We start from the raw sequence: 55,479 nt of genomic DNA on the forward strand, positions 1-55,479 counted from the left end.
ATTTCTGGTGTGGGGAGGTTTGTTGGCCCCGCCCCCACCACCCTGGTGAGGTCAGGAGCGCGGACTCGCCCCTGCCGTCTTGGCCACTGGCGACGGACCCACCCGCCCTGCCGTCAACCGGGCTTCTTCGTGCCGCCCTGACCGCGTCCCGGATTGTTGCCCGAGTTGCCCGGGCCGGTCGCGGTAGGGGTGGCCGTCGGTGCGGACGGGTCGGTGCCGGTGGCCGTCGGTTCGGTCGAGGGCTGGTCCGTGCTGCCGTCGGAGCCGTCACCGTCCGACGCGGACGGGCTCGCCGAGTCACTCGGAGAGGGGCCTCGGGAAGGGCCGGCGCCTTCGGACGTGCGGGCACCGGCCGACGCGCCCGCGGAGGACCCTCCCGGCGTCAGCAAGGCGTCGGGCGTCGTGCTCGTCCGGTCGCCCTTGGTCCGCGTGCCGTCCTGCGCGGAGGACCCGGACAGGGAGAACCCGGCCATCAGCGCCGCCGCCGACACCGCCCCCACCGCGCCGGCGGCCACCACGAAGCGGGGCGAACGCCAGACGCCGGGCTTGCGCCGGGCCCGGCGGCGGCCCCGCCTCTTCTCCGAGTCGCCGGCGTAGTCGTAGCCGTCCTCGTAGACGTAGTCGTAGGCGTCGGAGGCCTCGTAGGCACTGGAGGCGTCGTAGGCATCGGAGGCGTCGTAGGCAGGGTGGGCGCCGTCGGATGCGCGGACGTCTCCGGCACCGTGGGCGTGGTCGGCGGGACCGCCCGCACGGGAGGCGTCCACCCCGTCGACCACCTGAGGCAGCTCGGTCGTCTCGTCGTAGGCGTTCTGCCAGCCGTGGGCGGCCGCGGGGTCGGTGTACTCCTCGTACACCGGAGACGGGTCGGCATACGGGTGGTACACGTTCGGGGGAGCCTGGGACCCGTCACCCTCCGAGCGCGCACCCTGGACGCCGGGCGCGACGGCGGAGGGATCCACACCATTCGCCCCGGGCATCCCGTTTTCCTGCTCAGGCGGCCTGGACATGACCGCGCATTGTAGAGACGGGAGAGACTCCTGGGACAGTTACCGCGGATAACAGCCCAAACCCCCGCGTCTCACGTGTCGGAAAACACGACCCAGGGTCCGTTACCGGGCCGTAAGCTCCTTGACATGCAGGTGATCCAGTCGACGAAGCTCGCCAACGTCTGTTACGAGATCCGGGGCCCGGTACTCGAGGAGGCGATGCGGCTCGAGTCGGCGGGGCATCGGATCCTCAAGCTGAACACCGGCAACCCGGCCGCGTTCGGCTTCGAGTGCCCGCCCGAGATCCTGGAGGACATCCTCCGCAACGTGTCGTCGGCCCATGGCTACGGCGACGCGAAGGGCCTGCTCGCGGCGCGACGGGCCGTCGTCATGCACAACCAGACCCTGGGCGTCGAGACCGACGTCGAGCACGTCTTCATCGGCAACGGCGTCTCCGAGCTGATCGTCATGGCCATGCAGGGCCTGCTCGACGACGGGGACGAGGTGCTGGTCCCGGCCCCCGACTACCCGCTGTGGACCGCCGCCGTGTCACTGTCCGGCGGCACCGCCGTCCACTACCGCTGCGACGAGCAGTCCGACTGGATGCCCGACCTCGCGGACATCGAGCGCAAGGTCACCGACCGCACCAAGGCCCTCGTCATCATCAACCCGAACAACCCCACGGGTGCGGTGTACGACGAGGCCGTGCTCCGGGGGCTCACGGACATCGCCCGGCGGCACAACCTCCTCGTCTGCTCCGACGAGATCTACGACAAGATCCTCTACGACGGCGCCACGCACACCCCGACCGCCGCCGTCGCCCCCGACCTGCTCACGCTCACCTTCAACGGCATGTCGAAGGCGTACCGCGTCGCCGGGTACCGGGTGGGCTGGATGTCGATCTCGGGCCCGCGCGCCCACGCCGACTCCTACATCGAGGGCCTCACCATCCTCGCGAACATGCGACTGTGCGCGAACATGCCCGGTCAGCACGGGGTCGTGGCCGCGCTCAGCGGCCGGCAGACCATCGACGACCTGGTGCTTCCGGGCGGGCGGCTGAAGGAGCAGATGGATGTCGCCTACGAGCTGCTCACACAGATCCCCGGCGTGACGTGCGTCCGGCCGAAGGGGGCGCTGTACCTCTTCCCGCGCCTCGACCCCAAGGTGTTCAAGATCAAGGACGACCGGCAGATGGTCCTGGACCTGCTGCGACGCGAGAAGATCATGGTCGTCCAGGGCTCGGGCTTCAACTGGCCGGAGCCGGATCACTTCCGGGTGGTCACCCTGCCGACGGTCACGGACCTGCGGGACGCGGTGGGCCGGATCGGACGGTTCCTCGACGGCTACGGGCAGCCGTGACGCTGCGTGGACAAGTGGTCCGCTTCTGTGAACCGCTCAACTTTAGACAGAATCTAAGCTAGGATGGTTTCCTGTCAGCGCACAGGAGGCCATCCCCATGTACGAACCGATCCGAACCAAGTCGGTCCACAGCACGATGGCCGGCAGCACCACCGACTTCCCCCACCGCTCGCGCGAGGAGGAGCTGGACATCCAGCTCGCCGGCCATCTCGCCGCGCTGCTCGCCGTCACGGACGAGCTGCGTGCGACGGCGCCCTCGGAGGACCTGGACATCGCGGCGGAACGCCTTGCGGCCGTGGTGAGCCGACTGCGCGGTGGGCGGGCGCCTGCCCGCGCGAGTGCCTCCGGCGGTCAGGTGAAGGTTGGCGCACTGCATCAGCGGGCGCATGCCCTCGCCGGGCGGGCCTTGGTGGTCGCCGCGTCCCGTGCCGATACCGCTGCGGCGATTCTGGCCGCCGAGCGGATGGATGCGCACGCCGCGCAGGCCGAGCCGCAGGAACTCACCGGCGTCAGCTGAAGCGCCTCTGGACGGCCCCGGTCCGCGTGCACCCGCAGCGACGCGCGGACCGGGAGCCACAGCACTGCGTCGGCTTGGGCCGGCTATCGCCCTGCCGCAAGGGTTCGCGTTGTTCGCGCCCGAGCGCGGCTGCCCGTTCGTTGCGGCTTGTCGCGCCCACGCGGCGGAGCCGCAAATCGACACAGCCCCGCACCCCCGTCAAGTCACCCGTGTCGTAACGGGACCGGTATGACACCTGCCGTTCATCCCCCTTGACGGGGAACGTTGGATTCCGCGAGCACTCTCCACGGCGTGAGACGTATCGCCGGAATCATCCTCGCGGTGCTGCTGATCGGTGGCGTGGTGGTCGCCGTCGTCGCGGGCCGCAGCAATGAGGACAACGGCACGGCAACGAAGACCGTGCAGGCAGTGATCGGATCGGAGAAGGCCGAGTTCTTCGCCGATCCCGACGTGGTGAAGGCCCTCGCCGCCAAGGGCTACACCGTGAAGGCCGAGACCTCCGGGTCCTGGGCCATGGAAGGGCTGGACCTCAAGGGGTACGACCTCGCGCTCCCGTCGAGCCAGGCGCCCGCCCGTGAACTCGCCGCGAAGTACGAGGTGACGGGAACCCTCCCCCGCCCCTTCTACTCGCCCCTCGTCGTGGTGGCGCACAAGAACGCCGCCGAGGTGCTCGCGGGCAACGGGCTGGCCACGCTGGACGATGCCCACCGCGGGACCCTGAGCATGGCGGCCCATCTGGACGCGGCCCGCGCCGACCGTACCTGGCAGCAGCTCAAGGGCGCCGGGAAGTACGGGGAGCTGACGGGCACGCTCTACCTGTCCAGCACCGACCCCGAGACCTCCAACTCCGGCGCGCTGTACCTGGCCGCCGCCTCCTACGTGGAGAACGGCGGCAAGGTCGTCGCCGGCGCGGCCGAGGTCGACCGCACCGCGCCGCTGCTGCACAAGCTGGTGAGCGTGCAGGGCGCCCAGCAGTCCGGCAGCGACGCCGTGTTCCGGGACTTCGTCAGCGGCGCCGGCAATCCACTGGTCGTGGTCTACGAGTCCCAGGTCGCCGCTCTGCTGGCCCGGGGCGAGCAGCCCGAGGACCTGGTCGTCCTGTACCCGGACACCACGGTCAACAGCGACCACACGGTCGTGCCGCTGACCGAGGACGGCAAGGCCGTCGCCGAACTCCTCTCCTCGGACCCGGCGCTGCGCAAGCTGGAGGTCCGGCACGGGTTCCGTCCGCAGGGCGGGGCCGCCGGGTTCGCCTCGGACACCACTTACCTCAAGCAGGAACTGACCGGCGTCCACCAGGCCCCCGTGCCCACCTCCGAGGTGCTGCACGAGCTGGCCCGGCGGGCGCGCGGATAAGGGGGGCGACAGCACATGAGCACCAACGACGACACCTTCGTCCTGACCCCGCCGGAGCCGGTGGCCGCCGTGCCGCGCGAGAAGGCCGGCGGACTCGTCCCGGTCGACGACGGCGTCCGCAGCGACATGGCCGGCAAGGCGGCCGCCTATGTGGAGGGGCTCACCGGACTCGACGCCCGTTCCCCCGAGTTCGCCGGCAAGGTCGGTGAGATCACCGCGCTCGGCGCCGGGGAGATGCGGACGGCGGCCGGGCAGTCCAACCGCATGCTGGAGCGGACGATCCGGAGCCTGCCCGACAAGGGCGGGGACGCCCAGTCGCAGGTCGCGGGCTCGCTGGTCGAGCTGCGCCGGGTGGTGGAGGACCTCGACCCGCGGGACCTGCCGGCCTCCAAGGGACGCAAGTTCCTCTCCAGGCTGCCCGGTGGCAACAGGCTGCGCGACCACGTCGCCAAGTACGCCTCCGCACAAGGGACCCTGAACAGGATCGTGGGGTCGCTGCGCGGCGGGCAGGACGAGCTGCGGCGCGACAACGCCGCGCTGCAGACCGAACGGGTGCGGCTGTGGGAGACCATGGGCAAGCTCCAGGAGTACGTCGTGCTGACGGAGGCCCTGGACACCGCCGTCGAACAGCACATCGGCCGGGTCGCCGATCCGCAGCAGGCCGACGGACTGCGCGCCGACGTCCTCTTCCCGGTCCGGCAGAAGCACCAGGACCTGCTCACCCAGCTCGCGGTGTGCGCGCAGGGCTACCTCGCCATGGACGTCGTACGCCGCAACAACGACGAACTCATCAAGGGCGTCGACCGGGCGGCCACGACGACCGTCTCGGCGCTGCGGATCTCCGTGATGCTGGCCTCCGCGCTCGACAACCAGAAGAAGGTCGTCGAGCAGGTCAACGCCCTGCGCGGGACCACCGAGGACCTCATCCGCGGCAACGCGGAGATGCTCGCCACGCAGAGCGGGGAGATCCAGCGCATCGCCGCCGACCCGGCGGTCGGCGCGGAGACCCTGCGCAGCGCCTTCCAGCAGATCTACCGCACGCTCGACGCCATCGACTCCTACAAGGTCCAGGCGACCGAGGCGATGGCGGCGACGGTGGAGAACCTCACCGCCGAACTCCAGCAGGCGAGCGGCTACCTGGAGCGCAGCCGTTCGCAGGGCGCGCTGGAAGGCGGTCTCGGATGAGAGCACGCATCCTCGCGCCGGTGCTCGCCGCCCTGGCGCTGATGACCGCCTGCACCTCGCAGAAGCCGGCCGACGAGCCCGACAACGCACCGAGACCCGGCTCCCTGCGCGTCCTCGCCTCCAGCGAGCTCGGCGACATGGCTCCGGTCCTGGACCGGATCGCCGACGACACCGGCATCGAGGTCCGGCCCACCTACATGGGCACCCTCGACGCCGTGGAACTGCTCGCGAAGGGCAGGGCGGACGGTCGGTACGACGCGCTGTGGCTGTCCTCGAACGACTATCTGCGGCTGCGTCCCGAGGCGGCGGAGAAGGTCGTATCGGAGACGCCGGTCATGGCGAGCCCGGTCGCCGTCGGCGTCAGGTCGACGCAGCTCGGGAAGCTGGGCCTCGAGCCCGAGGACGTCACCTGGTCGCAGATCGACAGGGCCGTCCGGGACGGCAGGCTCACCTACGGCATGACCGACCCGGCCCGCTCCAACTCCGGTTTCGCGACCCTGGTCTCCGTCGCCTCGGCCCTGTCCGGCGCGCAGTCCGCCCTGACGGACGCGGACGTCGCCAAGGCCACGCCCCGGCTGAAGGAGTTCTTCAAGGGGCAGCAGCTGACGTCCGGCTCGTCGGGCTGGCTGGCGACGGCGTACAAGCGGCGCGGGAACGTCGACGCGCTGCTCAACTACGAGTCCGTCCTCAAGGGCATCCCGGGCCTGACCGTGATCCGCCCCAAGGACGGCGTCGTGACCGCCGACTACCCGGTGTCCTCCCTCGCGTCGACGAGCACCGCGACCCGCGAGGACGTCCGCCGCCTCACCGAGGCGCTGCGCACCGACGGCATCCAGCGGCTGATCACCGAGCGCACCCATCGCCGCCCGGTCGTCACGTCCGTCGCCCCCGCACCCGGCCTCGACACCGGCCGACGGCGCGAACTGCCCTTCCCGGGCACCCGTTCCGTCGCCGACGGACTGCTGGAGTCGTACGAGAACGAGCTGCGCCGCCCGTCCAGGACGGTCTACGTCCTCGACACCTCGGGCTCGATGCGGGGCGATCGCCTGGAGCAGCTGAAGAAGGCGCTCACCGGCCTCACCGGTGACTTCCGCGAACGCGAGGAGGTCACGCTGATGCCGTTCGGGTCGGGGGTGAAGAGCGTGCGCACCCATGTCGTGGAGCCGTCCGACCCGAAGTCCGGTCTCGCGGGGATCCGCGGGGACACCGACGCGCTGACCGCCGAGGGCGACACCGCGATCTACACCTCGCTGGAGGCGGCGTACCGGCATCTGGGCTCCGGACGGGACACGTTCACGTCGATCGTGCTGATGACGGACGGCGAGAACACCGCCGGCGCCGACTCGGCCGGCTTCCACGCCTTCTACGTCGGCCTGGACCGCGAGCTGCGCGCGACGCCCGTCTTCCCGGTCCTGTTCGGCGACTCCAGCAGGTCGGAGCTGGAGTACATCGCCGAGCTGACCGGCGGCCGGCTCTTCGACGCACAGAGGGGTTCCCTGGACGGCGCCTTCGAGGAGATCCGTGGCTACCAGTAGGGCGGTGGCGTACCTGGAGTCCCGCAAGAACATCGCCGGGAGCGCGTGCGGGCTGGTCGGCCTGGTGCTGACCTTCACGGGGGTGGCGGGACCGTACTGGCCGGTCGTGGTCGTGGGGCTGTACGGCGCGGGCGCGCTGATCGCCCCGCCGGAGCGGCCCGCGCCGCCCGACTTCCCCGACCCCTCGGCCCAGCTGGACGAGCTGCGGGGCGACTTCGAGCGGCTGCGGGGCTATCTGACGGACGTCGAGCTGTCCGTCACGGCCGCCGCCCGGCTGCGTGAACTCACCGGGCTGCTGACCGCGCTGCTCGACAAGGGCTGGGTCGCCGAGCTGCTCGCGCACGACCCGGAGGGCGTGCATGTGCTCTCCCGGATCGTGCGGCGCGATCTGCCCGAGGCCGTCGACAGCTTCGTACGGACGCGGTGGTGGACGCGGATGTCGCCGGGGAGCGAGTCGCCGGAGCTGCATCTGGAGCGGCAGCTGGGCCTGTTGAAGAGGGATGCCGAGAAGCTGGCGGCGGGCCTGCGCGAGGTGGAGGCCCGCCGCCAGGAGTCCCACACCCGGTACCTGGAGGACCGGGGCGGGACCGGGGGCGGATCCACCGCGTGACACGCACCGTCGCAGGTCGTTGATCGTGAAGGTGCCGTCGGCCGCGACCGTCACCGAAGACAGCGGAGATACAGGCGAGGGCCTGTCGCCGGCTGCCTCCCGTCGGGGCGGACGGAATGATGCGGCGACAGGCCCACAGCTCCGTACGCCGTTGTACGGAACCTCGCCGGTCTGTGGTGCTGTCACCGCGGCCGGCCGTGACGATACTGCTGGTCAGGGCACGATCGGAGCCGACCGCGGCGTTCTCGGGGGCTGTCTCAGCCCAGGCGCTGCACCAGCGCGTGGTACTCGTCCCACAGCTCCTTGGGCGTGTGGTCGCCGAAGGTGTTGAGGTGGTCGGGGACGAGCGCGGCCTCCTCGCGCCAGATCTCCTTGTCGACGGTGAGGAGGAAGTCCAGGTCGGACTCGGCCAGTTCGAGGCCCTTGGTGTCCAGCGCGCCCTTGGCCGGCAGGACGCCGATGGGGGTCTCGACGCCCTCGGCCCTGCCGTCGAGGCGCTCGACGATCCACTTCAGCACGCGGCTGTTCTCGCCGAAGCCGGGCCAGACGAACTTGCCCTCGTCGTTCTTGCGGAACCAGTTGACGTAGTAGATCTTCGGCAGCTTGGCCTGGTCCTTGTCCTTGGCCACGTCGACCCAGTGGGCCATGTAGTCGCCCATGTTGTAGCCGCAGAAGGGCAGCATCGCGAACGGGTCGCGGCGCAGCTCGCCGACCTTGCCCTCGGCGGCGGCGGTCTTCTCGGAGGCCACGTTGGCACCGAGGAACACACCGTGGTTCCAGTCGAAGGACTCCGTCACCAGCGGTACGGCGGTGGCGCGGCGCCCGCCGAACAGGATCGCCGAGATCGGCACGCCCTTGGGGTCCTCCCACTCGGGCGCGATGATCGGGCACTGCGCGGCGGGGACGGTGAAGCGGGCGTTGGGGTGGGCGGCCGGACGGTATCCATTTGCTTCGCGGGCGGACTCGGGCGTCCAGTCGTTGCCCTTCCAGTCCGTGAGGTGGGCCGGGGTCTCCTCCGTCATGCCCTCCCACCAGATGTCGTTGTCGTCGGTGAGGGCGACGTTGGTGAAGACGGAGTTGCCCCACAGGGTCTTCATCGCGTTGGCGTTGGTGTGCTCACCGGTGCCGGGCGCGACGCCGAAGAAACCGGCCTCGGGGTTGATCGCGTAGAGGCGGCCGTCCTCGCCGAAGCGCATCCAGGCGATGTCGTCGCCGATCGTCTCGACGGTCCAGCCGGAGATCGTGGGCTCCAGCATCGCGAGGTTGGTCTTGCCGCAGGCGCTCGGGAAGGCGGCGGCGACGTACTTGGACTCACCCTGCGGCGGGGTCAGCTTCAGGATCAGCATGTGCTCGGCGAGCCAGCCCTCGTCGCGGGCCATGACGGAGGCGATGCGCAGGGCGTAGCACTTCTTGCCGAGCAGGGCGTTGCCGCCGTAGCCGGAGCCGAAGGACCAGATCTCGCGGCTCTCCGGGAAGTGGGAGATGTACTTGGTCTGGTTGCACGGCCAGGGGACGTCCTCCTGGCCCTCCTGGAGCGGGGCGCCGACGGAGTGCACGGCCTTCACGAAGAAGCCGTCCTCGCCGAGTTCGTCGAGGACCGCCTGGCCCATGCGGGTCATGGTGCGCATGGAGACGGCGACGTAGGCGGAGTCGGTGATCTCCACGCCGATCGCGGAGAGCTTCGAGCCGAGCGGGCCCATGCAGAACGGGACGACGTACATGGTCCGGCCGCGCATCGAGCCGCGGAAGACGCCCTTTTCACCGGCGAAGACCTCACGCATCTCGGCGGGGTCCATCCAGTGGTTCGTCGGGCCGGCGTCCTCCTCCTTCTCGGAGCAGATGAAGGTCCGGTCCTCGACGCGCGCGACGTCGGTCGGGTCGGAGGCGGCGTAGTACGAGTTGGGGCGCTTGATCGGGTCGAGCTTCTTGAAGGTGCCCTTGGCGACCAGTTCCTCGCTCAGGCGCTCGTACTCGGCCTCGGATCCGTCACACCAGACCACGCTGTCCGGCTGCGTCAGTTCTGCGATCTCGTTCACCCACGAGACCAGTTCGCGGTGGTTGGTGGGAACGACGGGGGGAGCCGCGATGTCGCGCGCCACGGTTGCTCCTAAATGAGGGATTTTTGTCCTGAATATGCCCTTGTATGCCCCGTGGGGGCCGCGACCCGGATGCTTCGCGGTTCTGATCGGCTGTTCCGATCTTCGCGCTCATCCGGTGCCGACCGCACTCATTTGATCATCCGACGCGACTGCGCATATGTCCAGAGGGCGTCACAGGTGAGCGGCGTGAGCATCGCCACTCATCCAGATGTTTTCGATGCGTCACCCCGGCTTCACCCCGGGTGGGTCCATTACCGGTACCCCGTGAGACGATGGCCACTTAAGGGCGCCCATCTGGCCGCTCTGACGCGTAACTTACGGTTCCGTAGGTACGATGCCCCGCATGACTGCGCCCGTCCCCGACGCGCCAACGGACACACCGGCCGCCGGCCGCGGTTCCGACGCGCCCTCGCTGCCGCACCAGATCGCGCACCACGCCCAGCAGCTCTCGGAGGAGATCAAGCCCAAGCTCCGGGGCTGGCTGCATCTCGGCATGTTCCCGGCGGTGCTGGTCGCGGGCCTGGTGCTCACTGCCCTCGCGGACTCACCCCGGGGCAGAATCGCCTGCGGCATCTACGTGCTCACCGCCTGCCTGCTGTTCGGCGTGAGCGCGCTGTACCACCGGGGCAACTGGAGCCCGCGCATGGACGGCATCCTGCGCCGGCTGGATCACGCCAACATCTTCCTGATCATCGCGGGCACGTACACGCCGCTGACGATGCTGCTCCTGCCGGGGGCCAAGGGCCAGTGGCTCATGTGGGGCATCTGGGCGGCCGCGCTGGCCGGCATCGTCTTCCGGGTCTTCTGGGTGGGCGCCCCGCGCTGGCTGTACACCCCCTGCTACATCGCGATGGGCTGGGCGGCGGTCTTCTTCCTGCCGGACTTCATGCGCTCCGGCGGCATCGCGGTACTGGTCCTGGTGATCGCCGGCGGCCTCCTCTACAGCGCGGGCGGCGTGATCTACGGCATCAAGCGCCCGAACCCGTCACCGCGCTGGTTCGGCTTCCACGAGGTGTTCCACTCCTTCACGCTGGCGGCGTTCATCACGCACTACGTCGGCATCTCGCTGGTGGCGTACCAGCACGCGTAGACACCCCGCTCCCCTTCAGGGCCACGGCTTGCGAGCCGTGGCCCTTTTTCGTGCCCGCAGAACACCTCCGGCCCACCGGAAGCAGCTCTCTATTGACAGCTGCAATATTTTGAGAGTTACTTTCATTTCATGGAGACTGTCACCCCAGACCCTCGCCGTTGGTGGGCCCTCGCCGCGCTGGTCGCGAGCATGCTCACGCTCGGCTTCGACATGACGATCCTCAATGTGGCGCTGCCGACGATGGCCGCTGACCTCGGCGCCACCACAGGTCAGCAGCAGTGGATGGCGGACGCGTACGTCGTCGTCTTCGCCGCGCTGATGCTCCCCGCGGGCCTGCTCGGCGACCGGTACGGACGGCGGCGGATGCTGATCACCGGGCTCGGGATCTTCCTCGCCGGTTCGCTGGTCGGCACGCTGGCAGGCGACGTGACCGCGGTCGTCGCCGCACGCGCGGTGATGGGCGTCGGCGCGGCCCTGGTCACCCCGCTCGCGCTGTCCGTGCTGCCCACGCTCTTCGGCCCCGAGGAGCGCACCAAGGCCGTCGGCATCGTCTCCGCCGCCTCCGCGCTCGGTCTGCCGCTCGGCCCGATCATCGGCGGCTGGCTGCTGAACCACTTCTGGTGGGGCTCGGTCTTCCTGATCAACGTCCCGATGGCCGCGATCGGCATCGTCGCCTGCCTCTTCCTGCTCCCCGAGACGAAGGACCCCGCCTCCCCCGAGGTGGACACCGTCTCCACGGCGCTCGCCGCGACCGGGCTCGGCGCCCTCGTCTACGGGATCATCGAGGCGCCCACCCGGGGCTGGGGCGACCCGCTGGTGCTGGGCATGCTCGGGGCGGCCGTGCTGCTGATCGCCGCGCTGGTGGTGCGCGAACGCCGGGTCGAGCGGCCCATGCTCGACATGACGCTGCTCGCCCACCGCGGCTTCCTGTTCAACACCGTCGCCGCCACCCTGGTGACGTTCGTCCTGACCGGCCTGCTGTTCGTGCTGCCGCCCTACCTCCAGGCGGTCCTCGGCCACGACGCCCTGGGCACCGGCGTGCGGCTGCTGCCGATGATGGGCGGACTGCTGGTCGCCTCCCGCCTCGCCCCGAAAGTCGTCTCCCGCTTCGGTGCGCGGGCCGCGGTGAGCGCGGGCCTGGTGGTGCTGGCCTTCGCCGGGTTCCTCGGCAGCCGTACGACGGTGGACTCCGGATACGGATTCGTCGCGCTGTGGCTCACCATCACCGGTCTCGGCTTCGGCCTCTCGCTCATCCCCGCCATGAACGGCGGTCTGAGCGCTCTGCCGCGCGACCGTGCCGGCAGCGGCTCCGGACTGCTGATGACCTTGCGTCAGGTCGGCGGCGCGATCGGTATCGCCCTGCTCGGCAGCCTGCTCGCGGGTGCCTTCCGGGACCGGCTCGACGTCACCGGGCTGCCCGCGGGCGCCGCCGACACCGCCGGGGAGTCCGTGGTCGCGGCGCACCTCGTCGCCGAGCGGGCGGGCTCGGCGGAGCTCGCGGCCTCCGCGAACGGCGCGTACGTCCACGGCATGGGCATCGTGCTGCTGGTGTGCGGGATCGCGGCCCTCGTCTCCGCCCTGCTGGCGGCGGCGTTCCTGCCGGGCACCCCGGATGCGGAGAAGCCCGAGGCCCCGGACATGGCTGCCGGGCGGGCCGATGCCCGACAATGACACCCATGACCCCCGCACAGTCCTCTCCCCCGACCGACCCTGCCCAGCTGGGGCTTCGTGAGCGGAAGAAGATCAAGACCCGGACGGCGATCCGCGACGCGACGTACGCGCTGATCAAGGAACAGGGCTACGACGCCACCACGATCGAGCAGATCGCCGAGCGCGCCGAGGTGTCGCCGTCCACCGTCTTCCGCTACTTCCCGACGAAGGAGGACATCGTCCTCACGGACGAGTACGACCCCCTGATGCTGGAGGAGTTGCGTGCCCGGCCCGCCTCGGAGTCCTGGCTGGACTCGCTGCGGTACGTGCTGCACCGGTCCTTGGACGAACTGCTCGCCGTGGATCCCGAGGCGGTCCGGGTCCGGGCGCACCTGGCCGTCCAGATCCCCGCCGTCCGCGCCCGCATGATCGAGAGCATGTCGGCCACCGGACGCCTGCTGCGAGGGGCCATCGCCGAGCGCCACGGGCTGGACGCGGACTCCCTCGAAGTGCGGGTCTACGCGATGTCCCTGGTCGGCGGCCTGATGGAGGCCAACATCACCTGGGCCGAGAACGACTGCCGGGACGAACTCCGCGATCTGGTGGACCGGGCCCTGGACGTCATCGAGCACGGCCTGCCCGCGAAAAAGAGCTGAGGCCCGCACCCCGGGCCGTGTCATCCTGGCCGGGTGAACGGTCCCGAGATCCATGTCGAGTTCGCCCCCGAGCTGCGGGTGTTCCTGCCCAACGGCCGGCGCCAGGACGGTGCCGCCCGGATCACCACCGACGGCGTCTCGACCCTCGGCCATGTCGTGGAGTCCCTCGGCGTCCCCCTGACCGAGGTCGGCGCCGTCGTCGTGGACGGCCGCGAGATGCCGGTGTCGTACGTCCCCGCGGCGGGCGGGTCCGTGTCGGTACGGCCCGTGGCACGCCCCCAGCGGGTGCCCGGCGCTCCTCTGCGCTTCCTGCTCGACGTCCACCTCGGCACCCTCGCCCGGCGGATGCGTCTGCTCGGCGTGGACACCGCCTACGAGTCGACCGACATCGGCGACCCCGCGCTCGCCGCGCTGTCGGCCGCCGAGCAGCGGGTCATGCTGAGCCGTGACCGGGGGCTGCTGCGGCGCCGTGAGCTGTGGGCCGGCGCGTATGTGTACAGCACACGGCCCGAGGAACAACTCCAGGACATCCTCGACCGGTTCCGGCCCGAGCTGCGCCCCTGGACCCGCTGCACGGCATGCAACGGGCTGCTCCAGGAGGCGACCAAGGAGGAGGTCGCCGAGCAGCTGCAGGGCGGGACGCAGCGGTCGTACGACGTGTTCGCGCGGTGCGCCGAGTGCGGGCGGGCGTACTGGAAGGGGGCGCACCATGAGCAGCTCGTGGCCATCGTGGAACGGGCGGTTGCGTTCCGGAGCGCCGTCGACGGTTGAGCGGTGCGGGGAACCGCGGGCCCTCAGTGGCCGGTCGCGCAGTTCCCCGCACCCCTGAAGGGGCGCTCACCTGCCCGGCACATCACCCTTCCCGCAGGCGATTCCGTCCCTGTTCGGGTCCAGCCGCAGTGGGTCGTCCTCGCCGTTGACCCGCAGGCGGCCGTAGTCGTTCTTCTTCAGCCAGTCGCAGCGGGACTTCGTCGTCGCCTTCACGGCCGGCGGGAAGTCCGTCGGCACGCAGACGTTGACGGAGCCGTAGTGCCGGTCGCAGCCGGAGACGGTCGGGCTGACCTTCTGCGAGGTGCGCTTCTTGCCGGGGCCCGTGACCTTGCCCTGGAGGCTGTCGGCGAAGTCGTGGACGTGCGCCGAGGAGTCCGTGGCGCTCAGCGCCGAAGGACCCTGCAGATGGACCCACTTGGCCACCGAGGGCACACCGTTGGCATCGACCGCGAAGAGCATGTACCAGCCGGGCGGGGCCAGGTTGGGGTTACTCGTCACGTTCAGGTCGACGTTGTCGCCGTCGACGGACAGGGGCAGGTCCACGAACCGCTGGTTGGGGTCCGAGGAGTGGGTCACGGCCGCCGGGCGGATCAGTTCGGCCTTGGCGATGGGGCGGTCGACGGTGATGCGCTGGGTGTCGCCGTACGTCCACTCGGTGTCGATCACCGAAGTGATCGTCGGGCGCTCGCCCTTGAGGAGATAGGGCGGCGTGTAGACCGACACGTCGTGGTTCCAGCTGCCGTTGCCCGGGTTGTCGCCCGTCGCCATCACCCGGCCGTCGGGCAGGAGGAACGCCGAGGAGTGGTAGCCGCGCTCCTCCGGGTCCGCCGCCACCGGATCGAAGGTGCCCGTCGCCGGGTCGTAGATCGACGACTCGTACACCGGATCGGCCCGGTTGTGCAGTGCGCCGCCGGTCTCCAGGACCTTGCCGTCGGGCAGCAGCACGGCGGAGACGTACATCTTGCCCTGGTCGCCGGTCTGCGCGACCTTGCCGGCTCCGAGGTCGACGGTGCCCTGCGGGAGCGGCGGGCCGGCGACGTAGGACGGGTTGGGCTGCTTGAGGTCGATGACGTCGGTGAGCCGGTTCGCGTCCGGGTTGGAGTCGATGTTGCCGCCGCCGATGGTGAGGACCTTCTGGTCCTGGGCCGGTGGCAGCAGGACGCTCGCGGACTGGTCGCGCTGGTCCTTGTTCTGCAGGCCGGGGATCTGGGTGATCGTGTTGGCGTCGTAGTCGTAGATCGCCGATCCGGTGCCCGGGATGTTGTTGCCGAAGACGTGGCTGCCGGAGTAGAAGAGGCGGCCGTCCTGCATGAGGATCATCGACGGGTACAGGCCCCAGTACGACCAGGTCTGGTTGACCTTCCAGAGCTCCAGCCACTTCTGCTCGGCGTCCGACCACAGCTCGGCGGTCACCGAACCGGTCGAGTCCTCCTTCAGACCGCCGAAGGAGATCACGTCACCGTTGCCGAGGATCGTGGCCGACGGGTACCAGTGGCCGTCGTTCATGTCGTTGGTCCTGCTGTACGTCTCGGTGACCGGATCGAAGACGTACGAGTCCTTGTAGCCCTGGTAGCCGATCGTGCCGTCGGCCGACGGGTAGCCCTTGTTGCCGCTCATCACGAGCACCCGACCGTCCTGCAGCTGCACGTGCCCGGCGCAGAACATGTCCTTCGGCGTGGGGATCTGCTGGTACGTGCCGTTCTCGGGGTCGTAGACCGCGCTGGTGAACGTGCCCGCCTCGAACATCTGCTCACTGTTGCCGGAACCCGCGATCAGCAGCACCTTGCCGTTGTTCAGGACGACGGAGTGCATGGAGCGGACCGGGTTCTGCGTGGGCAGCACGTCCCAGCGGCCGTTCGCGCACTCCTCGGCCGTGCCCGTGCACACCGGGTCCGGGACCGGGTCGGCGACCTGGTCCATCGTGTAGTCGTCGGTGGTGACCGAGCCGGTGCCGTAGACGGAGACGCCCCAGGCGATCCGGTCGGTGCCGGCCGGCACCTCGGGGGTGCGCACCGTCGCCTCGGTCCAGCCGGCCGCCATCTCCAGCGTCTTGAGGTCGGTCCAGTACTGCCAGCCCGCCGTCGTGTCGTGCCGGAACAGGGTGACGGATGTGTCGGGGGTGGTGGACTTGTACCAGAGCCCCAGGTCGTACTGCTTGCCCGGCGTGACGACGGGCGCGCACTCGGCGGACTCGGTGATGAGCGCCTTGCGGTCGCCGTCGACGCGGCGGGTGAGCGTGACCTTCATGGCCTTGCCGCCGGAGTGGGCGTCGGCCACGGTCTCGAAGGTGAAGTCGTTGTCGCCCCAGCCGGACTTCTTCCAGCAGTAGGGCATGTCGTCGGAGCCGGCGGTCTCGAAGCCGGGGTTCTTGACGAGGTTGGCGGCGGACGCGGACTGGGGCGCGGTGAGGAGCAGGCCGGCGGTCAGGGCGCCCACCCCTACCAGTGCGGTCCTTCTTCGGTGTCTGACGAGGCGCTTGTTCATGCGGCTCTCCTATACGGTGCGGCTCCCGCGCCGCCGACCGGTACGGCGGCGGCGCGGGAGATAGACCAGCGCTTCGGTACCGGCGAAGCGCAGGACGAAGGTGATGACCAGGGCCAGCGCGGTCGCGGGCAGCACGGCCAGCCCGAACTGGCCCACCAGCAGCGCGATCAGCGGGATGCGCAGCACCAGGTCGGCGTTGGCGAGGAGCGCGAACCTGGCGGTGCGGTCGGCCCAGTGCCGGTGCTGCCGCCGGTCGCGGAACAGCAGTTTCTCTATGAGCAGGAAGTTCCAGGCAACGCCGAACTGGTTGGCGACGATCTCCGCGGGCAGGTAGTGCAGCCCCATGTGCGTCATCGCCCACAGCGCGGCCAGGTTCGGCACGAACCCGGTGAGCCCGATGAGCCCGAACACCACCATCCGGGACAGCGGGTCGGCCGTACGCAGCCCGGCGAGGTGCCGCAGGAAGCGCCGGCCCTCCGCCGCCGTGGACTTGGACTCCCCCGCGAACCGCTCCTGGAAGACGAACGGCACCTCGGTGACCGTGCGCGGACGGCTGCGGACCGCCAGCTCCAGGAGGATCTTGTAGCCGAGCGGCTTGAGCGCCTCCGCGGTGATGTCGCTGCGGCGGATCGCGAAGAAGCCGCTCATCGGGTCGCTGATGCCGTGCAGCCGGCGCGGGAAGAGGGACTTCGTCAGCCAGGTCGCCGCCCGCGAGACGGCCACGCGGTAGCTGCCCGCGAGCCCGGCCCGGCTGCCGCCCTTGATGTACCGGGAGGCGACGACGAGCCCGGCGTTCGCGCGCTCGCCGGTGGCGACCAGCTCCGGCACGAGGGACGGCGGGTGCTGGCAGTCGCCGTCCATCACGACGATCCAGTCCGAGCCGGCCGCCTTCATCCCCTCGACGACCGCGCCGCCGAGCCCGCCGACGGGTTCGTCGCGGTGGATGACGGTGACCGGGAACGGGCAGTCCTGCGCGGCCTCCCCGATGACCCGCGGGGTGTCGTCGGTGGAGTCGTCCACGAAGACGACCTCGCAGGGCAGCCGGGACGGCACCGACTCGGTGATCTGATGCAGCAACTGCCGTACGTTCGCCGACTCGTTGAAGGTCGGCACGACGATGGTGACGGCGCCCGGCTCGGGCACCTCGACGGCTTCGACGGACGGCTCGCCGAGCTGTCCGGGGGCGGTGAATTCCTGGGTCATCGCACGCCTCCGGCGGCTGTCTGGATCTGACGGATCTCGATGCGGTCCTCGCCGCGGCCGAAGACGGCGACCGGCTTCGAGTGCTCGACGGCCGCCTTGACGTTGGGCAGGTCGACCGCGTCGCGCCGGACCGTCGGGGAGGCGACGACGTAGTCGAGGTCCTTCCAGCCGCGCGGCATCGTCTTCGTCACGGCCGGGTCGAGGTCGGCCTTGTAGAACCAGATGACGCCGGGTCCGGGCTCGTACCCGGCGTGCACCAGGTCCAGCCAGAGCGCGTCGTCGACGAGGACGCGGGTGTCCCCGGGGTCCGGCACCTCGGTGGACAGCCACTTGGAGGCGGCCCGGTAGGGCGCGTTGTCGTCGGCAGTGACCGCGGTGCGGTCGCCGTCGTACCAGCGCGGGACGACATAGGCGCCGGCGGAGATCGCGAGTACGGCCGCGAGGGCGTACCGTCCGCCGGTCAGGTACCGGTGCTCGGCCTCGGACCGCCGTCGCCGCAGCACGGCGTGGGCGACGGAGGCGGTGCCTCCGGCGAGGACCAGGGCGAGGAACGGCAGCGCCTGGATGACGTACATCGCGGGCAGGTAGCCGCTGGGGCGCAGGGCCACCAGGGCGAGGACGACCACGGCGCACGACGGGCCGGCCAGGGCACGGGCGGTCACCGACCAGCGCCAGGTGAGAAGGAGCAGCAGGCCGCCCGCGAGGCCGCCGACGATGAGGACGCGGTCGTAGTAGAGCCATGACTGGAGGACGCCCCAGGAGCCGGAGCCCTGGTCGAGGATGAAGCCCGAACCGGGTCTGGTCATCTGGTACTTGATGCCGTCCCACAGCGAGACGTGCCCGCTGCCCGGCAGCAGCTCGCCCTTCAGCAGGGCGAACAGCGGGTAGGACAGGCCGATCAGCGCGCACGCGGTGACCGCGCCGGTGACGGCGAACTTGCGGGTGTCGCGGTGGCTGTGCCGCCACATGGTGATGAGGACCGCGGGGAGGACGAAGAGCATCGTCTCCTTGGTCAGCACGGCCGTCGCGGCCGCCATCCCGGCGCCGAAGTGGTGCCAGAGGTGACGGCTCGGCGAGGCGGCGAGGGCGAACGCGAGCAGTGTCCACATCACCGCGAGGTTGTCGAGGAAGATCTCCCGCTGGAGCACGACCGACAGCGGCGAGAGCCCGAACAGGACCATGCCGAGGCCGGCGGCCCAGCGCGGCAGGGACAGCCGCCGCCCGATCACGAAGACGAGGACCGCGCTGACGGCGCTGATCACGAGCATCGCGGCGCGCATGGTGCCGACGGTCATCGACTCGGGACTGAGCGCGGCCGGTATCCAGGTCAGCAGGGCGAGCTGGATCCAGCCGAGCGGCGGGTGGTCGTACCAGTAGGTGTAGTGGGCCAGGCCCCGGCCCTCCTGGACGGCCCAGGCCTGGGCGAGATAGGTGCCCTCGTCGTCGCTGAGGGTCGGGTAGTCGGCGATGTTCCAGCCCTGCACGAGGAGGATCGCGAGGAGGAGCACGCCGCACAGGATCAGGTCGGGGCGGGAGGAGCGGAGGCGGAGCGGCGGGGTCGTTCGACCGGTCGAACGCTCCATGGGGACAGGTTGCCTCTGCGCGGGGACCTTCGGAGCGGTCACCGCGGGAAGGGTGGAGGTCACGCGGGGACGTCCTCTCGGAGGTCTCGGGCCGGTTCGGCATCGGCGAGATGCGCGCCGACGTGGCTGGTCAGCTCCCAGTCGTTCTGGCCGCGCTGCTCACGCCATACGGCGCGGACCGCGGCCCCGGCGAGGAGGACCTGGTAGAAGGGACCGCCCACGACGAGCTTCAGGTAATGGACGAGGCGGACGCGCAGTCCGTACTGCTTGCCGAAGTCGTGCAGTCCGACGATCTCGAAGACGAACGTGACGAGCGCGGTGACGGCCGGCAGGAAGGTGATGAAGGCGACGCTCACGGGCACGTCGACGAAGACGGCGATCGCGATGTTGAGCGGGATGACGAGCCCGGTGAAGGCCTGCATGAACGGCGTCATCAGGGTGTACCGGGCGAGCAACCGCTGTCCGAAGGTGGGCAGTTGCCGCCAGTCCCTCTTCCGGTAGACCTGGAGGAAACCCTGGTTCCAGCGGGTGCGCTGCTTCAGCAGCGACATCAGGCTGCCCGGCGTCTCCTCCTTGGTCACCATGTCGGAGTCGTAGGCGACGACGACCTTCTTGCCGACGCTGGAGAGACGGACACCCAGGTCGCAGTCCTCGGCGAGGCAGTTCGGGTCCCAGCCGTCGGCCTCCCGGAGCACGGCCGTCCGTACGAAGACGGTGTTGCCGCCGAGCGGGATGAACCCCTTTTGCGCGTGCAGATGCAGCCGGGAGCGGAACCAGAAGAAGTACTCCAGGCAGTTGCGCAGGCTGTACCAGCTGGAGTGGAAGTTGATCAGCTGGACCCCGCCCTGCACGACGTCGGCGCCGGTGGTGCGGAAGGCGTGGTCGACGTGCGCGAGGAGCTCCGGGTGGACCTGGTCCTCGGCGTCGAAGACCCCGACGACGTCGCCGCGGCAGTGCGGCAGCGCCGTGTTCATGGCCTTCGGCTTGTTCTTCTTCTCGTGCGTGTCGACGACCACGCGGACGCGCGGATCACGCGAGGCGGCCTTCTCGGCCACCTCCGTGGTCTCCGGGTCGTCGTGCCCGACGATGACGATGATCTCGAAGTCGGTGTGTGTGGACTCCAGCAGTCGCTGGATCGTGTGGTCCAGCACGGCCTGTTCGTGCCGTGCCGGAAGCAGCAGCGAGAATGCCAGGTGTTCGTCCCCGTCCGGTCTGCTGAACCGGGTGGAGGCGAGCACCTCGGGCGTACGCCACGCGTGCATCTGCCACCACAGGGTGAAAGCCGCCATCCAGAACAAGGCCAGCGAGACGACGGCTATGAAGACAGACGTCAGCAACAGATCCCCCCAGATCCCAATGCCCCCTGCCGCGACAACGAGTCACATCTGTCGCGGAACTGTGTAGACATTAAGTGGGATCTGTGAAGCCCGCAGGCCGTTTCGATGAAGAGCGCGTTTCATCACAACGAGCCGCGAGAGTGAGCAAATCGAACACAGGCTGCGTAACCGCCCCTTGCTCACTGCTGTTTCACCTGATCAGAGCGGTTCGCAGCTGTTCGGCATCGGTAGTCGGGGTGTCGCAGGTGAAGTTACGGCAGACGTAAGCGGCAGGTTGACCCTCCCGCAGCGGGCGGTCGGCGAGCAGCGGGAATTCGCCACTCTCCGGAGTTCCCACGGCGACGACCGCACCCGGCGCGGTGCCGAGAAGTGCCGTGCGGTGGAGGGCCTTTGTGGCGGGGTCGTCCGTCGCCGGCCCCACGATCGCGACCTCCCGCGGCCCGTCGAGGTTGGCCTCGGCGACGGCGAGCCCCCAGCCGATGAAGCGGGGAACGCGCGGACCGAGCGCCTTGACGACGCCCAACGCCCGTTCGGCGGCGGTGCGGTGCGGCTCGGCACCGGTCTGCGCGGCATAGCTCAGCAGCGCCCCGGCCGCCGCGCTCCAGCCGGAGGGGGCGGCGTTGTCGGTGGGGTCCTGCGGGCGGCGGATCAGCCGCTCGGCGTCGGCGGCCGTGTCGTAGAGGCCGCCGGACTCCTCGTCGACGAAGCGGGCCAGCACGTGGTCGAGCAGGAACCCGGCGAACTCCAGCCAGACGCCCTCGCCGGTGACGGACGCGAGCGCGAGGAAGCCCTCGGCGGCGTCGGCGTAGTCCTCCAGTACGCCCGCGTTCGCGCCGGCCTGGCCGTCCTTGCTAGTACGGGCGATACGGGCCTGCTCGTCGAGGTGCAGCCGGACCAGCAGGTCGGCGGCGCCGAGGGCCGCCTCCACGAGGTCGGGGCGGTCGAAGTAGGCGCCGGTCTCGGCGAGGGCGGCGATCGCGAGACCGTTCCAGGCGGCGACGATCTTGTCGTCCCGGCCGGGCTCGGGGCGTGCCGCGCGCCGCCGCAGCAGACGCTCACGGATCGAGGCGATCCTCCCCGCGTCGAACAGCTCGTCCTGCTGCGGGAGCTGGAGGACGGAGGAACCGTGCTCGAAGGTGCCGTCCTCCGTCACGCCGAAGTACCTCACGGCGAGGTCGGCGTCCTCGTCCCCGAGGACCTCGCGCAGCTGCTCCGGCGTCCACACGTAGTACGCGCCCTCGACGTGCCGGCCGGTCCCGTCGTCGCTGTCGGCGTCGAGCGCGGAGGCGAACCCGCCCTCGTTCGTGCGCAGTTCGCGCACCATGAAGTCCGCGGTCTCCAGGGCGACACGGCGGGCGAGGCCGGAGCCCGTGGCACGCCAGAGGTGGGCGTAGGCACGGCACAGCAGGGCGTTGTCGTACAGCATCTTCTCGAAGTGCGGTACCACCCAGTCCCGGTCGACGGAGTAGCGCGCGAACCCGCCGCCGAGCTGGTCGTAGATACCGCCCCTGGCCATCCGCTCGCAGGTGTCCTGGGCCATCTGCAACGCGCCCTCGGCGCCGGTGCGCGCGTGGTGGCGCAGCAGGAACTCGATCACCATGGACGGCGGGAACTTCGGGGCGCCCCCGAATCCGCCGCGCTGCGGGTCGTACTCCCGGGTGAGCCCCAGCAGCGCCGCCGCGAGCTCCGGCTCGCCGGGGGCCTCGGGGCCGCCGTAGGAGATCTCGCGCCCGGCGAGGTCGCGCACGATCTTCCCGGCGACATCGGCGACCTCGTCGCGCCGGTCGGTCCAGGCGCCGCGCACGCCCTCCAGGACCTGCCGGAAGGACGGCATGCCGTGACGAGCCTCGGGCGGGAAGTAGGTGCCGAAGTAGAAGGGCTCGGCGTCCGGGGTGAGGAACACCGTCATGGGCCAGCCGCCCTGCCCGGTGGCCGCCTGCACGGCCTCCATGTAGACGGCGTCCACGTCGGGCCGCTCCTCGCGGTCGACCTTGACGGACACGAAGTGCTCGTTCATGTACGCGGCGGTGTCGTCGTCCTCGAAGGACTCGTGCGCCATGACGTGACACCAGTGGCAGGCGGAGTATCCGACCGACAGCAGAACGGGTACATCGCGCCGTTTCGCTTCCTCGAACGCCTCGGGTCCCCACGGCCACCAGTCGACCGGATTGTCAGCGTGCTGAAGCAGATAAGGCGAGGTCATACCAGCCAACCGGTTCATGCACCCCAGCCTCTCACAGCGCCCGGCGCGACCCATGAAGCCTTCACGGGATCGCCGAGCCTGGCTGACTTGCACTTGTGCGCCATCACGTGGTGGGCGACTCCGTCCCCCTCCGAGACGGGCGGCCCGACACCTCGGAACACGTTGCGGGCATCCGTGGCTTCGGGCGTGGAAGGTGGCCGGACACGTCGCCGTCCATCGAATCCGCACGGCAGGTCTTCACAACCCCGGCACGCGCCGTGAAGACACACGCTTCGTCCCGCCGGTCATCTGCGGTCGGCGCCGCAACCCCCTGCCGCACCGGAGCAGGAAACGCCAAGGGGTGCCCGGCCCAGCCATACGCCATGGCTCAGGCGCGGGTCGTGGTGGGCGCCTGCTCGGCTGGGACGCTCTGCCGGGCCGTGCGCGTCCGCCCGGTGCCCGCGCTGGACGAGGCAAGGAAGCCGACGAGGAGCGCGGCGACGCCGAAGCCCACCGCGACGCACAGCGCGACGCCCGTGAACTGGCCGAAGAGCTGGGGCACCTGGGCACCGAGCCCGGCGCCGAGGTTGAGCAGGAAGCCGTAGACGGCCAGCGCAGTAGCCCGGGAGGCACCTGCGGCCGTCCCCACCGCCTGAATCAGGGCGGGTCCCGCGGTGGTGGCCGCGAGCATGGTCACGAACAGCGCCGCGCCCAGTCCGATGACGCTGTCGTGCGCGAGACCTGCGGCGGCCATCCCGAGGGCGGCCAGCACCAGCGCGCCCGCAGCCCGTCGGCCCGCGCCGATGCGGGACAGGGCGGGGGCGAGCAGAACAGAGGCGATCAGCGCGGGCAGCGCGCCGGCTCGCAGGGCGAGGATGGCGTTGGCATCGCCGACCAACTGCTCGGGCCCGTACAACTGGACCGCGGTGTACGCGGCAGTAATCCCCCCGAGCACCACCAGCGCGCTGAGGAAGAGCGGCAGCAGCCGACCCAGACGCGGGGCGGCGGCAGTGGACCGGCCTGTCTCGTGCGATGCGGGGGGCAGCGCGTCCGGCAGCATCACCTTGTAGATCAGCACCGCGGCCACCGCGAGCAGCGGCGCGGAGATCCAGAACACCGAGTCCCAACCAGCCGCCGGGGCCAGCAGCTGACCCGCCATCTGCCCGATGACGAGGCAACCGCTCAGACAGCTCGAGAAGATCGTGATGCCGACGGCGAGGCGCTCACCCGGAAGCCGCTCACCGAAGTACACGTACACCACAGGCGGGACGACACCAGCCGCCAGGCCCTGAAGGGCACGCACCACAGACCCGCTCAGCAGATCACCGGTCAGCGGCATGATCGCGGTGAAGGCCGCGAGTACAGCAAAAGACCAGGCGATCGTGGCGCGCCGCCCGAGCCACTTGGTCAGCGGCGCAGCGAGCAGCGAACCGCAGGCGAAGGCAATGGCGAAGGCGGAGGTGGCCCAGGCCGACGCCTCCTGCGTCACATGCCACGCGTCGGCCAGGTAGGGCATGAGCGGGATCGACAGATATGCCTGGCAGGCCAGGATGACGGCGGCCGGGGCCAGCGTCCACAGGGTTCTGGCGAACGGTGCCTCCGGGGCACTCGCTTTGTCGGAATGTTTCAAGGGTGGGGACTTTCTGTGGAAGGGCAGGGAGAGGTGCGGACTCGGAGCATCTGCCAGCAGGCCGCGTCCGCGACGAAGTCGGCGGCGCGGCGGACAGAGCCTGGATGACCAAGGGCATCGATGACTCCAGTTCATCCGGTCCGGCAATCCCACGAACGCGACCAAAATTAGTTCCACGGCAAATAGTATGCCATCAAATTATCTCCCGGCGAACGGGATCCCATAGGGTGGGAGCGTGACCAAGAAGACGCAGCAGGCCGACGCGGTGGACGAGATCCTCGCCCAGTGGCACAGGGAACGCCCCGACCTGGATCTGGCAGCCATAGGGATCTTCGGCAGGCTGGGGCGGCTCTCCCTCCTCCTCGGACCAGCCCTCGACGAGGTGGCCGCCCGGCACGGACTGCGACCCGGCGAGTTCGACGTACTGGCCACCCTGCGCCGCTCCGGGTCCCCGTATACGCTCATCCCGTCGGCACTCGCCCAGACCCTGATGCTCTCCCGCGCCGGAATGACCAACCGGCTGGACCGCCTGGAGGCCGCCGGTCTGGTGGAACGCACCCTCGACCCCGCGGACCGCCGCAGCTTCCGGGTCTCCCTCACCGACCGTGGCCATGAACGCGTCGACGCCGCAGTCACCGACCACGTCGCGAACGAGACTCGACTCCTTTCCGCCCTCACTCCCGAGGAGCGCGCGGCCCTCGACCGGGCCCTGCGTGGCCTCCTGCACGCCATCGGGTAACAGCCGCATCACACCGCAGGTCACGGGCGGGTACATGCCAGCGGAGTGGCCTCGTGCCCGATATACACCCAGCCACAGCGGCATGCCATCGCTGGACGAAGCCGGTCAGCGGCCACCGCGACTGATGGACGATGCCGGTCATCGGACCTGGCCACGCAATCGTGGCGGGGCCCAACGCGGCACATCCGGACGATCCGGCACCTGGAGAGAACGGTTCCGTGATCGCCGTCAGCGCTCGGAACGACGCACGCACTGACGAGGGGCTGGACTCCGATCGCCGCCGTGTTGTGGACAGCCCCCCGTCAACCCACTACGTGACCACGACTGACATCCTGGCGCGCTGCATCACTCATGAGCGGGGACCGGCGACTGGAACACAGCGCCACGCGCCCGCTTCCTGAGGCACTGCCGGCTCAGTGCTCGCGCGGCCGGACCGGCTGACGGGTGTCCTCCCACCCCAGCCGCCCTGTGCCGCTCCCCCCACCCGGGCGGGTTGGCCGGGCGCGGCAACGGCTCGGCACCCACAGGTGGTTGTCTCCGCTGAGCAAGACACGGCCATCGGGTCTGGCCCTCGTCACGGCGGGCCTCCCAGCCGGCACCCGTCACCCGGCCCTCTCCCCACAACGGCCCGTCCGCAGCACACTTGACCAAGAACGCCATCGCCGCCGGAGGGGGACGTGACATGCGGGACAGCCATCGGAGCGAGGCCGAGAGGCTGTTGGCCCGGGCCGTCGAGGAGGAGGTGCGGCGCTCGGGCGGCCGCATCGAGGGGCAGGTGCTGCTGTCGCGGGCCCGTGGCGCGCTCGACGCCATGGCCGGGGCGGCGGCGGAGGAGTACGAGGCGTACACCCGGGCGCTGGACGAGGCGGACGCCGGCCGGCTCACGTTCGGACAGCGCTTCGCACGCGAGGGCGGCGCCACCCCCCTGATGGTGGCCGGCGTCGCCGCCGTCGCGGCCGCCGTGTCCGACCTGGCGCTCGGCACCGGCGCGAGCACCGCGGTGGGCGCGGGCGTCACCGTGGGTGTCGTCGGCGCGGCGGCCACCGTCGCGAAGGTCGCCGGCACGCACCTGCCCGCCGCCCACCAGCGCGCGGGCGCCGTCGGCCAGCCCGGCGGCCCGCAGCAGCTGCGCCTGCAGTGGCTGACGGCGCTGGAGGTGCGCGGCATCCGCCCCTTCCTCGACCAGCAGCGGGTGCTCAGCGCCTCCACCGGCCCGAAGAAGACGGGCCCGCGGCTGAGGGGCGCCGACAAGAGCGCCGCCGCGCGCGGCCGGAACGTACTGGAGCAGTCGTTCGCCCAACTCCCCGAGCCGATGGGTCCGTTCGCGGGCCGTCGGCAGGAGATGGCCCGCATCGGGCAGTGGGTGCAGGCGGCACGCGCGAGTACGGAGACCAGGCCGACGGTCGTCGTCCTGCACGGCCCGCCCGGCAGCGGCCGTACCGCACTGGCGGTCCGCGCGGCCCACGAGCTCAAGGACCAGTTCCGCGGCGCGTGCGTGGTGGACCTGCGCGGCGACACCACGGAGGAGCCGCCGCTGCCGACGCGGGACGCCCTGCTGCATCTGCTGAACCGGCTGGGCGCCCCCCGCGAACAACTCCTCTTCCGTGAGCGCTCGTCGGCGGAGCAGCAGATCAAACGGCTCGGCGAGCTCTACCACCAGCACCTCACCGGCCTCCCGGTCACGGTCGTCCTGGACGACGCCTCGGACGCACGGCAGGTCCGCACCCTGGTGCCCGAACGTTCCGACAGCCTGGTCCTGGTCACCTCCCGCGACCCGCTCGACCTGTCCGGCCTCGCCGCCTGGGTGCACCACCTCCCCGTCGAGGCGCTGGACGCGGCCGGCGCGGAGGAGCTGCTGACCGCGGCGGCACAGGACTCCTCGGGCCCCTACGACGCCGAATCGGCCGACCGGATCCGGCAGTTGTGCGGCGGCCTGCCGCTGGCGCTGCGCGTCGCCGGCTCGTCGCTGGGCCCGCGCTCACCGCGCGCACTGGCGACGGACCTGGGCGCGTACGGCCCGGTGGAGCCGATCGAGCGGGTGCTGTGGCTGCGCTACACCGACCAGTCGGAGGCGGCCCGGCGTCTGCTGCGCCGGCTCGCGCTGGCCGGCCGGGCCTCGCTGGGCGCGGCTGCGGCGGCGGCGCTGATGGCCACGGACGAGGCGGAGGCCACCCGTCATCTGGAGGAGCTGGCCCGCTCGGGCCTCATCGACCACGTCCGCGGAAACCGCTACCGGCTCCACGACCTGGTCCGCGCCTTCGCCCAGGCCCGCCTCCTCGACGAGGAGGAACCCGCGGAGCGTACGGCGGCACAGGAGCGGCTGATCGTGAACTACGCCGACCTCGCCGACTCCGTGCTGCGGCTGGTCGACGGCAACATGTCGACCCGCTCGGACCGCTTCAGCCCGCACGGCTTCACCTCGCTGGACGACGCGTTGCGCTGGCTGGACGACGAGTCGAGCTTCATCACGGCGGCCCTGCGGCACACGGAGGACGCCAACCAGGCGGCGGTGCTGAACCTGCTGGGCGCCCTGTGCGACTACTGCCTGCTGCGCGGCGACCTCTACCGCCTCGGTGAGATCAGCGAGCTCGCGCAGGCCGTGGACAAGGGCCTGCTGGTCCGCTCGGTGCAGTGGCGCACCGGCATCGCGGCCCGTCAGCTCGGCGAACTCGACAAGGCCCGCGCGACCCTGACCTCGGTGGTCGAGCTCTACATGGAGGCCCAGCACGACGCGGGCGCGGCCCGTGCCCTGTGCTCCCTCGGCATCACCCTGCACCACCAGGGCAACCTCACCGAGGCGGCCGCCAAGCTCCGCGAGGCCCTGGACCTCCAGTCGGCGCCCGAGCTGTCGACGGACCGCGCCTGGACCATGCACGCCCTGGCTGCGGTGGAACGCGACCGCGGCCATGTCGCCGAGTCCCTGGACCTGCTGACCGAGTCCCTGGACCTGCACCGGGCCGGCGAGTCCCTGCACGGCGAGGCGTGGGCCCACTTCCAGCTCGGCCAGCTGGGCCTGCGGATGGGCGACGTACCGCGGGCGGACGAGGACCTGCGGGCGGCCCTGGACCTGTACGGCCGCACCCGCGACGCCCGCGGCGAGGCCTGGGCCCTGACCCAGCTGTCCCGGGCCCGGCTGGTCGCCGGCGACCCGTCCCCGGCGGTGGACGGTCTGCGCCGGGCCGCCGCCCGCCACCGCGACAACGAGGACGCGCGCGGCGAGGCCTGGTCCCTCTACTACCTGGGCCAGGCCCTGGAGGAGACGGGCAACCTCGACCTCGCGGTACGGGAGCTGGAGCGGTCGCGGACGATGTTCTCCCGGATGCGCGACGTGTACGGGCTCGCGTGCGCCCGGCACCACTCGGCACGGGTGACCCGCGACCAGCGGGCGGCCCAGACGGGCTCCCTGCGCAACTCCGGATTCGCCCGGCAGCTCCTGGTGGACGCCCGGGCCGACTTCCAGCGCATCGGCGTCGCGCACGGCGAGGCGTGGACCTGCCTGGAGCTGGCGGTCGTCGATGCCGGGAACACCCGCACCCAGCAGGCGCTGACGCTGTGCGACGACGCGATCGGCCTGTTCGCGTCGTACGGCGACCGGCGCGGCGAGGACTGGGCCCGCTTCCTGCGCTCCACCCTGCTGCCGTACGCCGCCCCCGGCGGGGTGGAGGTCGGCACGGCGGTGGCCCAGGAGGAACTGGCCCAGCTGTCCCGCACCGGCCACCCCCTGCGCGACACGAAGCTGGACGGCTGCGTCGAGGCGTACCAGCTGCTGCTGGAACGCGGCGTGAACCTGGAGGAGGGGTGGCAGGCCTGGCGGCTCGGCATGGTGCCGAACCGCCACGCACGCGAGGTCATGGGAGTGGCGGCAGCCGCCCGGCACTGAGAGGTGCCGGGCCCCCGGGGACCTTCGCCGTCAGCCCTGCTGCGGCTTCGCCGTGCCGGCCGCCTCGGCGGAGTCCCCGGAATCTGCCTTCGGATCCGGGACCTCCGTGAACTCGACCCTGTTCATGTGGCGGTTCATGGACTTCATCAGGCCCCAGACCGCCAGTGCCATCACCGCGAAGACGATGAATCCGAGGACGCCGGGGGTGACCTTGTCCTCGTCCACCTCCTTGGCGAGGGTGACGAGCTGTGTCATTGCCAGGCTTGCGCTTGCGCTCATGTCAGGCATTGTCGCGGATGCCCGCAAACAGGTCGTCCTCGGGGAGGGAGGTATCGACGAGGGACTTCGCGAGCTCGTACTCCTCGGTCGGCCAGACCTCCTTCTGGATCTCCATCGGGACCTTGAACCAGCCGCCGTCGGGGTCGATCTGCGTGGCGTGCGCGATCAGTGCCTTGTCGCGGATCTCATAGAAGTCCGCGCACGGAACATGCGTGGTGATCGTGCGCTCGGTGCGCTGGAACTCGTCCCACCGCTTGAGCCAGTCCCCGTACGGCGACTCCAGACCGCGGTCCAGCATCGCGTTGTGCAGCGCCTCGGTGCGGGGGCGGTTGAAGCCCTGGTTGTAGTAGAGCTTGCGCGGCTGGTACGCCGGGCCGAACTCCGCCTCCGGGTACTTCTCGGCGTCCGCCGCACCCTCGAAGGCCACCATCGAGATCTTGTGGGTCATGATGTGGTCGGGGTGCGGGTAGCCGCCGTTCTCGTCGTAGGTGGTGATCACCTGCGGACGGAACGAACGGATCTGCTTCACCAGCTCACCGGCCGCCTTGTCGACGTCCTCCAGGGCGAAGCAGCCCTCCGGCAGCGGCGGCAGCGGGTCGCCCTCGGGCAGGCCGGAGTCGACGAAGCCGAGCCACTCCTGCTTCACCCCGAGGATCTCGCGGGCCTCGTCCATCTCCTTCTTGCGTACCTCGTGGATGTGCTCCTCGATGTACTTGTCGCCCTGAAGCTTCGGATTGAGGATGGAGCCGCGCTCCCCGCCCGTGCAGGTCACGACCAGCACGTCCACCCCCTCGGACACGTACTTCGCCATGGTGGCCGCGCCCTTGCTCGACTCGTCGTCGGGGTGGGCGTGCACGGCCATCAGTCGCAGCTGGTCAGTCAAGACTCAATCCTCGTGGTCGGCGCCCCGGTGTGCCCCGGGGCAATGAAGTAGGGGCCGTCCCGCAGGGACGTCGTTGAGGGGCGGTGGTCGGGTGGCGGGCGGGAGGCTTCTATAGTGACCGAATCGAGGGGCGGATAATTCCGGGGTACGGCCCGCAGGTCCCTCTTTCTGGACATCGGTCCCGCCCCGGCGGAGAGGACGATCATGAGCACGGCGAGCACCCGAGTGCCAGAGGGCCGTTACGGCCGCTCCTCGGACGCGCGCGCCGACCGCACGCTCAAGCTCGTCGGCGGCATCCTCGGGGCGCTGCTCCTGGCACTGGTCGGCTATTTCGCCTATTACTACGTCGGCCAGAACAAGATCAGCGCCGAGGTGATCGAGTTCGACGCCCGGCAGGACGCGGTGAAGGTGCATCTGGAGGTCCGCAAGGACGCCGGCGCCTCCGGCTACTGCACCCTGCGCTCCCAGGCGGAGAACGGTGCCGAGGTGGGCCGGGCCGACTTCCGCTTCGACGGCGACGCCACCCGGATCGACAAGGTCGTCACGCTCCGTACGACGTCCCGGGGAACGACGGCCGAGCTGCTCGGTTGCCACTCCGACTGATCCAACCGCCCGAATCCGATCGACCTTGGTCGACATCGACCGGATCGGTCCGCAATACGTAGGCGCTGACCTGCGTTGATGCGATTCTGATGGCTTATGTCCTCCCCCTTCGGCCTTTGAATTGTTAGGCTCGTGGTTTCGCCCTTCCGTGAAGGAACATCCTTCTGGGTAGGGCGATGCTTTGTATTCCCAGTACCGACGAGGAGCACCTGTGACCCAGACCAGCGAGAACGTCACCTGGCTGACCCAGGAGGCGTACAACCAGCTCAAGGCCGAGCTGGAGTACCTGTCTGGTCCTGCGCGCACGGAGATCGCCGCCAAGATCGCGGCCGCGCGCGAGGAGGGCGACCTGCGCGAGAACGGCGGGTACCACGCGGCCAAGGAGGAGCAGGGCAAGCAGGAACTCCGTGTGCGCCAGCTGACCCAACTCCTGGAGAACGCCAAGGTCGGCGAGGCGCCGGCGTCGGCGGACGGTGCGGTGGCGCCCGGCATGGTCGTGACGATCGCCTTCGACGGCGACGAGGACGACACGATGACCTTCCTGCTCGCCTCGCGCGAGTACGCGAGCTCCGACATCGAGACGTACTCGCCGCAGTCCCCGCTGGGCTCCGGCGTGATCGGCCACAAGGTCGGCGAGGACGCCCAGTACGAGCTGCCGAACGGCAAGATCGCCTCGGTGAAGATCCTCAAGGCCGAGCCCTACAACGGCTGATCCCGCCCCTCGGGACCTTCAGCACCGGTCTTCCACGAGCCCCCGCCGCCTCCCGGCGCCGGGGGCTTCGCCATGAACGTCACCGGGACCAGCAGGATCGACGGACTCCCCGACGCAGTCGCACGTCTGCGCCCGCCGGTCCCGGGACCGGCGGGCGCAGAGGCTCGGTCGGCTAGTTGGCGAGCGACCCGTGATGGGCGTCGGACGCGGAGTGCCACGCCTGCACACCCGCTCGGGAGGCTTCCTTGGCCTGGTGCCATTTCGCGGCCGCCTGCTGGGCAGGGGGCACGTCCATGTCGCGGATCATGTGCCGGCCCGCGGCATACACGGCGATGGCTCCGATGGCCATGCCGACGCCTGCCACCATGGCACCGGCCGCGGTGAGCACGGCACTGGTCTTGACGAGCCGAGTGTCGATGTCGATCGTCCGATGGGACATCTGGTGGTGCTGGTTCATGACTCCACCATCCAACGGGGCGCAGCGCCTCGCATCCCCACCGACGGCTCGCGCCGCGGTACGGGCCCGAGCCGTCGGTGGGGATGTGGGCGTACTGCTCGCGAGCCTCATGTCCGCAGCAAGGAGACCCCTCCCTGCGTGAAGGGCCTTCTTGCTTCCGAAAGCCGTCAGCCCGTCGTCCGGCGGTACTTGCGGACCGCGAGTGTGCGGAAGGTCAGGATGATCACGACCGACCAGATCAGCGAGGCCCACACCGGGTGCTGCATGGGCCAGGCGTCGGGCGTCTTGAAGCCCGGGGGAAGGTTGCCGAACAGCTCGCGGCATGCCTGCACGGTGGCGCTGAACGGGTTCCACTCCGCGATGTGCCGCAGGAAGGTGGGCATCTGGTTGGCGTCCACGAAGGCGTTCGAGATGAACGTCAGCGGAAACAGCCAGATCAGACCGCCCGAGGTCGCCGCTTCAGGAGTGCGCACGGACAGGCCGATGAGGGCGCCGATCCACGAGAACGCGTAACCGAGAAGCAGCAGCAGCCCAAAGCCGGCGAGCACCTTGCCGAGGTTCTCGTGCGTGCGCCAGCCGACGATCAGGGCGACGACCGCCAGGACGACGAGGGTGAGGGCCGTCTGCACCAGGTCGGCGAAGGTGCGCCCGGTCAGCACCGCGCCACGGGCCATCGGCAGGGAGCGGAAGCGGTCGATCAGACCCTTGTGCATGTCGTCGGCGATACCCGCACCCGCACCCGCCGTGGCGAACGTGACGGTCTGGGCGAAGATGCCGGCCATCAGGAACTCACGGTAGGCCTGGGTGGAGTTGGACGAGCCGACCTGGATCGAGCCACCGAACACGTAAGTGAACAGCACCACGAACATGATTGGCTGGATCAGCCCGAAGATGAGCACCTCCGGAATCCGGCCCATTCGGATCAAATTCCTACGGGCGATGACCGCGGAATCGTTGATGGCGCTCACTTCGCGGCCTCCTTCTTGTCGTGCTTGTTCTTGTCCTGCTTGCTCTTGTCCTGCTTGCCGTTCTCCTCGTTCTTGACCTCGGCGACGTGGCCCGTCAGGGACAGGAACACGTCGTCGAGGGTGGGGCGGCGCAGCCCGATGTCGTCGATCTCGATGCCGCGGGTGTCGAGCTCGCGGATGACCTCGGCGAGCAGCTTGGCGCCACCGGTCACGGGGACGGTGAGCTTGCGCATGTGGTCCTCGACCGTGGTGTCGCCCTTGCCGAAGCCGCGCAGCACCTCCGAGGCGGTCTGTATGTCGTCGCGCTCGTGCACCACCACCTCGACGCGCTCGCCGCCGGTGCGGGCCTTGAGCTGGTCGGAGGTGCCCGTGGCGATGACATGGCCGTGGTCGACGACGGCTATGTCGTGTGCGAGGTGGTCGGCCTCTTCGAGGTACTGGGTGGTCAGCAGCAGCGTCGTACCGCCGGAGACCAGTTGCTTGATGACCTCCCACAGCAGTTGGCGGTTGCGGGGGTCGAGGCCGGTGGTGGGCTCGTCCATGAACATCACGGGAGGCGAGACCACCAGGGCGGCCGCGAGGTCGAGTCGGCGGCGCATGCCTCCGGAGTAGGTCTTCGTGGGCCGGTCGGCGGCGTTGGCGAGGTCGAACTGCTCCAGCAGCTCGCCCGCGCGGGCCTTCGCCGCCCTGGCCTTCATCTGGTAGAGCTGGCCGACCATCTGGAGGTTCTCGCGGCCGGTGAGGTATTCGTCGACCGCGGCGAACTGGCCGGACAGGCCGATGGAGCGGCGGACGGCGTCGGGATTCTTCAGGACATCGATGCCGGCGACGACCGCCGAGCCGCTGTCCGGCCGCAGCAGGGTCGTCAGACAGCGGACGGCCGTCGTCTTGCCCGCGCCATTCGGCCCGAGCAGACCCAGGACGGTGCCCTCGGGGACATCGAAGTCCACGCCGTCCAGAGCCTTTACGTCGCCGAAGGTCTTCACCAGGCCTTCGGCATAGATGGCGCCTGGCATATGAGTCTCCACGTCATCGGGGAAGCTTCGGAAGGGCTGGGTTCGCGCTTTTCATTCATCTCAGCGGTGAATCTTCGAGACACACCATAACGCGATGTATCGCGTCTCTCAATGGACTTACCCGAATGAGTGACAAAGAGCCTCCGAGCTGGACTTTCGTCCTCCGCATCGCGCTTCAGCGCGACCGTGCGCGCCTCAGTCGATGACGGTGTAGCCCGCCTCGCGCAGGGCCCGGCCGACCTCGACGCAGTGCGCGGGACCCTTCGTCTCCAGGTGCAGCTCGACCTCCGCCTCCGTGAGCCCGAGCCGCGGGTCGGTCCGTACGTGACTCACATCGAGGACGTTAGCGTCCACCACTGACAACACCCCGAGAAGCGTCGCGAGCGCACCCGGCCGGTCCGTCAGGCGCAGACGTACGGCCAGGTAGCGGCCCTGCGCGGCCATTCCGTGCCGCAGGACGCGCTCCAGCAGCACCGGGTCGACGTTCCCGCCGGACAGCACCGCGACGACCGGGCCCTCGAAGGCGCCGGGGTCGCTCAGCAGCGCCGCGACCGGGCTCGCCCCGGCCGGCTCGACGACCAGCTTGGCCCGCTCCAGGCACAGCAGCAGGGCGGTGGCCAGCTCGTCCTCGGAGACCGTGCGGACCTCGTCCACCAGATCACCGATGATCCGGAACGGCACGTCACCGGGCCGGCCGACCTTGATGCCGTCGGCCATCGTCGCCGGGTTGTCGACGGCGACCGGGTGCCCGGCCGCGAGCGAGGGCGGGTACGCCGCGGCGCCCGCCGCCTGCACGCCCACGATGCGCACGTCGGGCCGCAGCGACTTCACCGCCGTCGCGATGCCCGCCGCGAGCCCTCCCCCGCCGATGCCGACGACGATCGTGCGCACCTCCGGGCACTGTTCCAGGATCTCCAGGCCGACCGTGCCCTGACCTGCGATGACGTCGGGATGGTCGAAGGGGTGGATGAACACCGCGCCGGTCTCCGCCGCGTACTCCTGCGCCGCCGCCAGCGTCTCGTCGACCACCTGTCCGTGCAGGCGCACCTCGGCGCCGTAGTCCTGCGTCGCGCTGATCTTCGGCAGCGGCGCGCCCTTCGGCATGAACACCGTCGAACGCACGCCGAGCAGCGACGACGCCAGAGCGACACCCTGCGCGTGGTTGCCGGCGCTCGCCGCCACGACCCCCGCCGCGCGCTCCTCCGGCAGCAGCCCGGCGATCCGGACATAGGCGCCGCGCAGCTTGAACGATCCGGTCCGCTGAAGGTTCTCGCACTTCAGGTGCACCGGCGCACCCACCAGCTGGGACAGGTGCCTGCTGCCCTCCATCGCCGTCACCCGCGCCACGCCCATGAGCATCTTCTGGGCGCCCCGTACGTCGTCGAGCGTGACGGGAGGCAAGGAGTCAGCCGTGCGGTAGCTCATGACACAAGTCTCGCAGTTCACAGGCGCGGAGCCCGGGTGTGACCAAGCACCGAGATGGGTTTGCGCAGCGCCGGTACACCCCGCCTCCGGGCCGCGTACCCTGTCCCCCAACCCAGCACCCCCTTCATGAAGTGAGCCCCAGGCCATGCCCACAACACCTGAAATGTCGATGGACATGACGACCGTCGCTGACAGCGGTCTCCTGGACACGCTGCAGCACGAGGTGGCGGTGTTCGCCCGCCGTGCCGAACAGACCCGGCTCGGTGGCGTCGGGCAGGTGCGCAACTCCATGGACCGTGCCGCATACCTGCTGCTCAACCGCCTGGACAAGGAAGGCCCCATGGGGGTCAAGGCGCTCGCCGCGAGCATGGGGATCGACTCGTCGACCGTCACCCGGCAGGTGGCTCCGCTCGTCGACACGGGGCTCGTCAAGCGGACCTCGCACCCCGAGGACGGACGTGCGGTGGTGCTCCAGCTGTCCCCGCGCGGGCAGTCGCGACTGGAGGAAGTGCGCTCATCGCGACGCCAGTTGATGGCCGAGCTGACGCAGGACTGGGCACCCGAGGAGCGCGAGACGTTCTGCGCGCTCCTCACCCGCTTCAACGTCGCGCTCTCCACCCGGATGGCGGCCCAGGGAATCACGGGCACGGAGCCGAACGCGGCGACCTGACCCGACCCGAACGGCACGCACCGGGCCCGGCCGAGGTGGACCCGCACTCCACCGCACCCCCGGCCGGCACGCACGCGTGCCCGGATGATCCGCTCCCGGCTCTTGACCCCGGGCCGTCGCTGGCCTCATATGAAACCGGGTCCTCCTCAAGCGCGACCGGTGTGTCACGCGCGGGGCCGGGGCCGGTTCCTCAGAGCGCGGTCAGGCGGGAGGGGCGGTGGGACGACGCAAGGCGGTCCAGGACGCCCGCCGGGACCGGGAGTTCGAGGCCTTCGTCGCCGGTGCGGCCGGGCGGCTGCTGCATGCCGCCACGCTGCTCACGGCGGAGCCGAAGGAGGACAACCCGCGCGCGCGGCGCCTGCTGACGCTGTCCCTCGCGCACACGTACGCGTGCTGGGACCGACTGCGCGGTGAGGACCCGTACGACCGCACCCGCCAGTACCTGGCCACCCGCTTCTCGCGCGCCGCCTGGCACCAGTACGGCGGCCTGGGCGTCCTCGGCCGCTCCCGCACCCACGCCGCGGGCCCGCTCGCGAGCCTCAGCCCCCAGGAACGCCTGATCCTGGTCCTGCGGCTGTACGAGGGCGTCGCGGAGGAACAGACGGCGGCGCTGCTGGGCCTGCCGAGGGAGCGCGTCCACACGATCTGCGACCGGGCGACGGCGACGCTGCTGCACCCGCCGCGCGGACCCGCCCCGGCCGTACTGGGGGCGAAGGCGGTGTCACCGTGAACCGCACCGAACGGGAAGCGGCCGCCCGGCAGATCATGGAGCGCACGCCGCCGCCTGTGCCGCCCGAGCTGTACACCGAGGTCGTCCGACGCGGCGGCCACCTGCTGCGCCGCAGGAGGATCACACTGCGGCTGACATACCTGTTGCTGTTCGCGGCAGCGGTGGCGTTCGTGGTGTGGGCGCTGACGGCCCACCCGTGGGTGGAGCCGCCGTCGGAGACGACTCCACCCCTGACGGGCTGGTGAGAGCCCTTTCAGCAGGGCTCCTAGCCGAGCGCCCGCTGAAGGTCCTCCAGCAGATCGTCGACGTTCTCGATGCCCACGGAGAGGCGGACGAGGTCGGCGGGCACCTCCAGGGCCGAGCCGGTCACCGAGGCGTGGGTCATGCGGCCCGGGTGCTCGATGAGGGACTCGACGCCGCCCAGGGACTCGCCGAGCGTGAACAGCTCGGCGCGGTTGCAGACCTCGACGGCGGCTTCCTCCCCACCCGTGACCTGGAAGGACACCATGCCGCCGAACGCCTTCATCTGCTTGGCGGCGACCTCGTGACCGGGGTGCTCGGGCAGGCCGGGGTACAGAACACGCGTCACGCGCGCGTGCCGGGTCAGCATGTCGGCGATCTTCGTGGCGTTCTCGCTGTGCCGGTCCATGCGCACCGACAGCGTCTTGGTGCCGCGCAGCACCAGCCAGGAGTCGAAGGGCCCGGCGACCGCGCCCATGGCGTTCTGGTGGAAGGCCAGTTCATCGCCCAGATCCGAGTCACCGACGATCAGGGCGCCGCCGACGACGTCCGAGTGACCGCCCATGTACTTGGTCAGCGAGTGCACCACCACGTCCGCGCCGAGGGACAGCGGCTGCTGGAGATACGGCGTGGCGAAGGTGTTGTCGACGACCAGCTTCGCGCCCGCGTCCCGCGCGATCTGCGCGACGGCCGCAATATCAGTGATGCCGAGCAGCGGATTGGAAGGTGTCTCCACCCAGACGACCTTGGTCTTCGGGGTGATGGCGGCCCGCACGGCGGCAGGGTCGCTGGTGTCGGCGACCGACCACTCCACACCCCACCGGGCGACGACCTTCGCGAACAGCCGGAACGTGCCGCCGTACGCGTCGTTGGGGATCACCACGTGGTCCCCCGGGCTGAGCAGCGTACGCAACAGGCAGTCCTCGGCCGCCAGTCCGGACGCGAACGCAAGCCCGCGACGACCGCCTTCCAGGGCGGCGAGATTCTCCTCCAGAGCGGTCCTGGTCGGATTGGCGCTACGGCTGTACTCGTAGCCCCCACGCAGGCCGCCGACGCCGTCCTGCTTATAGGTCGAAACCTGATAGATCGGCGGGACGACCGCGCCGGTGAGGGGATCGGCGGTGTTGCCCGCGTGGATCGCGAGGGTCTCGAAGTGCTGACTGATGTGCCTGTCGCTCATGAGCAACGAGCGTAGTCCGCGAACGCTCCTGATGCCGGGCTGCCGCCGGACCCGACGATGGCGCACCCAAAAAGCGCCGCACTCTCGGCGTCGCTCGAATCCAGATTCAACCGACGCCGACACGCACCCGCGTACGGCGCGAAGGGGCCGTACCGGGGGGGGTGTCCGCCCGCAGCGGCCGGCGTCAACGAGGTGGACTTCTCAGGTACGGCAACCGCCGGCCCGAGGACGGACCCCGTTACCTTCTAGACGGCCTCGATCTTGGGGCTCCCGGCCTTCTGGCCCGGCATGACTTTTGCCCCCTGTCGACCATGACCCGGGGGGTGGTGTCACCGGGTCGGGAGGCGCCGGTAGATCGCTAATAGGGGCAGGAGCGCCGGAACTTCTGGCAACGCTCTTCGTAACGTGGTTGCCGGATGTCGGCGCCGTGCCTTGGCCGGGAAGACAGACCCTTATCGGAGGAACGAAGTGCTCGACACCCGCGACGTGGCCGTGTTCCTCGGCCTGGACGTCGGCAAGGGCGAACACCACGCCACCGGCCTTACGCCGGACGGCAAGAGCGTGGTCGACAAGCCGCTGCCGAACAGCGAGCCGAAGATGCGGGCCATGCTCGACAAGCTCACGGCGAAGTACGGCCGTGTGCTGTTGGTGGTCGACCAGCCTGCCTCGATCGGCGCTCTGCCGCTGGCCGTGGCCCGCGATGCGGGCTGCGAGGTCGCCTACCTTCCGGGCCTGACGATGCGGCGGATCGCGGACCTCTACCCGGGTGAGGGCAAGACCGACGCGAGGGACGCGGCGATCATCGCGGACGCCGCCCGCACCATGCCGCACACGCTCCGCTCGATCGAGCTGAACGACGAGACCGTCGCCGAACTCCACATGATCGTGGGCTTCGATGACGACCTCGCCGGCGAGGTCACCCGGGTCGCGAACCGATTGCGCGGCCTGCTCACCCAGATCCACCCTCACCTCGAACGCGTACTCGGTCCGCGCGTCCAGCACCCGGCCGTCCTCACGCTGCTGGAACAGTTCGGCTCGCCCAAGGCGATCCGCAAGGCCGGCCGGCGCCGACTGGTCACGCTGCTGCGGCCTAAGGCCCCGCGGATGGCCGAGCGGCTGGTCGAGGACATCTTCACCGCGCTCGACGAGCAGACCGTCGTGGTCCCGGGCACCGACGCGGCCGCAGTGATCGTCCCCAAGCTCGCAAAGAACCTCGCCGCACTGCTGGACCAGCGCAAAACAACTCGCCTCCTCCATCGAGGAGTTGCTGGAGGCCCACCCTCTTTCCGAGCTCCTGACGTCGATGCCGGGGATAGGCGTCAGGACCGGAGCCAGGATCCTCATCGACGTCGGCGACGGCACCGCCTTCCCCACCGCCGGACACCTCGCCGCCTACGCCGGACTCGCCCCGGTGACTCGAAGATCCGGGTCCTCGATCCGAGGCGAGAGCCCGTCCCGCCGGGGCAACAAGCACCTCAAACGGGCGTTCTTCCTGGCCGCATTCGCCTCGCTGTCCGATCCGGCCTCCCGGGCCTACTACGAGCGGAAGAAGGCCGAAGGCAAGCGGCACAAGCAGGCCCTGATGTGTCTCGCCCGCCGCCGCGTCGACGTCCTGTTCGCCATGCTCCGCGACGGCACGTTCTTCGAACCTCAAGCCGTCCCCCAAGCCGCCTGAAACATCACCAATCAACCGACCCGCCCCTTGACGAAAGAGATAGGGGCACCCCCCGGCACGGCCCCGCCCCACCCACCGGCCCGCAGGCGCTACGCACGCCCCCACCGCTGGACAACGGGCCGCCGCAGGCCCACACCCGCACCCACCATGTCCGCACCAGCCGGCCGCAGGCCCCCACCCGCACCCACCATGTCCGCACCAGCCGGCCGCAGGCCCCCACCCGCACCCACCGCGTCCGCACCAGCCGGCCGCAGGCCCCCACCCGCACCCACCGTGCCCGCACGGGCCGCCGCAGGCCCACACCCGCCCGCCCCACAGAACCCTTTCTCCACAGGCACCCCGACCTCGTTGGCCATTTGTCGGCGGCGTCTGGAACGCTGGAGGCATGGAGATTCTCTGGGTCCTGGTCGCGCTGCTCATGATCGGCTTCGTGCTGGTGCCGTTCATGCGGCGCAGGCGAGGCATGATCGAGCAGGTCCCGCCGGGCCACCCCGACGCCGCGGACCCGGCGAACTACGGCTTCGTACGGCAGGAGGAGCTGGACATCCGCATGCCCGGCCCCGACCAGGACCTGCTGGACGTCCTCGACCTGGTGCAGCGCACCCAGGACTACCGCGCCGCCGCACAGCTCCTGGCCGGCACGGAGGCGGAGGGCGAGAAGCGCTGGCAGCGTGTCCAGGCATTCGCCGGCGCCGCCGCGCTGGAGTTGCAGCAGCGCCCGGGCGGCGTCAGCGAGGCACCCGGCGGCCAGTGGCTGCGGGTGTGGCGCACCGAGCAGCCCAAGGACGCGGGCGGCGCGGCCGTACACGCGGAGTTCCTGGTGCAGCAGGCGTGGCGCACGGCGACCCCGGGCACGGACGAGTTCCGGATCATCATGGAGGAGGCGAGGTCGGCGTGCGGTGAGGCGGCCCTCCTGGCCCCCGGTGACCCGATCCCGTACATCATCGAGCTGTCGGTGGCCCGCGGACTGGCCTACCCCCGTCCGGAGTTCGAGCAGCTCTGGCTGAAGATCCTGGACCGCGCCCCGGCCCACATGGGCGCCCACCTGGCAGCGTTGCACTACTGGTGCGAGAAGTGGCACGGCTCCCGCCAGCTGGCCACCGAATTCGCGGAAGCGGCGGCGGCCCGCGCGCCCCAGGGCTCCCTCCTCGCCGCCATGCCGCTCTTCGCGGTCTTCGAGCACCTGCCCGAGGTGAACCTGGTCAGCGGCTTCTACCAGAGCGAGGTCGTGACGAAGGCGATCCACGGCGCACTGTTCGCGGCGCACGCCGCCCGCTCGGACGACCCGATGCTGGCGCACGTTCGCCACCTGCTGGTCTTCTTCCTGGTCCGCGGCGAACGCTGGGCGGAGGCCATGGACCAGCTGCTCCACGTGGACGGCCATGTCGGCGCCCTCCCATGGACGCTGTCCGCGGACCCCGCCGCGGAGTTCGCGGTCTACCGGGCGCTGGCGGTGGCGGGCTACGAGGCGAACGGCGGAAGTCCGGCGACGCTGCCGCACTGAACCGAGCGTGGGCACGGGCTGGAATCCGAAAACTCGGCTGTGGGTCGAAGGGACGGGCTGTAGGCGCAGAGAGACCACCGACGCACCACAGCCCCCCCCTCCCCCGGTCGTCCCACCCTCACAGGCGCGCGCAAGGCCCACACACCGCAAGGAAGGAAGGCGTCATGCTCTTCGGCCGTACGCCGGTCCTGCCCACCCCCGAGCAGGCGCTCCAGGGCCGCCCGGAACCGATCTTCACTGTCCCCGACCGCCACACGGTCCTCGGCAACCCGCTCCTCGGCCCCTACCCCGAGGGCCTGGAGACCGCCGACTTCGCGCTGGGCTGCTTCTGGGGCGCGGAGCGCAAGTTCTGGCAGCTCTCGGAGGGGGCGCCATGTGACCCGTGAGTGATGCTGGCGGGTGTGCCCTGATTACCGGTCAGGGACACAGGTGGGCCAGGAGTTCTGCACTGGCGGGGTATCCCTGCTCCGGGGGGAGCAGTCGGGCAGCTGAGTCCAGTTGACCGTCCTTGACGAGTGCGTGGATCTCGTGGGCGAGCGGGGTCACGTCGCTGATGGACACGATCCACTCGTCCGCGTAGCGCGACGATGCTTCACCCGAGAGTCCCAGTTGCAGCGAGCGGTGCGGCAGGGGACGCAGGTGCAGATCGCGTTCGGGATCCCACTGGACACGGGCCGGTGAGCGTTTGAGGTCACGCTGCCAAGCAGCGCGATCGGGATGCAGTCCGCGAACGTAGTGCGACAGGCACGCCTTGCGCAGCGCCCAGTCGAAGCCATCGCGAGTGATCTCGACGGCGAGGACGGTCTCCTGACCCTCCTTCGCGCCCCAACCGGAGCGGTACATCATCCACATGAAACTGGGCTTGATCCACGTCATGCGGTCGGGCTTCCAAGCGGCGGGGAAACGGCCCTTGCGGGCGGCGGGTCCGCCGATCTCCGGGCGGTACGCCTGGTAGACGGTGATCGTGGACGCCGTGTGGAGCGCGCGGATTCTGCGGAGGGGTTCTTCCATGGCTTACAGCGTGGAGTCGGTCAGGTCAGGAAGCCACCGATTTTGGAGCGCCTCTTGCGCCGGGATCCGACAACTCCGTTGGGTGATCCTGGCGAAGCGTGGATCATGAGGTCGTGATGAAGTGGACGAAGAAGGCGGGTCCGGTCGAGCAACTGGAGCGGGAGCCGGAACTCTCCGCATACCAAAGCGCGATGCGGAGTCGGCTCCTCGCCGCCCCGGTGGTGCCGGCGCCCGAACCCTGGCGGCCCATTCCGTTCGTCCCGGTCGGTGGGCTCCTCGGCATCGGCTTCGCATCGCATCCTGGCAGCGGCCACGATTTGGTGATGGTCGTCTCGCACGACGGTCACGGTCTCTTCGACGCCGTCACCGGAGAGAAGATCGCCCGGGACCATGACCCCGATCCCGAGGACAGCAACCCCCGACGCGGTTGCCGACTTGTCCAGCCCCTGACTGGGGCCGATCAGCGGGAGCCGCGTACGCATCGCAGGACTCTTCGGCGGAGGGCTTCATGCCACGACCGCGGACGGCTGGACCCTGGAGGCAGTCACCCCGGCCTGGCCCAACGAGCGTGTCCTGCTGTCCACTGATGGCGGACTGCCCCACGCCGGTCCGCACGGAGAACGGTGGTGGCACATCCTTCACTCGAACTACTCCACACTCAGAGCATTCGGCTTCTCGCCCTCCGGGCACACCATCGCCGTAGCGACCAGCAGCGACCTTTCCCTCTGGACACGTGCGGCAGACGACAGCACCGCGGCATGACCGACCCCACCGCCCAAAAGGACTATGAACGCGGCTTGACCTGGGTCATCAAGCCGCGTTCACAACCGAGTCCGTGGGACGACGCTCAGAAGTATTCAGGTTGAGCTCGCGGGCGCCGACCGGGCCGCATCAGGCGTAAGGCGGGTCTCCACCCGTGCGCCGCGATCGGGCACGGCTGAGCACCTCGGTGCCCCTCCCAGCGCGGGGCCGGTCCGCCGCCCCGAGGCCACGCGCCCATGAGCCGTCCGATGCCGGGTCAGCCACCCGGCATCGTCACCCGCAGCTGCCGTAGCAGGCCGCCGTAGTCCTCGTCGTCGTCACTGATGAAGATCGGAAAAGAGCCGGAGACCAACGCGACGCCTTCGACCTTGAGCCCCGAGCTTCGGGCGAGCATCTGCGGCGGCTCGACCGGAACCAGCTTCGCGCCGAGGGGTCCGCTGCTCCGCCGAACCGTGGCCGCGCGGTACACGGCACTGTCGAAGGGACCGAGGTCACCGGGGTCGTATGCGGACGAGAGGTAGAGATTGCCGTTCGTGTCGATGTCGAGGCCAGAGGCAGGGCGCGCATCCGGCGGCTCGGGTGCCGTGAACGAGACCGACGTCCACTTCCTGCCGAACGTGATCTCACCGCTCTTGCTGACCGTCAGGCGCGTCATGTTGATGCGCGTGGTATCGCTCCCCTGCGCCCGCTCGGCGTAAACGAAGTAGTCCCGTCCGCCGGCCGTCGCGACGGCCGTGGCCTCGACGTTGATGAGTGGCTCGGGTGTCCTCGGCCACGGCACCGAGCCCGCGATCTCGACGTTGAGGTTCCTGTCCCACCGCGCGAGGTAGATGGAGGGGTCGGGGTCATCACCGTCGGCGTTGCTCTCCGCCAGCAGCGCTGCGTTCCGACCGGGCAGCCGGGCAATGCTCTCGAGGTCGTTCGGCACGCTGGGGAAGTCCACGTGAAGCTCCTCGACGGCGATCCCGTCGGGGTCGACGGGCGTCCGCACGATCGCAAGGCGCGGCAGTTCGCGTTCGGCGTCGTTGTCCCTCGCGTCGTGGCAGACCAGGAAGACCTCTCGTGACTCCGGGTCGCGCCCCGGGCCGGTGAACCAGCGCTCGGTGGCGAGCCAGGCGATGCCGCTGAACTCGCGTGGTGCCCTGACCTGGCTCCCGCCGGGGGACGAGACGCCGGTGGGCCTCTCGACGCCGCACGCGGCCAGCACGAGGAGGTTCAGTCCGACGCCGGCCGACAACAGACCGCGTGTCAGAAACCGACGTCCCATCATGTGTCCTTCCGTTGCGCGGCGGGCACTGCCACGGACTCCGGCCCGCTCGGGACGCTAGGGCAGGGACCGTTCGGTTCCCATCAGGCGCCACCGGAGTATCACCGGTCTGGCGGTGAACCTCGTGGAGCCCTTTCCGACGCTACGGCGAAGTGACAAGCAGCTCTATGCAGCGGGTCTGGAAGCGGGTCTGGAAGCGGATCTGGCGGATCTGGATCGCACTCATCAGGGCGCCCAAGATCCACCCGGCTGCGGGACCTGTGAGCGTTCTGGGCCGTATGCCTCGCGAGTGTGCCGGCCTGGTCCTGCGGGCGGGAACTCCAGCCGCACGGGGCCGGGGTGGAAGGTTGCACTGTCCCAGCCCGCCGTTTCCTCGCCGACCAGGTGGCGGTACAGCCACTCGGCGAAGGTCATGGGGTGTCCGACCCAGTCGCCCTCCGCCCCTCGTACGACCACACCGCCACAGAACCCGTGGACCTGCGGGGCGCCGAGAACCATGGCTCCTTGATCAGTGGCGGCGACAGGTGAGGTCAGGCACCACGGGCGGCGGCGATCGCGCCTACCGCCCCGGCGCATGCCGCCCATCGGGCGCCGTCCCGGGTGCGTACGACCTTGACCGGTGGCTCCGTGCATGTCTTGCCGTGCCATGTGCAGCGGGCCTCTCGGAAGGACACGCTGCGGGGGTCCAGCCCCTCGGGGAAGTCCGGCCACTCGTCGACTGACGTCATGGGGGCGACGCTAGTCACCGAGGAAGCACTGTGCGGCGCTTTTGGGCGTATGCGTCTGGCCGGGTGCGACTGTGCCGTCGGGCTCGTCCTGGCCCGGGCTGACGTGCACGGCAACATAGCGGAACTCGCCCCCTGCTCCCTCCAGTTCGGAATACGGCTCCCAGTCGAGGCCGTATGTGCCCTGCAGCGTGCAGGTGTTGGGCTCGTACGTGCCGTCGGCCCAGAGCAGGGTGCCGGTGAGCTCCCTTCCTTGGTGGATCCGGAACTCCCTGTCGCGCGTCCGGCCTCGCCCGGGGGCGGGGACGCTCCACAGGGCCGGGTCGTTGGTCACCATGATGGCCAGACCGTTCTGGTCCGGCCGTTGGCAGAAGCGCTCCAGTCTGGCTATGTCCCGGACGAAGTGCAGGCGGGCGAGATCCGTCGCCGCGTGTTCCTTGAGTTCGTAGTCCTCCGGCGGCGTGCCCGCGGTGCCCGTCCATCGCCGGGTGAAGTACTTGAACTCGATCGCGGTGCGCGCCGTGAGGCCCAGGCACAGCAGGTCCAGATACTCGGTCCTGTCCTGGTGCCGCTGTGGTACTTCGAGCCTGGAGTGCACGTCCGGCTCCAGTTCCCACAGCAGCCTGGCGAAACTGTGCTGGAGATCGGCTTCGGAGTGGAAAACCGGTCTGCGTCGGCCGAGTTCTTTGATGACGCCGTCGAGTGGGACGCGCCCGGCTACGGTCCTGCCGCCGGCCGTCGGTGTAGTGGTCACGTTGCCATTGAAGTGGGTGCGAGGAAGTGGCTCACAGCGATTGGGCAACTGGATCAGCCGCCTCCGAACACCAACCGTCCTTCCGGCTGTCGGCCGATCCACGGCAGCGTCGAGGCAAGCTCAAGTGACCTGTCGGCCGGCCTCCGTGAGGGTCACTCAACCGCCCCCTGCCTGCCGACGGCGCCAGACGCCAAGGACGCCAGGACGCCAGGACGCCAGGGCGCCAGGGCGCCAGGGCGCCACCCAAGCCGTCACCGGAAGGCTTTGACCTTGACACGGTGGTAAGGCGTTCACTGCCTGCCCAGGAGGTGGTTGCTGTGGCCACGAGGCAGGGTGCGGGTGTGAAAGAGGCGCTGCGAGGGCTGGAGGACGAGCGGGCGTCCGTGCGGTTGCGGGCGGCGTTGGTGGTGGGCTCGGCGCCGGAGGCGGGTTTCGTGCGGAAGCTCGTCGAGCGATGCGCCGTCGAGTCGGATTTCTTCGTTCGCGACATGCTGACCTGGGCTCTCACCCGCCATCCGGTGTCCGTGACGCTCCCCGAGCTGCTGCGCGAGGCTGGCTCTGAGCGGGCGCAGGCTCGTAGTCAGGCGCTGCACACGCTGTCCAAGATCGGGGACCGGCGGGCGTGGCCGGCGATCACGCGGGCGCTTCTGTCCGACGCCGATGACGAGGTGGCGCGGAGCGCATGGCGGGCCGCGGTCGTGCTCGTGCCGGAAGGGGAGGAGTCCGAGTTGGCCGCGGTGCTGGCGACGCAGCTCGGGCGCGGGGGGCGGGAGACGCAGCTGAGTCTCAGTCGGGCGCTGGTCGCGCTCGGCGAGGTCGTAGAGCCGACGCTGCGCGCTGCGGCGACGGCCCCCGACCCGCGGGTGCGCACGCACGCGCTCGCCACGGAACGGCTGCTGCGCGACCCTGATGCCGGATTCGAGTTCGCGGTCGAGGAGGCGAAGCGTGCCGTGGCCCTCGGCGGCTCGGGCCGAGAGGGGCAGTAAGGCGTGCTGGCCCCGGGGGGGGGCCGGTCAGGGGCCGGCCGGGAGGTGCGGTCAGGCAGGTTGACCGGAGGTCCGGCCAGGATCCGGCCGGGAGATGCAGTAAGGCGCGTTGACCGGAGGTCCAGTCAGCGGCCGACCGGAAGATGCAGTAAGGCGCGTTGACCGGAGGTCCGGCCAGGGGCCGACCGGGAGGCACAGTAAGGCGCGTTGACCGGAGGTCCAGTCAGGGGCCGCCGGGAGACGCAGTAAGGCGTGCTGACCGGGGGCCGGTCAGGGTCTGCTCGGGGCGGGCAGCAAGACGTGCTGACCGGGGATCGGGCGAGGGTCCGGCCGGGAGGAGCAGGCAGTAGGACGTGTTGCCCCCATGGGGTCGGCCCGGAGGAGAGTACGACGTGTTGATCGAGGGTCCTGGTCCGGCCCGGAGGGACAGTAAAGGGACAGAAAGACGTGTTGATCGGTGAAGTGGCGCGGCGCTCCGGGGTCAGTGCTCGCATGCTCAGGCACTACGAGTCGCTCGGCCTGCTGCGGCCGTCGGGCCGCACGGGCTCCGGCTACCGGGAGTACTCCGGTGAGGACATCCGGCGGATCTTCCACATCGAGAGCCTGAGGTCGCTGGGCCTGTCGCTGCGCGAGATCGGACGCGCGCTCGACGACCCCGACTTCACGCCCTCGGCGCTCGTCGACGACCTCATCCGTCAGACGCGCGAACGCATCGCGGCCGAGACCGATCTGCTCACGCGACTGCGCCGCATCGACGCCGTGGAACCCGCCGGCTGGGAGGACGTGCTCCAGGTCGTCGCGGTCCTCCAGGCCCTGGGGTCGAAGAGCCCTGCCGCACGTCAGCGCGCGGCCCTGTCCGCCGGCGACGAGGTGCCGGTCGAGGCCCTGGTCGAGGCGGTGCTCAGGGAGACGGAGCCGAATGTCGCCGGGGCCCTGCGATGGGCGCTGGCGCGATCCGGCGCCGACGGCACGGCACTGCTGGCGAAGGGTCTCGGCTCACCCGTGCCCGCGGTGCGGGAACGCGCCGCCCGGTCCCTCGCCGAGCTGCCCGGTGACGAACCCACCGCCCACCTGCGGAGCGCCCTCGCGAACCCCGATGCCGTGGTGCGGGGTCATGCGGCCCTTGCCCTCGGCACCCGGGGCGTGGCCGATGCGATCCCGGTGCTCATCGACATGGTCGTGGACGGACGGAACGACACAGACGCGGCCGATGCCCTCAGCGTGCTGGCGAGCGATACGGCGACGGCGGACCGGATCGCCGGTGGACTCGTCGGCCGGCTCGTCCATGACACCACCGAAGCGTCCGCACGCGTACGGCTGACCCAGTCGCTGGCGGACATCCCGGGGGACACGGCTTCACATGCCCTCATGGACCTCTCCCAGGACGCGGACCGAGCGGTCGCGGTCACCGCGACGTATCTGCTTCGCCTGCGCGACGCGCAGTGACGCACTGTTACGCGCAGTGACGCACCAAAGCCGGAGTGCCACATGCCCGCAGGCCGCAGGCCGGAATGCCGAATGCCCGAATGCCGCAGGCCCGCGTGCCCGAATGCCTGAATGCCGCACAAGCAGGCGCGGCCCGGCCGTCGGAGGAGCTCCGCAGCCGGGCCCGCGCCGCGCTCGCTCAGCCCTCCGCGCGGGCGGGGAGCTTCCAGCCCGGGCGGGGGAAGTGGCAGGTGTAGCCGTTCGGGTAACGCTGGAGGTAGTCCTGGTGCTCGGGCTCGGCCTCCCAGAAGGGGCCGACCGGCTCCACCTCGGTGACGACCTTGCCGGGCCACAGGCCGGAGGCGTCCACGTCCGCGATCGTGTCCTCGGCGATCCGCTTCTGCTCGTCGTCCACGTAGTAGATCGCCGAGCGGTAGCTGAGGCCGATGTCGTTGCCCTGGCGGTTCTTCGTGCTCGGGTCGTGGATCTGGAAGAAGAACTCCAGGAGCGCGCGGTAGTCGGTCTTCGAAGGGTCGTAGAGGATCTCGATGGCCTCCGCGTGCGTGCCGTGGTTACGGTACGTCGCGTTCGGCACGTCGCCCCCGGTGTAACCCACCCGGGTCGCCGTCACGCCCGGAAGCCGGCGGATCAGCTCCTCCATCCCCCAGAAACATCCGCCCGCCAGCACGGCCCTCTGCGTCTGCGCAGCCATCACGGCCCTCCAATACCTGTCAGCTCGGTCACTCGGGCTACTCCGCACGCACACCACCGGCGGCCAGGCCCACCCTCCTCAACGCTTGAGGGTGCCGGCCGATTCCACGCCCGCGCGGCCCGCCTTACGAGCACCGCCCCCCCGGTCGCCCCGCCCACGACTCAGTGGCAGTCGAAGCGCCAGTCCCACGGAAGGCCGGGGCACCGTCGGCAGTGGAAGAAGTAGACGCCGCCGCAGTCGCCGAGCTGGATGTCGCCGGTGATGGTCAGCAGGTGCTCCATACGGTGTCCGCTCTCGCAGTCCGGCCAGTCGGCAGGCTGTGTCCAGGCGGGCCAGCCGCCGGCTTTCGTCGCGATGACGTTGGAGTCGGACGGCCACAGGACGCCGCCCGCGGGCAACCGGAAGCGGGGTTCCCAGGTCTCCCGTACGTCCTCGGGCAGATCGTGCCGGCTCGGGTAGTCGGCCGCGGTGGCCGGGGACAGCGTGGACGGTTCCGGCATGTGGTCCTCGTCGTACTCCCCCTCGCCCGCCACCGGGATCTCGGACAGCAGACCTACGGCCACGACCTCCGCCTCGTTGCGCCAGTACAGCAGCGGCATCACCGGCCCGGGATCCTGCTCGTGGTTCAGCGCGCACCAGACCACCTGAAGCAGGTCGGTCCCCTCCGGGAACTCCAGCCCCGGCACGTCCCGGGCGAACAGCTGGAGGATCGGCACCATCGGCACCGTCCCCGCGACGATCTCGGTGTGGTTGCGCAAGTCGGAACCGAACGTCCAGTGGTCCTCCTGGGCGCAGTACGGCCACGGCTCGTCCGCGGGCCACAGCAGCGCACCCCCGAGCGAGCTCTCGCGGACGCCGGGCTCGCCGGGCTCCGGGTTGAGGAGGGTGGTCGTCCGGGCGAGGCCCTCGTACTCCGGTATCAGCGTGCGCAGGTCCTTCTCGGACAGCTCCGGTGTGCTTTCGGGCATCGTGACTCCTCAGGCGTACAAAAGATCGACAAGGCGCTGCGGGCACGTTAGTGCCCGCCACCGACAGCCCCGTTCGGTTGCGGCCCGCCATGACGCCGCCGTCGACGTCCCAGACGGCACCGGTGGCCCAGCCGGTCCGGCTCGACAGCACGTGAGGGTGGCCGGAGACCGTCGACGGCTACGGGGTCGGCCAGGTCCGCTGCAAGGCCGACGACCTTGCCGTGGGCGGCGCACGCAGGCCGCCGCCTCGTCGGCACCGGCCTGCGTGCGGCCGGTGACCACGGCGCTGCCGCCGGCATCGAGGACGTGACGGGCGACGGCGTGACCCATGCCGCCGGCGCCGCCGATGACGATGACCTTCTGCCCGGTGAAGTCGGGGGTGTTGCGGGACACCTGGTGCTCCTGCTGCTCCTCCTGGTGCTCCTGCTGCTCCTCCTGCTGCTCCTGTTGTTGCTCCTGTTGTTGCTCCTGTTGCGATGGGCCTGTGGTGGTCAGGCGTGGATGAGGCGTTCGGTGGTCAGGCGTAAGGGTTGAGGACGAGGTAGCCGTCGACGCGGGTGAGCCGGTCCGCGGCGGGGTCGGGCGGGAGCGCGTGGCCGAGGGCGTCGGCGCGGACCTCGCTGATCCACTGGTCGTGCTGGTACTCGTGGTTGATCAGCGCGAGCAGCAAGTGGGAGCCGACCACGGTCAGTTGGTCGGGCGCGCCGACCCGTCCGGCGGCGATGTCGCCGATACGGGCGTGGACGCGTTCGGCGACGGTGTCGCGGAAGGCGCTGAGCCGTTCGACGGTGGGCAGCGCGCCGCGGAACTTCTCCGGGTTCGCGGAGTCCATGAGCCCGTCCAGTTCCGGGTCGGGGCTGGGCTCGGCCGCGGTGAGGTTGCGGATCATGAAGTGAGCGACGTGGGCCTGGTGTCCGAGGTGCCAGCCGATGGCGCTGGAGTCCTCGTGCGGACGCCAGGTCACCTCGTCCGGGGTGAGGTCTCTCCAGAGGTCGTCCGTGTAGGCGCGGGCTCGGTCGTACTCGCGCAGCAGCGCGTTGAGTTCGTACATGGGTCGTCCTGTCACGTCGGCGGCGAGGGGCGGGCGCGTGGGGGCGAGGTGCGTGGCCCGCGGCGTCCGGCGAGTTCAGACGGTGTCATAGACCCGTACCTCCGGTGCTGCCCTCAGCAGTGAGGCGCGGCGTCCGGTGTGACGACGACGGTCGGCTCGACGTCGATGACCCGGTGCTCGTACCGCGGCATCGCGGCCACGGCCGGGATCAGGACGATGGCGAGTTCGCCCGCCGACAGGCCCGCGCGCAGGTCCTGCATGTTCGCCTCGCGCAGGACGAGGTAGCGGGTGACGGGGAGGTCGCGCACCCTGCTGAACGCCCGGGCGACCGGATGCGAGCCGATCAGGGGCGGGACGCGGACCGCTTCGCGCTCGTGCTCCGGCGCCCGCCGGTGCCCGTGCCGCTGCTCCGGCGCGTACCGGTGGACGCGCTCTTGCGCGGCGCGGCCTTCGCCGTTGCGGGCGCCTCGGCCCCCGACGACGACATCCGCGTCGACGCCGTCGGCCACTTGAACTCGATCTCCAGCTCGATCTCCCCGTCACCGATCTCGACCTCCACCTCACTGCGGAGGTCGTCGGGGATCCGCAGGCTCAGGGTTCCGGCGCCGAGTTCCAGTTCGGCGTCCCTGCCTTCCCTCAGCGCGTCCGCCAGGGCCGTGAGCTGGTCAGCGGCCTCCTGGCGGGACAGCGAGCGCTTCTGCTCGAACTTGAGGTCCTTCATGGGTGCCCTCCGATGCGGCACAAAAGACTGGACAAGCCTCGTTCCGGCGCGCTGTACGGACATCGACGGACCGCGCCGCACTCAGCCCTGCTCCTTCCGGACAGCGAGTCGCACCTCCACACCACCCTCGTCCGCCAAGCTCCACGATGCGCCGCCCTCCACGGTCTCGCGCCCTTCGCCAAGCATCTGGGCGCGCACCCGAAGCGCCGATTCCATGATCCGCCGCCGGCGCCATTCGGCCTCGAAAGCGCGTCTTGAACGCTCGACCGAGCCGACCAGCCACCGTGCGGGCTCCTCCACGCTCTCCACGGCCTGCGAGTGCGAGGCCGTGCCGACCCCTTCGAGTTCCCAAGTCATCCACAAGGCCACGGCTCCAATGTCTCGTTCCCCCGCAAGGAGCGCACGCCGAGGCGCCGGCCGCGACGCGAGGCCCTCGACGGATCACTCCCACCCGAGTCTCCGAAGCCGTCGACAGGTCAGCCCTCCGCCTCCGGACCCCACCGCTCGGGCCCGACGCCGCGCCAGTCGATCCAGGGCACCCCCGCGACGTCCGCCGGATCGATCTCCAGCCCGGCGCGCCGGAGGAACTCCGCGACGTCGGCCAGGTTGTGGGCCAGCCCGAGGATCTCGCCGTCCACGCGCACGCGTCGACCACCCGAGGGCGACGGCGGATGCACGGTCACGCGGATCGGTCCGGCCATGCCTTCAGGATCATCCGGGTCGTACGCCCCCGCATGCCGGCGCGTCATCGAGGACGCCGACACGGCTCGGCGAGGTCGTCGGGGAACATTCGCATGACCCAAATTCAAGCACGTGTTCGATTTTCAGAGCCAGCGCCCGGCTTGCCGGCGGCCCTAGCATCGGGACGCATGATCGTATGGCTGAACGGCACCCACGGGGCGGGCAAGACGACAACCGGCGCGCTCGTGCAGCAACTCATCCCGGATTCAAGGGTGCTCGACGCCGAGAAGGTCGGCGAGACACTCATGGACATCACTCCCGGGCTGCCCGAGACGGACAACTTCCAGCACTGGCCACCGTGGCGGCCACTCGTCGTCGAGACCGCCCGCCACGTCCTCGAGTACGCCGGCGGCACCCTGGTGATGCCCATGACCGTCCTGGTCGAGCAGTACTGGCGCGAGATCAGCGCAGGGCTCGCCCAGCACGCCGTCCCGGTCCGTCACTTCGTCCTCCACGCCGACCAGGACACCCTCCGCGGCCGCATCGAGGGGGACACGGTCATGGGCCCCTCCGCGTTCCGTCTCGCCCACCTCGGGCCCTACGCCGAGGCGGCCCGCACCTGGCTCCACGAGGAGGCCGAGGTCGTCGACACCACCCACCTGACCCCGCCCCAGGCCGCCCAGCAGATCGCGGCGGCCGTGGGGAGTTGAGATCTCTCCCGCTCACGGCCTGGTCGTCAGAGGCTGCTGCCGGCTGCCGGCTGTCGGCTTCCGGCTTCCCGCTTCCCGCTTCCCGCTTCCGGCTTCCGGCTTCCGGCTTCCGGCTTCCGGCTTCCAGGCGAACATGGAAGGGGATGAGGGCCGGTGGGGGCTTCGGGGTGGGACTACTACGTGCCGTACCAGGAGGATCTCGACGCCGCGCTTCAGCAGTTGCGGCGTGAGGTGTCCGAGGCCGGGGACTACTACTGGGTCAGCGAGCCCGTTACGGCCGGTCAGGGGCGTTCGAAGTGCTGAAGGACGCCGCCTGCGGAGAAGCACGCGGCGCCCAGGAAGGTGGTCCAGTTGGCGATGTCCGCGTTGATCTGGCTGCCGGTCGTGGGGCGGGTGAAGGCCGCGATCGCCGAGATCATGAACAGGACCGAGCCCAACTGGTTCACGGCGACGATCCACCAGCCGAGGCTGCGGCGGCGGAAGCAGAGCCGGCCGTGACAGATCTCGACGAACGCCAGGTGGCCGGAGATCAGGAAGAGCACGCAGCCGATCACGTCCGGGGTCCAGATCAGCCGGTTGATCTGCTGGACGCTCAGCCCCTGGAGGAAGGAGTCGAGCAGGTTGACGCCGAACACCAGGGTGCCGGCGAAGAGGACGACCGCGCTCAGCCAGTCCACCCGCGTCGGCTCGTAACTCCACCAGCGCCAGGGCCGGGTGACGAGCCGGCCTTCGCCGCCGGGCACGTGGCGCGGGGCGTTGATGACCTGGAGCAGCGAGACGTAGCCGCCGGTGTTGAAGAACAGGCCCCCGGCGAAGTAGATCGAGGCGCAGGTGGTGGCGTCGCCGGAGCCGATCTGGGCGACCGCGGCGCCCGCCGCGAACAGGGCACCGCCGATGATGAAGGCCGTCGCGGCCGTGGCGTTGAGCCTGCGCAGACGGCCGAGCCCGACCTCGTCGGCCCTGGTGTGCCGGCCGGCGGGTGCGCCGGGCGGGCGTACGGCCATGACCCCGCGGCGGCGGGCGAGCCGCGACTCCCATACGGCGGTGCCGCCGCCCGGGACATGCCAGGTGAGCCGGGTGGTGAACGGTCCCGCGCCCTCGGCGCGTTGCTCGGGTTGTCCCACGGGCCGAGACTAGATCGCCCACCGGGGAGCCCCGCGAAGCGAAACGCCGCCGGTGGTGGGGGTGGTCAGGCCGGACTCACAGGGAGCTCTGGTCCTGTCCTGCGCGTGATGTGGTGATCTCGACCCGGTCGGTGCGGGTGCCGCACCCGCATTCGAGGCCGCTGCCGGGCTCTGCGGTGCAGGAGCAGGAGCGGCGGCGGGTCAGCCACCAGGTCGCCGCGGCGAGGGCGGCCAGAGCGGCGGCCAGTGCGGCGGCCAGTGCGGGGAGCCGGCCGGCGGCGATCGACACACCCGTGCCGCCCACGACACCGGCCGTGATCAGGACGGGCAGCAGGCAGCAGGCGGCACAGGCCAGTCCGGCCAGGCCGAGCAGACCGGTCGCACCGGTCACCTTCCCGGTGCCCCGGCGAGGGCGCCGTTCAGCAGGGGTCGGCATGGCGGTTCTCCTCGGCGAGGTCGGTGAAGGGGATCGGGCAGCAGGGGCTCGTGGCGCACTCCGTCAGGTCGTCGCACCCGGCCGCCACGGCGGTGACGAGTGCCGTGCGGATCGTCGTGAGGTCCGCGATCCTGGCGTCGACCTCGGCGAGCTTGGCCGCCGCGCGTTCCTGGAGACCGGGGACGGGACGGCCGTGCCGGTGGCGGCCCGCCTCCAGCAGTTCGGCCACCTCCTCCAGCGTGAAGCCCAGGCGCTGAGCGGCCTTGATGATCCGCAGCGTGGTCACGGCCTCACCTCCGTACAGGCGGTGACCACCCGGGCTGCGATCCGGTTCGGGCAGCAGGCCGCGACGCTCGTAGTAGCGCAGGGTCTGGATGTTCACCCCGGCCTCGTGGGCCACCTGGCCACTGCGCAGGGCCCCGCCACCCGCCGCGGTCATGTCGTTCATCGAGAACCTCCCGGCACCGCCGCACGGTCCACCCGTGCGGCGAGGGCGCTCAGCACCGCCTCGTGCTCCTCGCCCACCGCGATGTCCAGCACGACCCCTTCCGGGGTGCCGGTCACGGTGAAGTCGAAGAACGAGCAGCAGCCGTTCTCGCGTTCCGCCAGGTCACGGGCTCGCTCCTCGCTGCCCGCCCCCGACGGAAGTGCCAGGCGGACCCGCAGCGCGTCCGGCCGGTACGGCGCCGCCGTCTGCGCCGCGAACAGGGCATCCCACTCGGCCAGGCGCAAGGGCCGCTCCTCGGTCGGCAAGGTGCACGACTGCGGTATCCACTCCGGTCCGGTCATCGAGCCGCTCCCGTCGTCACGCGTCATCGGCCGTCCCCTTTCCGGGAACACTTCCGACGGTAAACCTGTACCTGGGTACCGGTTGCAAGCGGCCGGGGGCGCCCAGTCCCCAGTAGTCCCCAGCAGTCCCCAGCAGCCCCCGGTAGTTCCCAGCAGTCCCCAG

54 protein-coding genes and 3 pseudogenes are annotated in these 55,479 nt (G+C 70.4%); 26 read left to right on the top strand and 31 right to left on the bottom strand.

The annotated features are described in order from the left end of the window. Positions 1 to 113: 113 nt before the first annotated feature. On the bottom strand, positions 114 to 977 hold the full coding sequence (locus AC3ETA_RS31925) for a hypothetical protein (RefSeq protein ID WP_432196371.1): 864 nt from the start codon (positions 975 to 977) through the stop codon (positions 114 to 116). A 156-nt stretch (positions 978 to 1,133) separates the two neighbouring features. On the opposite strand from AC3ETA_RS31925, the gene AC3ETA_RS31930 reads away from it, so the two are divergent. The 6 genes from AC3ETA_RS31930 (at position 1,134) to AC3ETA_RS31955 (ending at position 7,548) form a co-directional block, all read left to right on the top strand. Further along, complete coding sequence (locus AC3ETA_RS31930; protein WP_432196372.1) at positions 1,134 to 2,345, top strand: pyridoxal phosphate-dependent aminotransferase; 1,212 nt, start codon at positions 1,134 to 1,136, stop codon at positions 2,343 to 2,345. A gap of 97 nt (positions 2,346 to 2,442) precedes the next feature. Then, on the top strand, positions 2,443 to 2,862 hold the full coding sequence (locus AC3ETA_RS31935; RefSeq protein ID WP_432196373.1) for an SCO4983 family protein: 420 nt from the start codon (positions 2,443 to 2,445) through the stop codon (positions 2,860 to 2,862). 291 nt (positions 2,863 to 3,153) lie between these two features. Beyond that, a complete protein-coding gene (locus AC3ETA_RS31940; RefSeq protein WP_432196374.1) occupies positions 3,154 to 4,218 on the top strand; it encodes a hypothetical protein in 1,065 nt (354 codons plus the stop codon). A 15-nt stretch (positions 4,219 to 4,233) separates the two neighbouring features. Continuing rightward, the gene (locus AC3ETA_RS31945; RefSeq protein ID WP_432196375.1) at positions 4,234 to 5,403 is read left to right on the top strand and encodes a toxic anion resistance protein; all 1,170 of its coding nucleotides are present in this window, start codon (positions 4,234 to 4,236) and stop codon (positions 5,401 to 5,403) included. Continuing rightward, positions 5,400 to 6,938, top strand: a complete 1,539-nt coding sequence (locus AC3ETA_RS31950) for a vWA domain-containing protein (protein WP_432196376.1) — start codon at positions 5,400 to 5,402, stop codon at positions 6,936 to 6,938. Before AC3ETA_RS31945 ends, AC3ETA_RS31950 begins: the two co-directional genes overlap by 4 nt. Continuing rightward, positions 6,925 to 7,548 carry a hypothetical protein gene (locus AC3ETA_RS31955; protein WP_432196377.1) on the top strand — a complete coding sequence of 208 codons (624 nt, stop codon included), beginning with the start codon at positions 6,925 to 6,927 and terminating at the stop codon, positions 7,546 to 7,548. Before AC3ETA_RS31950 ends, AC3ETA_RS31955 begins: the two co-directional genes overlap by 14 nt. 257 nt (positions 7,549 to 7,805) lie before the next feature. On the opposite strand, the gene AC3ETA_RS31960 is transcribed toward AC3ETA_RS31955, so the two are convergent. Next, on the bottom strand, positions 7,806 to 9,647 hold the full coding sequence (locus AC3ETA_RS31960; protein WP_432196378.1) for a phosphoenolpyruvate carboxykinase (GTP): 1,842 nt from the start codon (positions 9,645 to 9,647) through the stop codon (positions 7,806 to 7,808). 343 nt (positions 9,648 to 9,990) lie between these two features. Here AC3ETA_RS31960 and trhA point away from each other — a divergent pair, with 343 nt between their 5' ends. The 4 genes from trhA to AC3ETA_RS31980 all read left to right on the top strand — a co-directional run bounded on the left by trhA (position 9,991) and on the right by AC3ETA_RS31980 (position 13,814). Continuing rightward, on the top strand, positions 9,991 to 10,737 hold the full coding sequence (gene trhA / locus AC3ETA_RS31965; protein WP_432196379.1) for a PAQR family membrane homeostasis protein TrhA: 747 nt from the start codon (positions 9,991 to 9,993) through the stop codon (positions 10,735 to 10,737). A 129-nt stretch (positions 10,738 to 10,866) separates the two neighbouring features. Then, positions 10,867 to 12,408 (top strand): DHA2 family efflux MFS transporter permease subunit, encoded by a 1,542-nt coding sequence (locus tag AC3ETA_RS31970; protein ID WP_432196380.1) that lies wholly within the window; start codon positions 10,867 to 10,869, stop codon positions 12,406 to 12,408. Between the two features lie 5 nt (positions 12,409 to 12,413). Further along, the gene (locus tag AC3ETA_RS31975) at positions 12,414 to 13,043 is read left to right on the top strand and encodes a TetR/AcrR family transcriptional regulator (protein WP_432196381.1); all 630 of its coding nucleotides are present in this window, start codon (positions 12,414 to 12,416) and stop codon (positions 13,041 to 13,043) included. Positions 13,044 to 13,076: 33 nt separating this feature from the next. Next, positions 13,077 to 13,814, top strand: coding sequence for a Mut7-C RNAse domain-containing protein (locus AC3ETA_RS31980; RefSeq protein ID WP_432196382.1), 738 nt, complete (start codon positions 13,077 to 13,079; stop codon positions 13,812 to 13,814). A 66-nt stretch (positions 13,815 to 13,880) separates the two neighbouring features. Here AC3ETA_RS31980 and AC3ETA_RS31985 read toward each other — a convergent pair whose 3' ends face one another. The 6 genes from AC3ETA_RS31985 to AC3ETA_RS32010 all read right to left on the bottom strand — a co-directional run bounded on the left by AC3ETA_RS31985 (position 13,881) and on the right by AC3ETA_RS32010 (position 24,233). After that, the gene (locus AC3ETA_RS31985) at positions 13,881 to 16,298 is read right to left on the bottom strand and encodes a galactose oxidase early set domain-containing protein (protein WP_432196383.1); all 2,418 of its coding nucleotides are present in this window, start codon (positions 16,296 to 16,298) and stop codon (positions 13,881 to 13,883) included. Positions 16,299 to 16,307: 9 nt separating this feature from the next. Then, positions 16,308 to 17,501, bottom strand: coding sequence for a glycosyltransferase (locus AC3ETA_RS31990; protein ID WP_432196384.1), 1,194 nt, complete (start codon positions 17,499 to 17,501; stop codon positions 16,308 to 16,310). After that, positions 17,498 to 19,147 carry an ArnT family glycosyltransferase gene (locus AC3ETA_RS31995; protein WP_432196385.1) on the bottom strand — a complete coding sequence of 550 codons (1,650 nt, stop codon included), beginning with the start codon at positions 19,145 to 19,147 and terminating at the stop codon, positions 17,498 to 17,500. The genes AC3ETA_RS31990 and AC3ETA_RS31995 overlap by 4 nt, the downstream gene beginning before the upstream one ends. Continuing rightward, a complete protein-coding gene (locus AC3ETA_RS32000) occupies positions 19,144 to 20,421 on the bottom strand; it encodes a glycosyltransferase (RefSeq protein ID WP_432196386.1) in 1,278 nt (425 codons plus the stop codon). Before AC3ETA_RS32000 ends, AC3ETA_RS31995 begins: the two co-directional genes overlap by 4 nt. A 190-nt stretch (positions 20,422 to 20,611) precedes the next feature. Further along, positions 20,612 to 22,642, bottom strand: a complete 2,031-nt coding sequence (locus AC3ETA_RS32005) for a thioredoxin domain-containing protein (RefSeq protein ID WP_432196387.1) — start codon at positions 22,640 to 22,642, stop codon at positions 20,612 to 20,614. 349 nt (positions 22,643 to 22,991) lie between these two features. Next, complete coding sequence (locus tag AC3ETA_RS32010; protein WP_432196388.1) at positions 22,992 to 24,233, bottom strand: MFS transporter; 1,242 nt, start codon at positions 24,231 to 24,233, stop codon at positions 22,992 to 22,994. Positions 24,234 to 24,468: 235 nt separating this feature from the next. Between AC3ETA_RS32010 and AC3ETA_RS32015 the strand changes: the two genes are divergently transcribed. Beyond that, positions 24,469 to 24,972 (top strand): MarR family winged helix-turn-helix transcriptional regulator, encoded by a 504-nt coding sequence (locus tag AC3ETA_RS32015; RefSeq protein ID WP_432196389.1) that lies wholly within the window; start codon positions 24,469 to 24,471, stop codon positions 24,970 to 24,972. Positions 24,973 to 25,654: 682 nt separating this feature from the next. Further along, the gene (locus AC3ETA_RS32020) at positions 25,655 to 28,852 is read left to right on the top strand and encodes an AAA family ATPase (RefSeq protein ID WP_432196462.1); all 3,198 of its coding nucleotides are present in this window, start codon (positions 25,655 to 25,657) and stop codon (positions 28,850 to 28,852) included. Between the two features lie 30 nt (positions 28,853 to 28,882). Here AC3ETA_RS32020 and AC3ETA_RS32025 read toward each other — a convergent pair whose 3' ends face one another. Together AC3ETA_RS32025 and mca are read right to left on the bottom strand one after the other, a co-directional pair. Further along, complete coding sequence (locus AC3ETA_RS32025; RefSeq protein ID WP_432196390.1) at positions 28,883 to 29,140, bottom strand: hypothetical protein; 258 nt, start codon at positions 29,138 to 29,140, stop codon at positions 28,883 to 28,885. Further along, positions 29,133 to 29,993: a mycothiol conjugate amidase Mca gene (gene mca / locus AC3ETA_RS32030; RefSeq protein WP_269639931.1), complete on the bottom strand. Its 861-nt coding sequence runs from the start codon at positions 29,991 to 29,993 to the stop codon at positions 29,133 to 29,135. Before mca ends, AC3ETA_RS32025 begins: the two co-directional genes overlap by 8 nt. Positions 29,994 to 30,218: 225 nt before the next feature. On the opposite strand from mca, the gene AC3ETA_RS32035 reads away from it, so the two are divergent. Both AC3ETA_RS32035 and greA read left to right on the top strand, forming a co-directional pair. After that, entirely contained in the window at positions 30,219 to 30,617 is a 399-nt protein-coding gene (locus AC3ETA_RS32035; protein WP_432196391.1) for a DUF4307 domain-containing protein, read from the top strand. 211 nt (positions 30,618 to 30,828) lie between these two features. Beyond that, positions 30,829 to 31,329, top strand: coding sequence for a transcription elongation factor GreA (gene greA / locus AC3ETA_RS32040; protein WP_432196392.1), 501 nt, complete (start codon positions 30,829 to 30,831; stop codon positions 31,327 to 31,329). Between the two features lie 172 nt (positions 31,330 to 31,501). Here the strand turns inward: greA and AC3ETA_RS32045 are convergent, their stop codons facing one another. The 4 genes from AC3ETA_RS32045 to ilvA form a co-directional block, all read right to left on the bottom strand. Next, positions 31,502 to 31,786: a hypothetical protein gene (locus AC3ETA_RS32045; protein ID WP_432196393.1), complete on the bottom strand. Its 285-nt coding sequence runs from the start codon at positions 31,784 to 31,786 to the stop codon at positions 31,502 to 31,504. A gap of 167 nt (positions 31,787 to 31,953) precedes the next feature. Further along, entirely contained in the window at positions 31,954 to 32,754 is an 801-nt protein-coding gene (locus AC3ETA_RS32050) for an ABC transporter permease (protein ID WP_432196394.1), read from the bottom strand. Further along, positions 32,751 to 33,770, bottom strand: coding sequence for an ATP-binding cassette domain-containing protein (locus tag AC3ETA_RS32055; protein ID WP_432196395.1), 1,020 nt, complete (start codon positions 33,768 to 33,770; stop codon positions 32,751 to 32,753). Before AC3ETA_RS32055 ends, AC3ETA_RS32050 begins: the two co-directional genes overlap by 4 nt. Before the next feature lie 195 nt (positions 33,771 to 33,965). Next, positions 33,966 to 35,195 carry a threonine ammonia-lyase gene (ilvA, locus tag AC3ETA_RS32060; protein WP_432196396.1) on the bottom strand — a complete coding sequence of 410 codons (1,230 nt, stop codon included), beginning with the start codon at positions 35,193 to 35,195 and terminating at the stop codon, positions 33,966 to 33,968. 163 nt (positions 35,196 to 35,358) lie between these two features. Here ilvA and AC3ETA_RS32065 point away from each other — a divergent pair, with 163 nt between their 5' ends. The 3 genes from AC3ETA_RS32065 (at position 35,359) to AC3ETA_RS32075 (ending at position 36,840) form a co-directional block, all read left to right on the top strand. Next, positions 35,359 to 35,865: a MarR family winged helix-turn-helix transcriptional regulator gene (locus tag AC3ETA_RS32065; protein WP_432196463.1), complete on the top strand. Its 507-nt coding sequence runs from the start codon at positions 35,359 to 35,361 to the stop codon at positions 35,863 to 35,865. Between the two features lie 217 nt (positions 35,866 to 36,082). Continuing rightward, the gene (locus AC3ETA_RS32070; protein WP_432196397.1) at positions 36,083 to 36,595 is read left to right on the top strand and encodes a sigma factor-like helix-turn-helix DNA-binding protein; all 513 of its coding nucleotides are present in this window, start codon (positions 36,083 to 36,085) and stop codon (positions 36,593 to 36,595) included. Next, positions 36,592 to 36,840, top strand: coding sequence for a hypothetical protein (locus tag AC3ETA_RS32075; RefSeq protein ID WP_432196398.1), 249 nt, complete (start codon positions 36,592 to 36,594; stop codon positions 36,838 to 36,840). Before AC3ETA_RS32070 ends, AC3ETA_RS32075 begins: the two co-directional genes overlap by 4 nt. A gap of 20 nt (positions 36,841 to 36,860) precedes the next feature. Here the strand turns inward: AC3ETA_RS32075 and AC3ETA_RS32080 are convergent, their stop codons facing one another. Beyond that, positions 36,861 to 38,015 (bottom strand): cystathionine gamma-synthase, encoded by a 1,155-nt coding sequence (locus AC3ETA_RS32080; protein ID WP_432196399.1) that lies wholly within the window; start codon positions 38,013 to 38,015, stop codon positions 36,861 to 36,863. A gap of 468 nt (positions 38,016 to 38,483) precedes the next feature. Here AC3ETA_RS32080 and AC3ETA_RS32085 point away from each other — a divergent pair. The 3 genes and pseudogenes from AC3ETA_RS32085 to AC3ETA_RS32095 all read left to right on the top strand — a co-directional run. After that, positions 38,484 to 39,690, top strand: a pseudogene (locus AC3ETA_RS32085) (IS110 family RNA-guided transposase). 385 nt (positions 39,691 to 40,075) lie between these two features. Then, positions 40,076 to 41,194: a hypothetical protein gene (locus tag AC3ETA_RS32090; RefSeq protein WP_432196400.1), complete on the top strand. Its 1,119-nt coding sequence runs from the start codon at positions 40,076 to 40,078 to the stop codon at positions 41,192 to 41,194. A gap of 23 nt (positions 41,195 to 41,217) precedes the next feature. Continuing rightward, positions 41,218 to 41,562: pseudogene (locus tag AC3ETA_RS32095) on the top strand (hypothetical protein); the annotation flags it as partial. Positions 41,563 to 41,611: 49 nt separating this feature from the next. On the opposite strand, the gene AC3ETA_RS32100 reads toward AC3ETA_RS32095, so the two are convergent. Then, positions 41,612 to 42,205, bottom strand: coding sequence for a DUF4291 domain-containing protein (locus AC3ETA_RS32100; RefSeq protein WP_432196401.1), 594 nt, complete (start codon positions 42,203 to 42,205; stop codon positions 41,612 to 41,614). Between the two features lie 116 nt (positions 42,206 to 42,321). On the opposite strand from AC3ETA_RS32100, the pseudogene AC3ETA_RS32105 reads away from it, so the two are divergent. Then, positions 42,322 to 42,967, top strand: a pseudogene (locus AC3ETA_RS32105) (hypothetical protein). Positions 42,968 to 43,223: 256 nt separating this feature from the next. Here the strand turns inward: AC3ETA_RS32105 and AC3ETA_RS32110 are convergent. From AC3ETA_RS32110 to AC3ETA_RS32125, 4 genes are all read right to left on the bottom strand, one after another. Next, a complete protein-coding gene (locus AC3ETA_RS32110) occupies positions 43,224 to 44,237 on the bottom strand; it encodes a hypothetical protein (protein WP_432196402.1) in 1,014 nt (337 codons plus the stop codon). 222 nt (positions 44,238 to 44,459) lie between these two features. Continuing rightward, positions 44,460 to 44,732, bottom strand: a complete 273-nt coding sequence (locus AC3ETA_RS32115) for a hypothetical protein (RefSeq protein ID WP_432196403.1) — start codon at positions 44,730 to 44,732, stop codon at positions 44,460 to 44,462. A 32-nt stretch (positions 44,733 to 44,764) separates the two neighbouring features. Beyond that, a complete protein-coding gene (locus AC3ETA_RS32120) occupies positions 44,765 to 44,962 on the bottom strand; it encodes a hypothetical protein (RefSeq protein ID WP_432196404.1) in 198 nt (65 codons plus the stop codon). A 10-nt stretch (positions 44,963 to 44,972) separates the two neighbouring features. Then, a complete protein-coding gene (locus tag AC3ETA_RS32125; protein ID WP_432196405.1) occupies positions 44,973 to 45,713 on the bottom strand; it encodes a hypothetical protein in 741 nt (246 codons plus the stop codon). A gap of 308 nt (positions 45,714 to 46,021) precedes the next feature. On the opposite strand from AC3ETA_RS32125, the gene AC3ETA_RS32130 reads away from it, so the two are divergent. Both AC3ETA_RS32130 and AC3ETA_RS32135 read left to right on the top strand, forming a co-directional pair. Continuing rightward, complete coding sequence (locus tag AC3ETA_RS32130; RefSeq protein WP_432196406.1) at positions 46,022 to 46,699, top strand: HEAT repeat domain-containing protein; 678 nt, start codon at positions 46,022 to 46,024, stop codon at positions 46,697 to 46,699. Positions 46,700 to 47,146: 447 nt separating this feature from the next. Next, positions 47,147 to 48,145 (top strand): MerR family transcriptional regulator, encoded by a 999-nt coding sequence (locus tag AC3ETA_RS32135; RefSeq protein ID WP_432196407.1) that lies wholly within the window; start codon positions 47,147 to 47,149, stop codon positions 48,143 to 48,145. A 178-nt stretch (positions 48,146 to 48,323) separates the two neighbouring features. On the opposite strand, the gene msrA is transcribed toward AC3ETA_RS32135, so the two are convergent. Together msrA and AC3ETA_RS32145 are read right to left on the bottom strand one after the other, a co-directional pair. Further along, positions 48,324 to 48,836, bottom strand: a complete 513-nt coding sequence (gene msrA / locus AC3ETA_RS32140; RefSeq protein WP_432196408.1) for a peptide-methionine (S)-S-oxide reductase MsrA — start codon at positions 48,834 to 48,836, stop codon at positions 48,324 to 48,326. Positions 48,837 to 48,997: 161 nt separating this feature from the next. Continuing rightward, entirely contained in the window at positions 48,998 to 49,804 is an 807-nt protein-coding gene (locus AC3ETA_RS32145; RefSeq protein ID WP_432196409.1) for a DUF1963 domain-containing protein, read from the bottom strand. Positions 49,805 to 50,020: 216 nt separating this feature from the next. On the opposite strand from AC3ETA_RS32145, the gene AC3ETA_RS32150 reads away from it, so the two are divergent. Then, positions 50,021 to 50,338, top strand: coding sequence for a hypothetical protein (locus tag AC3ETA_RS32150; RefSeq protein WP_432196410.1), 318 nt, complete (start codon positions 50,021 to 50,023; stop codon positions 50,336 to 50,338). Here AC3ETA_RS32150 and AC3ETA_RS32155 read toward each other — a convergent pair. The 5 genes from AC3ETA_RS32155 to AC3ETA_RS32175 form a co-directional block, all read right to left on the bottom strand. After that, a complete protein-coding gene (locus tag AC3ETA_RS32155) occupies positions 50,322 to 50,855 on the bottom strand; it encodes a DinB family protein (RefSeq protein ID WP_432196411.1) in 534 nt (177 codons plus the stop codon). The genes AC3ETA_RS32150 and AC3ETA_RS32155 overlap by 17 nt on opposite strands. Before the next feature lie 113 nt (positions 50,856 to 50,968). Further along, complete coding sequence (locus AC3ETA_RS32160; protein ID WP_432196412.1) at positions 50,969 to 51,163, bottom strand: hypothetical protein; 195 nt, start codon at positions 51,161 to 51,163, stop codon at positions 50,969 to 50,971. A 35-nt stretch (positions 51,164 to 51,198) separates the two neighbouring features. After that, positions 51,199 to 51,576: an amphi-Trp domain-containing protein gene (locus AC3ETA_RS32165; protein WP_432196413.1), complete on the bottom strand. Its 378-nt coding sequence runs from the start codon at positions 51,574 to 51,576 to the stop codon at positions 51,199 to 51,201. Positions 51,577 to 51,657: 81 nt separating this feature from the next. Further along, a complete protein-coding gene (locus AC3ETA_RS32170; RefSeq protein WP_432196414.1) occupies positions 51,658 to 51,945 on the bottom strand; it encodes a hypothetical protein in 288 nt (95 codons plus the stop codon). 107 nt (positions 51,946 to 52,052) lie between these two features. Further along, positions 52,053 to 52,277, bottom strand: a complete 225-nt coding sequence (locus AC3ETA_RS32175; protein ID WP_432196415.1) for a hypothetical protein — start codon at positions 52,275 to 52,277, stop codon at positions 52,053 to 52,055. A gap of 168 nt (positions 52,278 to 52,445) precedes the next feature. On the opposite strand from AC3ETA_RS32175, the gene AC3ETA_RS32180 reads away from it, so the two are divergent. Then, positions 52,446 to 52,967 (top strand): AAA family ATPase, encoded by a 522-nt coding sequence (locus AC3ETA_RS32180; protein WP_432196416.1) that lies wholly within the window; start codon positions 52,446 to 52,448, stop codon positions 52,965 to 52,967. A 153-nt stretch (positions 52,968 to 53,120) separates the two neighbouring features. After that, positions 53,121 to 53,270, top strand: coding sequence for a hypothetical protein (locus AC3ETA_RS32185; RefSeq protein ID WP_432196417.1), 150 nt, complete (start codon positions 53,121 to 53,123; stop codon positions 53,268 to 53,270). On the opposite strand, the gene AC3ETA_RS32190 is transcribed toward AC3ETA_RS32185, so the two are convergent. The 4 genes from AC3ETA_RS32190 to AC3ETA_RS32205 all read right to left on the bottom strand — a co-directional run bounded on the left by AC3ETA_RS32190 (position 53,249) and on the right by AC3ETA_RS32205 (position 55,343). Beyond that, positions 53,249 to 54,091, bottom strand: coding sequence for a hypothetical protein (locus tag AC3ETA_RS32190; protein WP_432196418.1), 843 nt, complete (start codon positions 54,089 to 54,091; stop codon positions 53,249 to 53,251). The two genes, AC3ETA_RS32185 and AC3ETA_RS32190, sit on opposite strands and share 22 nt — an antisense overlap. A 76-nt stretch (positions 54,092 to 54,167) precedes the next feature. Further along, complete coding sequence (locus AC3ETA_RS32195; protein WP_432196419.1) at positions 54,168 to 54,527, bottom strand: hypothetical protein; 360 nt, start codon at positions 54,525 to 54,527, stop codon at positions 54,168 to 54,170. Further along, positions 54,511 to 54,975, bottom strand: a complete 465-nt coding sequence (locus AC3ETA_RS32200; protein WP_432196420.1) for a MerR family transcriptional regulator — start codon at positions 54,973 to 54,975, stop codon at positions 54,511 to 54,513. The genes AC3ETA_RS32195 and AC3ETA_RS32200 overlap by 17 nt, the downstream gene beginning before the upstream one ends. Beyond that, on the bottom strand, positions 54,972 to 55,343 hold the full coding sequence (locus AC3ETA_RS32205; RefSeq protein ID WP_432196421.1) for a hypothetical protein: 372 nt from the start codon (positions 55,341 to 55,343) through the stop codon (positions 54,972 to 54,974). Before AC3ETA_RS32205 ends, AC3ETA_RS32200 begins: the two co-directional genes overlap by 4 nt. Positions 55,344 to 55,479: the final 136 nt, after the last annotated feature.

The organism is Streptomyces sp. bgisy027, assembly GCF_057710365.1.

Bases quoted from the DNA above. Each gene is read 5' to 3' on its own strand.
- AC3ETA_RS31925 (WP_432196371.1), bottom strand. From the start codon at position 977: ATGCCCGGGGCGAATGGTGTGGATCCCTCCGCCGTCGCGCCCGGCGTC.
- AC3ETA_RS31930 (WP_432196372.1), top strand. From the start codon at position 1,134: ATGCAGGTGATCCAGTCGACGAAGCTCGCCAACGTCTGTTACGAGATC.
- AC3ETA_RS31935 (WP_432196373.1), top strand. From the start codon at position 2,443: ATGTACGAACCGATCCGAACCAAGTCGGTCCACAGCACGATGGCCGGC.
- AC3ETA_RS31945 (WP_432196375.1), top strand. From the start codon at position 4,234: ATGAGCACCAACGACGACACCTTCGTCCTGACCCCGCCGGAGCCGGTG.
- AC3ETA_RS31950 (WP_432196376.1), top strand. From the start codon at position 5,400: ATGAGAGCACGCATCCTCGCGCCGGTGCTCGCCGCCCTGGCGCTGATG.
- trhA (WP_432196379.1), top strand. From the start codon at position 9,991: ATGACTGCGCCCGTCCCCGACGCGCCAACGGACACACCGGCCGCCGGC.
- AC3ETA_RS31970 (WP_432196380.1), top strand. From the start codon at position 10,867: ATGGAGACTGTCACCCCAGACCCTCGCCGTTGGTGGGCCCTCGCCGCG.
- AC3ETA_RS31975 (WP_432196381.1), top strand. From the start codon at position 12,414: ATGACCCCCGCACAGTCCTCTCCCCCGACCGACCCTGCCCAGCTGGGG.
- AC3ETA_RS31985 (WP_432196383.1), bottom strand. From the start codon at position 16,298: ATGAACAAGCGCCTCGTCAGACACCGAAGAAGGACCGCACTGGTAGGG.
- AC3ETA_RS31990 (WP_432196384.1), bottom strand. From the start codon at position 17,501: ATGACCCAGGAATTCACCGCCCCCGGACAGCTCGGCGAGCCGTCCGTC.
- AC3ETA_RS32005 (WP_432196387.1), bottom strand. From the start codon at position 22,642: ATGAACCGGTTGGCTGGTATGACCTCGCCTTATCTGCTTCAGCACGCT.
- AC3ETA_RS32020 (WP_432196462.1), top strand. From the start codon at position 25,655: ATGCGGGACAGCCATCGGAGCGAGGCCGAGAGGCTGTTGGCCCGGGCC.
- AC3ETA_RS32025 (WP_432196390.1), bottom strand. From the start codon at position 29,140: ATGCCTGACATGAGCGCAAGCGCAAGCCTGGCAATGACACAGCTCGTC.
- mca (WP_269639931.1), bottom strand. From the start codon at position 29,993: ATGGCCGTGCACGCCCACCCCGACGACGAGTCGAGCAAGGGCGCGGCC.
- AC3ETA_RS32035 (WP_432196391.1), top strand. From the start codon at position 30,219: ATGAGCACGGCGAGCACCCGAGTGCCAGAGGGCCGTTACGGCCGCTCC.
- AC3ETA_RS32045 (WP_432196393.1), bottom strand. From the start codon at position 31,786: ATGAACCAGCACCACCAGATGTCCCATCGGACGATCGACATCGACACT.
- AC3ETA_RS32055 (WP_432196395.1), bottom strand. From the start codon at position 33,770: ATGCCAGGCGCCATCTATGCCGAAGGCCTGGTGAAGACCTTCGGCGAC.
- ilvA (WP_432196396.1), bottom strand. From the start codon at position 35,195: ATGAGCTACCGCACGGCTGACTCCTTGCCTCCCGTCACGCTCGACGAC.
- AC3ETA_RS32065 (WP_432196463.1), top strand. From the start codon at position 35,359: ATGTCGATGGACATGACGACCGTCGCTGACAGCGGTCTCCTGGACACG.
- AC3ETA_RS32080 (WP_432196399.1), bottom strand. From the start codon at position 38,015: ATGAGCGACAGGCACATCAGTCAGCACTTCGAGACCCTCGCGATCCAC.
- AC3ETA_RS32090 (WP_432196400.1), top strand. From the start codon at position 40,076: ATGGAGATTCTCTGGGTCCTGGTCGCGCTGCTCATGATCGGCTTCGTG.
- AC3ETA_RS32100 (WP_432196401.1), bottom strand. From the start codon at position 42,205: ATGGAAGAACCCCTCCGCAGAATCCGCGCGCTCCACACGGCGTCCACG.
- AC3ETA_RS32110 (WP_432196402.1), bottom strand. From the start codon at position 44,237: ATGATGGGACGTCGGTTTCTGACACGCGGTCTGTTGTCGGCCGGCGTC.
- AC3ETA_RS32115 (WP_432196403.1), bottom strand. From the start codon at position 44,732: ATGGTTCTCGGCGCCCCGCAGGTCCACGGGTTCTGTGGCGGTGTGGTC.
- AC3ETA_RS32120 (WP_432196404.1), bottom strand. From the start codon at position 44,962: ATGACGTCAGTCGACGAGTGGCCGGACTTCCCCGAGGGGCTGGACCCC.
- msrA (WP_432196408.1), bottom strand. From the start codon at position 48,836: ATGGCTGCGCAGACGCAGAGGGCCGTGCTGGCGGGCGGATGTTTCTGG.
- AC3ETA_RS32145 (WP_432196409.1), bottom strand. From the start codon at position 49,804: ATGCCCGAAAGCACACCGGAGCTGTCCGAGAAGGACCTGCGCACGCTG.
- AC3ETA_RS32155 (WP_432196411.1), bottom strand. From the start codon at position 50,855: ATGTACGAACTCAACGCGCTGCTGCGCGAGTACGACCGAGCCCGCGCC.
- AC3ETA_RS32165 (WP_432196413.1), bottom strand. From the start codon at position 51,576: ATGAAGGACCTCAAGTTCGAGCAGAAGCGCTCGCTGTCCCGCCAGGAG.
- AC3ETA_RS32175 (WP_432196415.1), bottom strand. From the start codon at position 52,277: ATGGCCGGACCGATCCGCGTGACCGTGCATCCGCCGTCGCCCTCGGGT.
- AC3ETA_RS32180 (WP_432196416.1), top strand. From the start codon at position 52,446: ATGATCGTATGGCTGAACGGCACCCACGGGGCGGGCAAGACGACAACC.
- AC3ETA_RS32195 (WP_432196419.1), bottom strand. From the start codon at position 54,527: ATGCCGACCCCTGCTGAACGGCGCCCTCGCCGGGGCACCGGGAAGGTG.
- AC3ETA_RS32200 (WP_432196420.1), bottom strand. From the start codon at position 54,975: ATGAACGACATGACCGCGGCGGGTGGCGGGGCCCTGCGCAGTGGCCAG.
- AC3ETA_RS32205 (WP_432196421.1), bottom strand. From the start codon at position 55,343: ATGACGCGTGACGACGGGAGCGGCTCGATGACCGGACCGGAGTGGATA.